Below are 57671 nucleotides of genomic sequence, written 5' to 3' on the forward strand. Positions count from 1 at the left end.
TGCGGATGTTCTCCTTCTACCTGCCGGAAGGCGCGGACCCGGCGGACTGCCGGAACGAGGTGATCGACCGGCTGGGACAGATGGCGGAAATCGCGGAAGGCTCCGGGGTTGCCCTGTGCCATGAGAACGAGAAGGGGATCTACGGCGACATCGCGGTGCGGTGTGAAGACATCCTGGACGCCGTGCCTTCCCTGAAATGCGTGTTCGACCCGGCCAACTTCATTCAGTGCGGGCAGGATATCCCGGAAGCGTGGAAGCTGCTGGGGCAGCGGGTTTATTACATGCACATCAAGGACGCCCTGGCGGACGGTACGGTGGTGCCGGCGGGAAAGGGCATCGGGCACCTGCCGGAAATCCTGAAGGACTATACCGGACGGGGCGGCGAAGTGATGACCGTGGAGCCGCACCTGCGCGTGTTTGACGGGCTGCAGGGGCTGGAACAGGGCTCGAACAGCGCGAAGCGGACGATGCCGGAGGGTGTTTATCCCACGGCGGACGCGGCGTTTGACGCGGCATGCGGCGCGCTGCGGAACCTGATCTGAACGACGGAAAACAGGAGGACAATCCGATGAAACAGGTACGACTGGGTATTATCGGGGTGGGCAATATCGGAACGGGCCATGTGGAGAATATCCTGGCCGGAATGTGCCCGGAGGTGGTGATCACCGCGGCGGCGGACCGCCGGGAATCCCGCCGGGCATGGATCAAAGAGCACCTTCCGGACGTGGAGATTTTCAACGAGGGCGAGGACCTGATCGCTTCCGGCAAATGCGAAGCGGTGATGGTCTGCGTGCCCCATTACCAGCATCCCGGGCTGGCGATTTCCGCCATGCGGCACGGGCTGCATACCCTGGTGGAGAAGCCTGCCGGTGTGTATACCCTGCAGGTGCGGGAAATGAACGAGGAGGCGGACCGCCATCCGGAGCTCGCCTTCGCGCTGATGTACAACCAGCGGACAAACTGCGTGTACCGGAAGCTGAAGGAAATGATCGACAGCGGCGAGATCGGCACGCTGAAGCGGGTTTCCTGGCTGATTACCGACTGGTACCGCACGCAGAACTACTATGACTCTGGCGCGTGGCGCGCGACCTGGGCCGGGGAAGGCGGCGGCGTGCTGCTGAACCAGTGCCCGCACCAGCTGGACCTGCTGCAGTGGCTGTGCGGACTGCCGGTGCGCGTGTGCGCGTTCTGCCACGAGGGGAAATGGCACGACATCGAGGTGGAGGACGACGTGACCGCGTACCTCGAGTTTGAAAACGGCGCGACGGGCGTGTTTGTGACCACCACGGGCGATGCGCCCGGAACCAACCGCCTGGAGATTACCGGAACGAAGGGCAAGGTGGTTTGCGAATACAACAAGCTGACCTTTACCCGCCTGGAAACGGACGAGCGCGAATGGTGCGCGAACTGCAAGGAAGGCTTCAAAAAGCCGGCATCGGAAACTATTGAGGTGGAAACCGACGGGAAGAACCCGCAGCACCCGGGCGTGATCAACGCCTTTGCCGGACGGATCCTGCGCGGCGAACCGCTGACCGCCGACGGGCGGGAAGGTATCCGCGGGCTGACGCTTTCCAACGCGATGCACCTGTCCTCCTGGCTGGGGAAGCCGGTGGACATCCCGTTTGACGAACAGCTTTTCAAAGACCTGCTGATGGAGCGGTGCAAACACTCCCGCCACAAGGAAGCATCGGACGTTACATTCGATACCAAGGGCAGCTACTGATATTCTGCCGGAGGGGAAGGAGAACCTGAATGATCAACGAAATCCGCGAACAGCTTGCGCATGTGATTGAGGCGCTGGAGGCGGACCTGTACCACCCGATCGGGGAGATTGAACTGGAAGGCTTCCTGGCGCCCGGGGCGCTGACCCTGGCGGAGGCGGAAACCTATGCCCGGACGCCCTGGCCGGCCGGAAAGGTATGGGGCAAGGCCTGGGACTATGCCTGGATGTTCGGAAGCTTTACGGTGCCGGAGGAAGCCCGCGGCGAGCGGATTGTGATGGACCTGAATCCCGGCGGGGAATCCGTGCTGTTTGTGAATGGCAAGGTTTTCGGCGCGCGGCGGGCGGACCGGATGGACCATCCGCACCAGTATATCTCCGACCAGGTGGTGTGCCGGAAGGCGGAGGGCGGCGAGCAGTTCTCCATCGCGATGGAGGTGTACGGTGGAACGCCGCTGCCGGACCATCCCAGCCGGCCGGTTTTCCCGGAAGAGGGAGTGACCTTTACGCGGAGCGGCCGCGTATCCACCGGGAAGAGCACCTTCGGGTGGTGGAACGAGGAGGCCTACCAGCTGTGGCTGGACCTGACGGTGCTGCGGGACGTGCATGACTACCTGGACCCGCACGACGGATTCCGGGAAGCGCTGGCGGAGGGCTTCAGCCGGATGCTGGATACCCTGGACGCGGAGCTGCCCCTGCCGGAGCGCCGGCAGGCATATGCCGAAGCGCGGAAGCAGATCGCGCCGCTGGTGAACGCCCACAACGGAACCTTTGCCGCGTCCATGGGCGTGATCGCCAACTCCCACCTGGACCTGGCGTGGCTGTGGCCGATGGCGGAAACCCGCCGGAAAACCGCGCGGACTTTCGGCGCGGTGCTGCGCCTGATGAAGGAATACCCGGAGATGATGTTCCTGCAGAGCCAGTGCGCGGAATACGAGCTGTGCCGGCAGAACTATCCGGAGCTGTTTGAGGAAGTGAAGGCCGCGATCGCCGAAGGCCGCTGGATTGCCGACGGCGGCATGTGGGTGGAACCGGATACCAACCTGGCGGGCGGGGAGGCGCTGGTGCGCCAGTTCCTGTACGGAAGGCGGTATTTCCGGGAGGTGCTGGGCGTGGAAAGCCGCGTGGCCTGGCTGCCGGATACCTTCGGCTACAGCGCCGCGCTGCCGCAGATCATCAAGGGCTTCGGGATGACCGGCCTGACCACCCAGAAGATTTTCTGGTCCTACAACGATTCGGAACCCTTCCCGCACCACGCGTTCCTGTGGCGCGGGCTGGACGGGACGACGATCCCGACGTTCCTGCATATGTTCTATGAAACCCCGGTGGACGCGAAGACCGTGCATACCCGCTGGGCCAGCCGCCTGGAACAGGACGGCAGCTGCGACTTCTACCTGCCCTTCGGCCAGGGAGACGGCGGCGGCGGACCGTCCCGGGACGATATGGAGCAGGTGCGCCGCCAGAAGGACCTGCAGGGCGCGCCGAAGCTGTACTGGATGACCCCGGAAGCCTACCTGAAAAAACGGGACAACGGGTCCCTGCCGATATTCCGGGGCGAGCTGTATGTGCCCTGCCACCGCGGAACGTACACCACCCAGGCGATGATCAAGAAGGGCAACCGCCGGGCGGAGCACGTGCTGCGCGCGTGGGAGATGCTGGCGGCCATGGCGGCCTTTGCCGGAAAGGCGAAATACCCGGCGGAGGAGCTGGAGAAGAACTGGAAGCTGCTGCTGACGAACCAGTTCCACGATATCCTGCCCGGATCCTCGATCGCGCGGGTGTATGAAGAGGCGAAGGTGGACATCGCCCGGATCCGCGACGCGTCGGTCCGCGGCGCCCGGGAGGCGCTGCTGGCCTTCTGCCGGAACGGGCTGGGCGTGACGGTATTCAATCCGTCCCCCCACGGGGTGACCCGGATTATCCGGACGGACGACCGGTTTGTGAACGGCGCGGTGACCCGGGAGGGCATGCGCTTCCAGGCGGCGGCTTACCGCGGGGAGGCGCTGGTGCTGGCCCACCTGGAGCCGATGTCCGCGCTGACGATGTACCCGGCCGAGGTGCCGGTGCGCAGCAGCGCCACGGTGACCCGGCAGGGCGGCAGCTACATCATGCAGAACACCTGCCTGCGGTGCGAAATTTCGCAGAAGGGCGAGCTGCTGTCCATGATCACGCTGCATGACGGGCGGGAACGGGTCCGCTCCGCCTCCAACGTGTTCCACCTGTACCGCGACCTGCCCCGGCGGTTTGACGCCTGGGACATCGACAGCCAGACGGAACGGCGCGAGGTGCCGATGGACGCGGAGTACGAGGCGGAAATCGTATGCGCGAGCGGGCTGTTTGCCGAGCTGAAGATTACCGCGAAGTTCTCCGGTTCCGTGATTACGCAGCAGATCCGGCTGACGGCCGAGGAGTCGCAGCTTGAGTTTATTACCGAGGCGGAGTGGCAGGAACGCCACCGCCTGCTGAAGGTTTCCTTTGACACAGGCATTGACGCGGACAACGCGGACCACCAGATCCAGTTCGGCTATATTTCCCGGCCGGCCCACCGGTCCCGGAAGTATGACGAAGACCGGTTTGAGGTGGCCGCGCACGCCTGGACCGCCCTGCGGGATAGCACCCACGGCGCGGCGGTACTGAACGACTGCAAGTACGGCGTATCCGCCGAGGACGGCGTGATCGGCCTGAGCCTGCTGCGCTCGCCGACCTATCCGGACGCGGCGGCGGACCGCGGATTCCACCGCTTCATCTACGCCTACCGCGTATGGGACGGCCCGATGGAACGGAGCGGCCTGGCGGAGGCGGCGGAAGCCCTGAACGATCCGCTGATCACCGTGCCCGGTTCCTCCGTGCCGCTGAAGCTGATGAGCTGCAGCGATCCGGCCGTGACCGTGGAAAGCGTGAAGCTGGCCGAGGACGGAAGCGGCGACATGGTGATCCGGATGTACGAGAGCATGGGCGGGGCGCGTTCCGCCCTGATCCATCCCTTCCTGCCGTTCAGCAAGGCCTGCATCTGCTCGCTGGCGGAGGATCCGGGAGAGATCCTGCAGGTGCGGGACGGCACGTTCACCGTGTTCTTCCGCCCGTTTGAAATTGTGACTGTGCGCCTGGCCCGCCCGGCGGCCGGCGATGAAAGCGACCTGCATATCTGAGAGGAGAATGACCGTGCTGTATCCCCGCTCCAAAGAACAAAGGCCGGATCCCGAACTGTTCCGGAATCCGGGGTCTGAATACCGCTGCACGCCTTTCTGGGCCTGGAACTGCGGCCTGGACGAGGACCTGCTGAAGCGGGAAATCGGGTACATGAAAGAAATGGGAATGGGCGGCTTCCACATGCACGTCCGCAGCGGGATGTCCGTTCCGTACCTGAGCGACGAATTCATGGGGCGCATCCGCACCTGCGTGGAGGAGGCGCGGAAGCAGGGCATGCTGGCCTGGCTGTATGACGAGGACCGGTGGCCCTCCGGATTTGCCGGGGGCTTTGTGACGGAGAATCCGGAGTACCGCCAGAAGTTCCTGCTGGTGACGCCGAAAGCGCCGGAGGACGGCAAGGGGAAGCTGCTGGCCCGGTACAGCGTGAAGCTGGACGGGAACGGATCGCTGGAAAGCTACCGCCGCCTGGCGGACGGCGAGGAAGCGGGCGGAACGGTATGGCACGCGGTGCTGAAGCAGACGGAGCCCAGCGCGTGGTTCCATTTCAACGGGTATGTGGACACCATGAAACCCGCTGCCATCAAGGAATTTATCCGCATCACCCATGAACGGTACAAGGAAGTGCTGGGCGATGACCTGGGCGGGATCTGCCCGGCAATCTTTACCGACGAGCCCCAGATGCCGCGGAAGGCGGTGCTCTCCCGTTCCACCGGGCTGCAGGATATGCTGCTGTCCTGGACGGACGACCTGGACGAAACCTACCGCGCGGCGTGGGGTGAAAGCCTGCTGGACCGCCTGCCGGAGGTGATCTGGGAGCAGCCGGAGGGAATCTCCCCGGTGCGCTGGCGCTATTTTGACCATTCAACCGAGCGGTTTGTATCCGCCTTCTGCGACCAGATCGGTAACTGGTGCCGGGAGAACGGCATCCTGATGACCGGCCATATGATGGAAGAGGGATCCCTGGAAGCTCAGTCCCGTTCCGTGGGCGAGTGTATGCGCGCCTACCGCGCCTTCACGCTTCCCGGGGTGGACATGCTGTGCGACGGGCGTGAGTTCCTGACCGTGAAGCAGGCGGCTTCCGCCGCGCACCAGCAGGGATGCCCCGGCGTGACCAGCGAGCTGTACGGGGTGACGAACTGGGACTTCGACTTCAAGGGACACAAGCTGCAGGGCGACTGGCAGGCCGCCCTGGGCGTGACAGTGCGCGTGCCGCACCTGTACTGGTGCTCCATGCACGGGGAATCCAAACGCGACTATCCCGCCTCCATCGGGCACCAGAGCGCCTGGTGGCGGGAGTACCCGTTCATCGAGAACCACTTTGCCCGGGTGAACACCCTGATGACCCGCGGGAAACCGCGGATCCGCATCGGCGTAATCCACCCGGTGGAATCCTGCTGGATCGCCTACGGCCCGGACGACCGGACCGGCCTGAAGCGGGCAGAGCTGGACCGCCGCTTCAATGAGATTACGCGCTGGCTGCTGGAGGATACACTGGACTTTGATTATATCTGCGAATCCACGTTGCCGAGGCTGATCCGGGAAGGGGAAAAGGAAAAGTTCACCGTCGGCGAAATGGCCTATGACGTGGTGATTGTGCCCGGATGCGAGACGATGCGCCGCACGACGCTGGAAGCGCTGGAAGCCTTCCGGGACCGCGGCGGGCGGGTGATCTTCCTCGGCAGCGCGCCAAAGTATGTGGACGCCCTGCCCAGCGGGGACGCGGAACGATTCAGCGAGCGCTGCGAGCGCCTGCCCTGGGACCGTGTGCGGCTGAACGAAAGCCTGGAAGACCTGCGGGACATCCGGATCCGGACGCTGCGCGGACGCCCCGCCAACTGCATGCTGTGCGCCATGCGGGATGACGGCGAAGGCCGCAGCGTGCTGATTGTCCGCGGACAGCCGGCGAAGCACGGCACGCCGGACAAGATGGAAACCTACTTTATTTCCCTGACCGGCCGGTGGAAAGTGGAGGTGTGGGATACCCTGACCGGGGAAATCCGCCCGCTGGAAACGACCTGCGGGGAGAACACCACCGACTTTACCTGGAACTGCTTCACCCAGGACAGCCTGCTGCTGCGGCTGGAACCGGCGGGAACGCGGACCGGGACGGCATCCGGGACGCAGGAAGCCGCGCTGTACGGCAGCTACGGCATCAGCATGGCGGAGGAACTGGCCAAAGACAGCGGAGACCGCGCCGAACGCCTGCTGCCGCCGCCGGAGGAAATCATCCCTGGCGAGGACAACGTGCTGCTGCTGGATACCGCTGAATGGCGGACGGACGACGGTCCCTGGGAGCCGCGGGAGGAGATGCTCCGCATTGGCCTGCAGGCCAAGCGGAAGAACGGGATCTCCGTCGCCGCCGCATCCGGCGCGCAGCCGTGGATCCTGCAGCAGGAGAAGGCGGAGCATACCCTGTCCCTGCGGATTACGTTCCGCACGGAGATTCCCCTGCCTTCCGCGCGCCTGGCGCTGGAGGACGCCGATGAATGCCGCGTGCTGTTCAACGGCGCGCCGCTGGAAAGCAAACCGGACGGATACTTTACGGATGAAGCCATCCGGTGCTTCCCGACAGGACCGGTTCCGGAAGGTGTGAACACCATTGAGGTTACCCGGCCGCTGGCTGCCGCCACCAGTGTGGAAAACATGTTCCTGCTGGGTGACTTCGGCGTGCGTGTGACTGGCACGGAGACCGTGGTGATTCCCGCGCCGCGGAAGCTGGCGTTCGGCGACTGGACGACGCAGGGACTGCCGTTCTACTCCGGCGCCCTGACGTACCGCTGGCACCTGGAGGGCGGCGAACACCTGCGGCTGCGGCTGGGGCTGTTCTCTGCACCGTGTGTGACGGCGGAGCTGGACGGGAAACGGGTCGCGAACCTGTCCCTTTCCCCGTCGGAGGCGGATCTCGGAAAGCTGAGCGAAGGCAGGCACACCCTGGACATCACGGTGTATCCCAGCCGGATCAACTCCTTCGGGACGTTCCACCTGAACGATTACGCGGTGACCTGGTTCGGCCCGCAGGCATGGCGGAGCACCGGAATGAGCTGGACGTACAATTACCGCCTGGCCGCTTCCGGCCTGCTGAGCGAACCGCACCTGATTACGGTTGAATAAACAGAAAGACGGATGCCCGGCAGGGCATCCGTCTTTTATGACTGTTTCCCGGCTTACAGCTCCAGCACCGGCAGGCCCGCGGCCAGCGCGGCACTGCGGCGGAGCTGGGTTTCCGGCGGGGCTGGCGGCTCCAGCGTGACGATCCAGCGGAATTCGTGCCAGCCGCCCAGGTCCGCCGCGAAATTGGTTTCCCAGTAATTGTTCATGACCCGGGAGCGGATCTCCGCCCGGTTCAGTTCAATGCTCTGCCCGTCGCACAGTGTGACGGGTCCTTTTTCGTTTTCCCCGAAGGAAACCAGCGGCACATCCGGGCTGGTAACGAGCAGGTCGGAGGTATTCCCCCGGCGGAGGATGCCGTTCTGCAGGCACCAGAAAGCCTGGCAGGTGCCCGGCAGCTGGTCGATGCCGGGACGGATGACGCAGCCGGTTTTGTCGATCCAGGTTTCATTGCTGCCGGCGGTGCGGAAGGGGAGCACCAGCTGGATTTCCTCCGCGTCCGGGCAGCTCTTTTTGCGGAGGCGCAGGCGGGCGTCCATCCGCGGGATGGACCGGTAGACCTTCAGGTCCAGGATGCAGGCGTCCGTTCCCTCCAGGTCGTACTCCACGCGCAGTGTGACGGAGACCGGCCCCTGGGCGGCAACGGAGAAGCGCTTCGGCCGGGCGGTATATTCCCGTGTATTTACGGTGACCCGCCGGCGGCCCATCTGCCGCCGGGAAGAGGTGACCGGCCCGTCGGACGGCGTGATGAAATACTGCGGGGTAAAAGCTCCGAAGAGGCTGGCCGGGTCCAGGAGCTCCTGCCCGGTGCGGCGGTCGGTGATGGAGGCGATGCCCTTCGCCGGGTCGGTGCGGACGGTGAAGCAGTCGGTTTCGATATATTCCGGAAGGGCGAGGCCGGGGATTCCGGCCTGGTCGGTCATGGCGTCCGCACACATGGACGCGGTATGCGGCGGCATACTTTCATCCGCCGGGGCGTATTCCAGCTGCAGTTCCCGGCTTTCCCCGGGGGCAAGCGTAAGCACGGTTTCCGTCAGGCGGCCGCGGGGACCGGGCCCGGTCTGGGAGGGCAGGAGTTCGCCCGAGGCGGTATCCCGCAGCGCCAGCGGGCGGTTTTCCGGCTGGCAGCCGCCGGGATACTCCCAGCCCAGCAGCGGAACGGAAACCGGCACGGTGACCGGGAAGGGATACGGATTCAGCACCCGCGCGCGGCCGGGACGCTCCGGGTAAATGTCCCGGTTCCCGAGGCCCGCGAGCACACCGTCCAACAGCGCGTTCGCCGCGGTATGCGCGTTGGCCGCAAAGGCGGTTTTCTTCATGAGCATGGAATGGACGAGCGGACTGTACGGATCGGACACGGAGGCGGAATGGCCCCAGGTGTGCTCGGCGTAGAGCATCATGTTTTCCCCGGCTTCCTGCCGAAGGGCGGGGTCGGTATACTTTCCGTCCGGATCCAGCAGGGCGGCGGTGTTCCGGCAGCGCTGGGACTCGCGGTACAGTTTGACCGACTGCGGCGTGGAGCCGATGCCGTCCGCCCACCAGTCGGTCCAGTCGCCGGCATATTCCGGGATCTCCGTGCCGGAGGATTCCAGTTTGCCGAAGAAGGCGTCCAGGGTGGTCATCTCCAGGATGACCCGGCCGCCGAAGCACTCATTGAGCCGGCGGATCCGCTCCGCCACGCGGGCGTTGGGCGGGGAGTTGTCGGACAGGATGCCGCTGACGAATACGGGCACGAAGTCCAGCGGCCAGCCGGATTCCTCCAGGCCGGCAAGGTACCGGGTGATACGGGCGACCGCCAGGGACAGTTCCTCCGCGTCCGTGGTTTCCGCGTCGGTGGTGAAGAGCTTTCCGCTTTCGATATCCCGCAGGAAATCGTCATTGAGCATAAAGGAAGAGGTGCCCCGGGGGCAGAGACCCAGGACGTGGCCCCAGTGGTAGTGCTCCCCGCAGAAGGCGAGCACGCTGTTTCCCGCCGGTCCGCGCCAGCGGAAGAAGGCGGGATTGTGACGCAGGGGATACATGCCGTGGTGGGTGTGCAGCGCGCTGTAGAAATACCGGACGCCGGCTTCTGAGAGCTGGTCCGGCAGGGCGGCGGAATAACCGTTGACGTCCGCCGTCATGGCGCTGGAAAGGGTGAGGCCGTTTTCTTCCGCCCAGGCGCAAGCCTTTTCCAGGTGCTCCCGGAGGACGGAATCGTCGATGAGGTCGGTGAGGTTGAGGTACGACGCGCTGAGGCCGATGCGGCCTTCCCGGGCATAGCGGACCAGGTCCGCCTTTTCGCTTTCATCCGCGGAAGCCAGGAACTGCTCCACCTGCCAGAAGTTCTCACACTGCCAGCGGAAGCCGGACTGCCCTTCGGCGTCCTCCCGGCGCAGGATTTCCACTGCGCCGCGCAGGAAACCCGCATGCTGGCGGGCAGCCAGCTCCTGCCGGACCGTATATCCGACATCCGTGTGGGAATGGTGCAGCACGTCGATATGCCAGACCCGTTTCAGTTCCTTCACGGCTGATTCCTCCATATTCGTGTCCGTTTACTGTTCCAGCAGGGACGCCGCACGGCGCGGATCCACCGCCACCGTCAGCATCTCAAAGGGCTTGTATTCCAGCACGTCCGTTTCGCGTTCCCCGTCCTCGAGCAGGTTTGTGACCGTGACCGGCCAGGGGAAGCGGAGCGTGCCCCGGGAACCGTCCTGTTCGGTGAAGCGGAGGATCAGCTTCTGCCCGTCCTCCGACTGCTTCATGCCCTGCAGGAAGAGGGTGCCCGTATCCGGCAGGCGGAAGGCCGGCAGGCCTGCCTGCAGCAGGGGCGTGTTGTATTCCAGCGCCAGGCGGTTGATGCCCGCAGCCTGGGCGCTGCCGGGATGGGGAACGATGAGGTATCCGAAATCGTGGGTTCCGCGGTCGGACACCAGGTCCGGCCGGCAGGTAGCCCGGAGCAGGCTGACGGAGATGACATTTTCATGGATGCCGACGCCGTACTTGCCGTCGTTGATGACCGCGACGCCGCCGCCGGTTTCGCTCAGGTCGGTCCACTTATGCTGGCAGACCTCGAAGCGGGCCTGCTGCCAGGTGGTGTTGCGGTTGGTCTCCCGGGTGATGAACCCGGCGCCCGTATCGCACTGGGCGTACGGCGCGCGCACCGCGCAGCCGAACTCCGCCCGGGCAAGGACGTGGTCCTCGTGCCAGTCGGCATGGTGCTCTGTTTCGACGGCGCAGACGCCCCGGAAGAAGCGCAGGGTCCGGGTGAAGCGGCTCTTTTCCGTAGAGAGCGCGCAGGTGAACGCCGCGGTTCCGCCGTCCCGGAAGGAAAGCGACACGGCCCGGTCCAGCCGCAACGGCAGCTCGATTTCCGGATATGTGGCGAGGATGTCCCACGCGTCGTAATTGCCGGGGACGTCTCTGAACAGGCGCAGCTTGTTGAAAGCGCCCTGGGTGTATTCCCGTCCGGACGCGTCCCGCAGGGAGGAGATGCTGCCGTCCGGTTCCACGACCGCGGCGAGCGTATCCGTGATCACGCGCAGTGCGCCGCCGGGCAGCTCTTCTGTCCGGATCCAGGACAGGTCTTCCGCCGGCGAGGCCTCCCGCACGGGACTGAGCGCCGGCATGGCGCCGCGGACAAACCGGCCCGGGACGCCCAGGCGGGATTCCTTCCCGGCGGGATCCGGCACGAAGGCGGGCAGGGAACGGTCAAAGCTCAGGGTATTGTACAGCGCGCCCGGTTCCGGGGCGGCCAGGGATTCACAGGTTTTGCGGATATCGGCATAGTCCGCCATGGCGTCCTCGAATACCGGGCGGATATGGCTGCCCGGGAGGATATCGTGGAACTGGTTGACGAGGAGCTTTTTCCAGGCTTCCCGCAGGGTTTCCGCGGGATAGGCGCCGCCCGCGAGCCAGCGCAGGGAGGCGGCCAGTTCCATGTCGCGCAGGAGGATTTCCAGCTGCCGGTTCTGCCGCTTCAGGTCGGACTTGGTGGTGAAGGTGCCGCGGTGCATTTCCAGGTACAGCTCCCCGTCCCAGACGGCCAGGTCCTTCGTTTCGTTGAGGTTTTCCTCCAGGTACTGCTGGCCGCCGGTGAGGGTGACCTGCGGCATGGCGGAGACTTTGCCGAGGCGCTCCACGGTGTGGAGCATCTCCTCGGTAACGCCGCTGCCGCCGTCGCCGTAGCCGTACATGCACAGCGTGGCCGCGCCGGAGTTCTTATCCTGGTAGGCGTTCCAGTTCTGCATGATCTCCGTAGGCGCGGCGGCGGTGATGAAATGGGTGGGCGGAACGCAGGCATAGACTTCGCTGCCGTCCAGCCCGCGCCAGATAAAGCTGTTGTGCGGGAAGCGGTTCGTGTCGTTCCAGGTGGACATCTTGTTGGAAACGTAATACCGGATACCGCTCTTCCGGAGGATCTGCGGCAGGACCGCGCTGGTGCCGAACACATCGGGCAGCCAGCAGTTGCCGCAGGCTTTGCCGAACTTCTCGCGGAAATACCGCTGGCCGTAGAGGAACTGCCGTGTGAGGCTTTCCGCCGCGGGGATATTGCAGTCCGACTCCACGTACATGCCGCCGGCCGGCTCAAACTGCCCGGTGCGCACCTTTTCGGCGACGCGGGCGAACAGGTCCGGATAGTATTTCTCCAGGGACTCAAACAGGAATGCCTGGGTATGGGTGTAGGTGAGGAAAGGGAAGCGGTCCATGAGCTCCAGCTGGATGAGGCAGGTGCGCGCGTTTTTCTGCACGGCGTGGATGCGCCGCCAGTAATAGGCGATATCCAGGTGGCTGTGGGCCACCAGCGCCACCGCGCCGCTGCCCCGGTAGAGCGTATTGCCGTAGAGCTCCTTCGCGATGTATTCCCGGGCCTCCCTGATGCCGCCCTCCGGATCCCGGTCCACGATGGACAGCGCGTGGTACAGGCGGTCCGACACGAGGGCGGTGTAATCCTCGTCAAACTCGCCGCCGCGGAGGATATCCAGGAACAGGGAAACATCCCGGTACAGCTCCGCGGCGTCCCCGTCTTCCACGACGAACCAGCCGCCCTGGAAGACCTGGCGGCAGCCCTTGTAGCGCATGGTATCCTCGTTCCGGTCGTCATCCGGCTTGGAACGGTTGTAGCCCTCGATATCGAAGACGTAGCGGCCGTCCGCGGAGGGCGGGAGCAGCAGCGTTTCCCGGTTCGGGTCGATGCCGCCCTGCAGGCGGCCGTTGACGCGCACGAGCATCTCGCCCGCGGTGGTGAGCATGAGCCGCAGGTTTTCCGCCCCGCGCAGTTCCGGGGGAACTTCCGTCTCTGCATGGAGGAAGGCGGTTCCGTCCGGGGTGAAGTATTCATCACCCCGGTTCAGCGGACGGGGCGTATCGTCGTACATTTTATAGGCGTTTTCGCCGGTCTGGCGCCCTTCCCGGACGGTCCAGCCGGTGATTTCCGATTTCTTCGCGATGAGCCGCTTCTTCAGCCAGCCGATGCGGATCCGCGTCCATTCATCGGGCAGGAGGGACCGGCGGATTACCTTGACATGTGCCATCTGCTTACCTCCTCCACAGGAACGGATCGGGAACGGCGGTGAAGCGGATTTCCCGCCCCAGCTCCTGTTTTACGCGGGATTCCGCCCAGCGCAGGCAGCGGTCCAGGGAAATGCACCGCGTGCATTCGCCTTTGGCCTTCAGCACGGCCGTGCCGCCTTCCTCGCACTCCAGTTCCAGCCACCCTCCGTCCGCCCGGACGCAGGGGGCAATCTCCGAATCAAAAAACGCTTTCAGTTCCACGCTGAATTCTCCTCCCGGGAACGCTTCTCACGCAAAGCAGTTCCCGACGTTCAGGCCGGGACGAACCGGCAGGGGATCTGAGAAACAGGGGCTGCCGCGGAAACCCGCGGCAGCCCCCTGCATGAACGCAGTCACTTAATTCTGGGACGCGTACCATTCGTTGGCTTCGGTCGTCAGCTGTTCGCCGCCGGCGGCCATCCAGTCGGCTACGAAGTCATCCCAGGTGTCCAGGGAACGATCGCCGCGGATGAAGTCGACATACGCTTCATCACGGATGGTGTTCACTTCCGCGAACAGTTCACCGGCGCTCGGGAGCGTCTCGGTGACGACATCCTGGATGTAGCTGTTGTACTGATCCTTCTTGAACCAGTTGAGGCGGTTCGCAATGGTCTTGTCATTGTAGAAGGCCAGGTTGTAGGCCAGCTCGGAGAAGGCACGGTCGCTGCCGTACAGGCTGCGGCATCCCCAGACGCCCACGGCGTTCAGGTCTTCATTACCCATGGTGCGGGTGATGGTGCCGTCTTCATTCTTGGTATAGTGTTCTCCTTCGATACCGGCGAAGGCGAGCATGTACAGTTCATCATCCGTCGCGAAGGCGTTCAGGATTTTGAAGATGACTGCCAGCTTCTCGTCGTCCATCTTGGCGTTGTAGACCGCGCTTTCGCTGACGGCCACAGGCGTTCCGACTTCCCAGCCGTAATCGCCGTTGGGGCCTGCCGGCCACGGGCCGTACACGAAGGTGGAGTCTTCACCGTTGACAGACCAGTATTCGGTCGCGCAGCGTCCGCCCGCATCTTCCGGACCGGCGATGCCCTTGAGGCGGTAGTGGTCGATGGACGCGTTGGCGCTCACGCCGTACAGGCCGTTGACCATGCCGTGGGAGATGGCCCAGTAGCTGCCTTCCACGGATTCCTTGCCGGCGACGAATTCCTTGTCGATGAGGCCCTTGGCATACATGTCAGCCAGGATGCCGATGACAGCCTTCGCATCGTCGGTGACGTCGCTGCTGGCAACCTTGCCGTCCCGCAGGACCCAGTAGGAATTGCTGCCGGAGAAGCCGGTGCCCAGGCCGTAGGAGCCGAACAGCGCTTTCATCGCGGTGATGGAGCAGCCGTAGGTGTCATCCTGGCCGTTGCCGTCCGGGTCTTCCTTGGCGAAGCGTTCCATGAGGGCTACGAAATCATCGACGGTCTTCGGAAGGGTTTCCTCCGTCACGCCCAGCTTGTCCAGCCAGTCGCCGCGGTAGATCAGGGTCTTGTAGGGCATGGAGCCGTCGGGCTTGAAGGACGGGAGGACGATCATTTTGCCGTCCCGGACAGAGGCCTTCTTCCATGCTTCCACATCACCGGCCAGGTCGCCGTAGGCGGCGCCGTTCATGACGAAGTTGTAAACGTCCGGGGCATTCTCCTTGAAGAATTCCTCATCCCAGGACTTGATGACGCCCTGGTCGTAGTATTCATTCAGGGTGGTGGTGCTCTGCGCGAGGAACACGTCGGGAGCGGTGCCGCCGGAAAGCCGGGTGTTCAGGATTTCGGCGTAGTTGCCCTGCTCAATGTAGACGACTTCGATGTCCACATTGATGCCGTGCTTCTCCTTCAGCATCTTTTCCACTGCCGGGGTGATCACGTCTTTCTCGTTGTCGATCGGTCCGAACATGTAACCGGCCACAGAGATCTTGATCGGTTCATCCTCGGCCATGGCGGTCGGGACCAGCGCGAGGACCATTACCAGGGCCAGCGCCAGCGCAAGAATACGGGTTCCTTTCATTTTTGCTACCTCCTTTTTATTTCCGGAAAGGATCTCATCCTTTCAGGGATCCGATCATGATGCCCTTCACAAAGAACTTCTGCACAAAGGGATAGGCGCAGAGGATGGGAAGGGTGGTGACATAGATGCAGGCGGCCTTGAGGCCCTCGGAGGAAACGATGGATTCCATCTCCGCCGCGTTGGCCGCGGCGCTGGTATCCAGGATTTCCTTGGAGCCGGTGAGGATAATCCGCCGCAGGACAATCTGCAGGGTGAACTTGGTGTCGTCCGAAATATAGATGAGGACGTCGAACCAGCTGTTCCAGTGGCCCACGGCCAGCCACAGGGCGACGGTGGCAAGGATGGGCTTGGACAGGGGGAGAATGAACTGCAGGAAGATGCGGAACCGGCCGGCACCGTCGATGAGGCAGCTTTCCTCAATATCCTCCGGGATTGACTGGAAATAGTTGCGGATGATGACCATGTTGTAGGCGCTGATGAGCCCCGGCAGGATCATGGACGTGTAGGTATTCAGCAGGCCGAGCTCCTTGACGAGCAGGTAATTGGGAATGAGACCGCCGGAGAAGAACATCGTGAAGACGATGAACAGCGTCCAGAAGGTGCGGTGCGGGAAAAACTTCTTGCTCAGCACATAGGCGCCCATGGAGGTGAAGAACAGCTGCAGCACCGTACCGATGACCGTGCGGATGATGGTGTTCTTATAGCCCAGCCAGATGTACCGATTGCCGATGACCTTGGCGTAGTTATCCAGGGTCGCGTCCTTCGGGTAGAGGAGCAGGCCGCCTTTGGTGGCGATGTAGCTGGGACTCAGGCTCAGGTTGAGCAGGTGCCAGAAGCAGATGACGATGGAACCGCAGAGCAGGACCAGGATCAGGTAAATCAGGGCTTTGCCGACGGTGAATTTATTCTGCATCATATCCGGCCGCCCCCTTACCAGATTCCCTCACCGCTGATGCGGCGGGCAACCAGGTTGGTGCCCAGCACCAGGACGAAGGCAATCACATTTTTGAAGAGGCCGACCGCGGTGGCGAAGGAGTATTTCATTTCGCCCAGGCCGTAGCGGTATACATAGGTATCGATGATATCGCCGGTTTTGTATACGGCGCTGTTGTAGAGGTTGAACACCTGGTCGAAGCCCGCGTCCATGATGGAGCCGACGCTGAGGATCAGCATGATGACGATGGTGCTGACCAGGGAGGGCAGGGTGATGTAGCGGGTACACTGCCACCGGGTGGCGCCGTCGACCGTGGCGGCTTCATAGAGCGTCGGGTCGATACCGGAAATCGTTGCCAGGTAGAGGATGGAGGACCAGCCGACGTTCTTCCACAGGTCGGTCCCGATCAGCGTTCCGCGGAAATACGTGTTGCTGCCGAGGAAATAGATGGATTCCTTTACGCCGAAAACATCCCGCAGAACGGCGTTGACAGCGCCGTTATTCGGCGAAAGCAGCTGCTGGAACATACCGGCCAGGACGACCCAGCTGAGGAAGTGGGGAAGGTATGAGATCGTCTGGACGGTTTTCTTGAAGCGGAGGTGGGTCACCTCGTTCATCAGGAGCGCCAGGATGATCGGCGCCGGGAAACAAATGAGGAGCTTCAGCCCGCTGATTGCGAGGGTGTTGGTGACCGAACGGCTGAAGGTGGGCGTGCGGAACAGCTTCTGGAACTGGTCGAACCCGCACCATTCGCTGCCGAAGATGCCCTGGCTGATTTTGAAGTTTTTGAAAGCGATGACAATCCCGCCCATGGGGATATATTTGAAGACGAAGAAATAGAGCACAACGGGAATGAACATCAGGGTGAGGGCCCCGTACTTCCTGTACCCGGCGAATCCGCGAAGCCAGCGGCTGAATGCGCTTTCATGCTTCGGAATACGTGTGCCGATAACGGACAAGGCTCATTCCTCCCCTGACGGTATTTATTGATTTACGACTGTCGCTGATGCTATAGAAATTGTATCAATATCAGCTGCCGCCGAAAAGTGCCGCAGGTAAGCTAAAATGTGCAAAAGTTAAGAATCGGAATGAGCCAATCGCTTCAGGGCTTGCGGAAACCCTTGCGGTATTTCTGGGGCGCGACCCCGTAATATTTGCGGAAGGCGCGGGTGAAGGTGGAGGAATCCGTATACCCGCAGGAATAGCAGACCTCCTCATTCGGCAGCCCCTGGTTGAGCTGGGTGACCGCGTACTGCATGCGCTGCTGCACAATATACTGGTAGGGTGTGTAGCCGGTCTCCCGCCGGAAGAGGCGGATGAAGTAGTTGGGATGGTAATTGAACAGCTCGCTGAGCCGCTCGATGGTCAGGTCTTCGGAAATATGGTGGACGATATGGCGCTGCACACGGGTGAGCATCTGGGAATTCCGGATAAAGCCCTCCTGGTTTTTGAGGAAGGAGGAGAAGGCTTCCGCCAGCTGCTCGAGCAGTTCGATCCGTTCCTCCCGGATGGCCGCGGAAACCGTGACGATGAAATCATCCAGGCAGCTTCCTTTTTCCACGGGCAGCTCGATGAGGCTGCTGACCCGGTATTTGCTGAAATCCACATGCAGGTAGGTGCAGGCAAAATCCTTCGACTTGTTCCGCCAGACATGGTAGGGTTCCGTGGAGGGAAGGGCATAGAGGTATCCGGGCTTCAGGGTCTGCCGGCCGTCCGCCGCCTCATAGGTGACATCGCCCTCCAGGACATAATAGATGCGGGAATAACCCGTGGGTGTTTCCTCATTCAGTTCCCATGTATCGCAGACAACCGTGTTGCCATATTCAATCAGCATATTGATGTTTCCTCCGTTGATATCCTTATTATACAAAGCATGGGATCAAATGTAAACGCACTTCCGGTATCATTCATCTTACTTTTTGCATATTTTCTGCTCATTCATGCACTTCGGTTTTGGATGCCTGTTTTTTACAATATGATTGAACCGAACCATACAACCGAACGATTTTTTGGAGGTCGGCTATGAGAGGATACCTGGCCTGGGATGACGCGCACCTGGAAGACAGCCTGGACATGGAGTTCAGGTATACGCAGGTGTATCAGGAAAACAGCGGGCGCGGCCTGGCTGCGCGGGAACTGAAATGCCTGGAGGTTTCCCTGCCCGCGGCCATCGCTCCCGCCCGGGAAGGGGACCTGCTGGCCGGGAGGCGCATGTTCCGCCCCCTCGGCGTGGCGCCCAGCTACTGGGACGACGATACGGACGGGCTGGACAACGTGTCATACTACGCGGATATCGGCCGGATGGAGCGGGTGATGAACCGTTCTTCCCAGACGGCGGAAAGCCGCGCGAAGATTGCCGGGCTGATTGATTACTGGAAAAAGGAAAACGTGAACGCGAAGGTCCGCGCGAAGTTTGACGACGAGATGAAGCGCGAGATGCCCAGCGACCTGTGGTCGCAGGACTCCGGCGTGATCTTCGGCCTGTACCGGCTGGTGTTTTCCCAGCTGGACTATGACAAGCTGGTACAGCTGGGCCTGCCGGGACTGAAGGCGGAGGTTTCCGCCCGGGCAGGGGACGAATCCCTTACCGCGGAGCAGAAGGACTTCCTGCAGGCGCTGGAGGGACTGACGGACCTGCTGACGGAGATCCTGGGCCTGTATGAAGCACAGTTCCGGCAGCTGGAGGCGGAGGGATGGGATGCCGCCCGGGTGCAGCCGGTGCTGGACAGCCTGGCACGGCTGAAGACCGGCGCGCCGGCATGTTTCCGCGACGCGCTGCAGCTGGTGTGGATCTATTCCGCGATGACCGGCGGACGGGACTTCGGCCGGATGGACGTATACCTGGGCGACCTGTACGCGCAGGATATCGACCGCGGTACCATGACGGAGGAGGAAGCGGTTGAACTGCTGCTTTCCTTCTACCGCCTGATGAAGGAAACGGACAGCCGCGACGGGCGGATCGTGATGGGCGGCCTCGGGCGGCGGAACCCGGAAAACGCGGACCGCGTATCCATGGCGATCATGAAGGCGGGACTGCGCTTCCGCGAGCTGAAGCCGGAATTCTCCCTGCGGATGTACAAGGGGCTTTCCGAAGAAGTGATCCGCTTTGCCATGAAGATGCTCGGGGACGGGATGACCTACCCGCTGCTGTTCAACGACGAGGCGTCCGTGCGTGCGGTGGAGAACATGATGCATGTTTCCCCCTGTGAGGCGGAGCAGTACGGCTTCTTCGGATGCGGGGAATACGTGCTGGGGCACCGGAGCATCGGCACGCCCAACGACATCATCAACCTGGCCAAGGCGCTGGAGGTGACGCTGCACGAGGGGACCGACCCGATCCGCGGATGCCCCCACGGGCTGAACCTCGGCACCCCGGAAAGCTTTGACACCTTTGAGAAACTGCTGGACGCCTACAAAAAGCAGGTGGAATACTTTACGGAAATTGCCGCGCGGCACCAGCGCCTGGTATATGACACGGTGCGCGAAAACGGCGCGATGCTGATGATGAGCCTGCTGATGGACGACTGCGTGGAGCGGGCGAAGGCACTGACAGACGGCGGCGTGCGGTACCTGGCGGGTACATATGAAACCTACGGCAACACCACGGTTTCCGACAGCCTGACCGCCATCCGGGAATATGTGTATGAGAAAAAGGAACTGACGCTGCGGGAGCTGGTGGACATCCTGGACGCGGACTTCGCCGGGCATGAGGAGCTGCGCCTGAAACTGCAGAAGTGCCCGAAGTTCGGCAATGACGACCCGGTGGCGGACGGCATGGCGCGGACCGTGAACACCCACGTGTTTGAGACGACGGCCGCCCAGGCGAAGGCCCAGGGGCTGAGCTCCTACCTGGTGGTAATGATCAACAACGGCGCGAACGTGGACCTGGGGCGGAACACCCTGGCCACGGCGGACGGCCGGCACGCGTATACCTACCTTTCCAACGGCAACAACCCGATGGCCGGCATGGACCACAACGGCCTGCCGGCGCTGCTGCGCTCGCTGGCCTCCACCCGGATGGAACTGACAGCCGGCACGGCGCAGAACCTGAAGCTGAGCGCGGACCTGTTCCGGAAGCATCCGGACGTGGTGCGCGACCTGATCGACACCGCGTTTGACATGGGAATCCTTTCCCTGAATATCAGCGTGATGGACAAGGGCGAAATGGAGGACGCCATGATCCATCCGGAACTGCACCAGAACCTGTTTGTGCGCGTGGGCGGATTCAGCGCGCGGTTTGTGAACCTGGACAGCGGCACCCAGGCGGATATGCTTTCCCGTGCCCTGTACTGAGATGCGCGGAACTGTAACGGACATTATCCCGTTTTCCGTCAATGACGGGCCGGGAATCCGCACCAGCGTGTTTCTGAAGGGCTGCCCGCTGCATTGCCGGTGGTGCCATAACCCGGAAGCGCAGAAGCCCGGACCGCAGGTGATGGTGAATGAATCCCGCTGTGTGCACTGCGGGGCGTGCGCCGTATGCCCGGCCGGGGCGCGCGGGGCGCACGGGGAACTGGATTCCGCCCGCTGCACCGGGTGCGGGACGTGCGTTTCCGTATGCCCGGCGGAGGCCTGCCGGATCAGCGGAAAGGAAATGACACCGGAAGAGGTGGCGGAGCGGATCCTGCCGGACCGGCCCTTTTTCCGCAGCCGCGGCGGCGTGACCCTCTCGGGCGGGGAACCGATGGAACAGCCGGCCTTCGCAGCCGCGCTGGCTATCCTGCTGCACCGGGAGAATATCCATGTGGCGGTGGAAACCTGCGGATATGCGGCCCCGGAGGCCTATGAAGCCATCCTGCCGTATACGGGGCTGTTCCTGTTTGACTGGAAGATTACAGACCCCGAAGAACACCGGAAATGGACCGGGCAGGACAACCGCCTGATCCGGGAAAACCTGGAGATGCTGTACCGGGAAGGCGCGGAGATCATCCTCCGCTGTCCCGTAATCCCCGGCGTGAACGATACGCCGGAGCACTTTCGGGGGATTGGAAAGCTGACCGAAGCGTTTCCCCGGATCCGGCAGGTGGACCTGCTGCCGTATCACGCGCTGGGCAACAACAAGCGCCGGCAGCTGGGCCTGCCGGAAGACGGGTTCCGGGCGCCGGACGAGGAAACCGCGGCACGGTGGCAGAAAGAACTGCAGGCGGCCTGCCGGGTACCGGTGTGCCGGTGAACCCGGACGGCAGGGCGATCCGTGTTACCTGCAGAAGGAACCCGATGAACGAATTAGGCAGTGACAGAAAAGTCCCGGAAGCGAAGGCTTCCGGGACTGCTTTCCGCCTGCGGGACCGGGATTACTCCCCGGACGGGTCGCAAACCAGGTCTGCGTCGACCAGGTGCAGGTATTCCAGGCCGAGTTCCTCATATTTGTCCAGGCGGCCGGTGACCGTGATACCGGTCATTTCCTCCGGATAGTCATCCGGCCAGGTATGATCGCCTTTCCAGACAAACTCGAGCCCCTGGGCACAGCAGGCGGTCGCGTCCGGGATGACGCAGGCGTGGTATACCTTGTTCAGCTCTGTATCCTCGTATACGCTGTAGTAACCGGCAATCCGGATGGTTTTTCCCATGTATTCCTCCGGGTTGGAAAGCAGGTTGTAGACCTGGGCGTAGACCACGGTTCCGCTCATGCCGGACAGATCCAGGTCCACCGTGACGGGGGCCGCGGCAGGCGCGGTTTCCGCGGGGACAGGCGGGTTTCCGCCGGCCGGCGCGCATGATGTGAGCAGCAGAATGACCAGGCCAAGCACCGGGAGCAGAACGGCTTTCTTCATCTCAGGTTCCTCCTTTTGATCCGGAATTCAGCATGCGGGCACAGGAGATGTTCAGTTCAGCGCGTCCCGGAGGACCGCCAGGTTGCTTTCCATAATACCGAGGTAGGTTGCGCCCGCGGCGATATCCGCGGCCGTGGTCCCCTGCATGGAATCCAGGGAAAGAATCTTCTGGTTCTTTGCCTGGGTGCTTTCCACGATGGTCTGCGCAATCCGGGTGCGCGGGTTCTCGATGGTCAGGACGGTGGGCAGGCCCAGCTCATCCACCTTGCCGGCCAGGAATACGATGGTTGCAAAGCTGGCTTCGCTTTCCGCGGAACAGCCGGAGAAAGCGGCAAAGTAATCCAGGCCGTAATCATCCGCGAGGTAGCGGAAGGGGAACCGGTCGCCGAACAGGATGGTCCTGAAGGCGGCGGAATTCACGGCTTCGCTGTACTGCGTGTCCAGCGCGGCCAGCTTTTCGATGTAGGCTGCCGCGTTCGCCCGGAAGGCTTCCGCATCGGCGGGATCCGCTTTGCAGAGGGCGTCCGTGAGGGCGGCCACCAGCTTCTGCGCATTGCGCAGGCTCAGCCATACGTGTTCATCCGCTTCTTCCTCATGCTCATGCTCATGTTCATGGTCATGGTCATGTTCGTCTTCGTCTTCGTCGTGATCATGGTCATCCTCATCATGGTCATGATCGTCTTCGTCATGATCATGGTCATCGTGGTCATGGTCGTGCTCATGCTCCATGCCTTCCACGATTTCTTCCATTTTGATGTCTTCCCCCATGGCTTCCACCAGGTTGACGACCTTCATCTCCGGATTGACGGCTTCCGCCAGGGCGCCTTCCACCCATTCGTCGCTTTCACCGCCGACAAAGGCAAAGACGTCCGCGGTGGACACCTTCAGGATGTCCTGAACCGTGGGCTGGTAGGAGTGCAGGTCCACACCGCTGTCGAGCAGGATGGAGACATCCACATGGTCGTTGGCGCCGACGATTTCGCGGACCCAGTCATAGATGGGGAAGATGGTGGTGACGACGCTGATTTTTCCGGCTTCCGCTGTGGCGGGCGCGAAGCAGGACAGCAGCACAAAAAGGGCTGCAGCAAAAGAAAGCAGTTTTTTCATTTTCAGTGATTCCTCCGGTTTTTTCAGTGATAACAGACAGAAATACCCGGGGGAGATCAATTGTTCATCCGGACTTTTAAAGAGACGGGCGACAGGGAGAACACCGGGCCGGCAGTCCGGACAGACCGGACCGCCCCGGACAGGAGCAGGACAAAGGAACCTGCAATGGCCATTCCCAGGAGCGTGCCGTGGCTGAGCAGGGCATGCATCCGGGCGACCTGCAGGCAGACCGCGCAGTCCTTGCCGGCACAGTCGTGGCCGGCTTCCAGCGCGATGAAGGCGGAAGCCATGAGCAGGAACGCGATATAGCCCAGGCAGACCCACAGCGCGGCCTGCTTCCTGCGCCTGTTCACAGCGGACACCCCCTTGCGAATTGAAAACTGCTCTCATTTTACACCGGAAGAAGGCTGTGTCAAGAAGAAAATGAAAATTATTCTCAAATTCAACATAACCGGCAAAAAAGGCTTTCCGCGGCGGAAAATCCGGCGCCCGGACTGTCCCGGCGCCGGGGACAGTTATTGTCACAGGATGCTTTCCATGGTATGATGGACAGGCAGAAAAAACGAGGGAATAGTGAAAGGGCGCGGGGATTCCCGGAAGGATCCGGGAGAACCGCGCGGATGTATTTCCGGACGGAAAAGGAGGGGGCCGCGATGTTCCGGTGCGATGATGAACCGGCGGTGGTGAAGGAGTATCCGTACCATATCCGGGACGTGCATATCAGCGATCCGTTTATCCTTGCGGACGCGAAAAGCGGGCGGTATTACACCTACGTCCAGTTTGCGGACACCAAACGATTTCCGGAGGTGCCGGCGGGCCCGGGGTATTTTTACGTGCTGGAAAGCCCGGACCTGATCCACTGGTCCGCCCCGGCGGTATGCTTTGAAAAAGGGGATTTCTGGGCGGACCGGGACTACTGGGCCCCGGAATGCCATCTGTGGCGGGGAAAGTATTACCTGATCAGCTCCTTCCGGGCGGAGGGAACCTACCGCCGCTGCCAGTGCCTGGTATCGGAAAGCCCGAAGGGGCCGTTCCGCCCGGTGCGGCAGGAACCGCTGACGCCGGAGGGCTGGCACTGCCTGGACGGGACGCTGTACGTGGACCGGAAAGGCGCACCGTGGCTGGTGTTCTGCCATGAATGGCTGCAGGTGGACGACGGGCAGATCTGCGCGGTGCCGCTGTCCGAAGACCTGGGGGAAGCCATTGGGGAGCCGGTGATCCTCTTCCGGGCTTCCGACGGCCCGTGGTCGGGACCGGGCGGTGTGACGGACGGACCGTTCCTGCACCGGCTGCCGGGCGGAAAGCTGCTGATGCTCTGGTCCAGCTTTACGCCGAAAGGCAGCTATGCCATTTCGTACGCGGTGAGCGATAACGGGGAAATCCGGGGACCGTGGAAGCAGCGGAAGGATCCGCTGTATTCCCTGGACGGCGGCCACGGGATGCTCTTCCGCGCATTTTCCGGACAGCTTATGATGGCGTGCCACTGCCCGAACGAGCACAGCCGCAAGCGCATCCTGCTGTTTGAGATGGAGGAGACGGAGGATGCCCTCCATATTGTGAATGAGGTGACTGGAAACTGGTACCAGGCCATCGGCGGCCGCGCGAAGCGGTATGCCTATGAGGCACCGTGCGCTGAGGTGCCCTGCTTTGCCCGGGATCCCCGGATGAAAGGAAAAGGAAAAACGGCGGACCTGTCCGCGGATCAAACCGAAAAGGAGCAGGACGGTGCCCGCAGGGAAACACGCTGAGCAACCGGCCGGAAAGCCGGAAACATAAACCTGATTGTTCACAGGAGGTGCGATATGGTACTTGACTGGGTAAGCTTCGGACAGCCGCTGACGTTCTGGCAGATGCTGCTGCGGATTGTGGCCGCGGTGGTCTTCGGAACCATCATCGGCGTGGAGCGGGAATCGAAAAACCGGCCGGCCGGCATGCGGACGCATGTGCTGGTGTGCCTGGGAGCCGCACTGATCGGCCTGGTGGAGCAGCAGACCATCGCCTATGTGGTTTCGCTGGGCGATCCGCACATCAACGTGAGCGTGGGACGCCTGACCGCACAGATCGTATCCGGCGTCGGTTTCCTGGGAGCCGGGACGATCATCATCGCCGACCGGCGGATTACCGGCCTGACCACCGCGGCTTCCCTGTGGTGCGCGGCATGCCTCGGCCTGGCTGTGGGCGCCGGGTTTACGACCATGGCGCTGGTGGCCTGCCTGGTGGTGATGGTGGTGCTGAAGCTGATGCAGCAGATCGTGCACGTGAACACGTACAAGCGGCTGGAGATCCAGTTTGTGCACCGCAATGAGACGCTGGCCTATATCCGGGAGACGTTTGAGAAGATGGAGGTCAAGATCCTGGACCAGGACTTCCACGCGGAGACCGGGGAGAACGGGAAGAACATGTACACCAACGTGTACACCCTGTCCATGCGCGGGAAGACCCATTACCAGGACCTGATCACCACGCTTTCCGAGCATCCGAACATCCGGACGGTGCGGACCCGGAACGTGTAAGCATCGCGGACAGACGGGAAGGAGATGACGGCGGCAGTGGCTGCCAGGATTATTACCATCAGCCGGCAGTTCGGCAGCGGGGGACGGGAGCTGGGAAAACGGCTTTCGGACATCCTGGGATGGGACTACTATGACCGGGAGATCATCCAGATGCTGTCGGAACAGCAGGGGCTGGACCCGGACTATGTGCACCGGGTGCTGAACGGCCACGGATGGCACCAGTACCAGCTGACTTACCGGAACAGCTTCCGGCAGCCGATGGGAGCGGGCTGGCGGAACACGGAGGTACTGGTGAAGCAGCGGGAGATCATCCGCGAAATCGCGGAAGAGGGCAATGACTGCGTGATCGTCGGGCGGGACGCGGACGTGATCCTGCACGACGTGAACCCCTTCCGGATCTACGTGTGTGCGGATATCGAAAGCCGGCTGGCCCGGTGCGTCCGGTATGAGGAGAAAAAGGAACCGGAAGATCGCCTGACGGAGAAGGAAATCCTGCGGAATATCCGGAGGATTGACCGGGAACGGCGGCAGATCCGGGAGATCCTGACCGGGAAGAGCGCGACGGACGGAAGCGGATTCGACCTGACGGTGAACGCGTCCGGCTGGGATATCAAGAAGCTGGCGGAAGCCGTGGCGGAATTCTCCGGGCGGTGGTTTGAAAAATGAAGAGCGCAAGGGAAAAGACCAACCTGACGGAAGGCAGCGTATGGAAAAAGCTGCTGGTTTTCTTCCTGCCGATCGCCGCGGGGACGATCATCCAGCAACTGTACAACGCGGTGGACGGTCTGATTGTGGGACGGTTTGTGGGCACCAACGCCCTGGCCTCCGTCGGCGGAAGCTCCGCCCAGATCATCAACGTGCTGGTGGGCTTCTTTGTGGCGATGACCGCCGGCGCTTCCGTCGTGATCGGGCAGATTTACGGCGCCGGCCGGCGGGAAGACCTGAATAAGGCCATCGGCAACGCGGTGACGGTGATGGGCCTGTTCGGGATTGCCCTGATGGTCCTGGGGTTTGCCGCGTCGCCGGCACTGCTGCGGCTGCTGAACACGCCGGAGGAGACGCTGGAAGGCGCCGTGTTGTACCTGCGGATTTACTTCCTGGGCGTGCCGTTCCTGATGGTGCTGAATATGGAATCCAGCATCCTGCGGGCGGTGGGGGATTCCTTCCATCCGTTCCTGTTTATGGTGGCGGGCTGCGTGCTGAACATCGTGATGGACGCGGTGTTCGTGATCGTGTTCGGATGGGGAATCGCCGGGGTGGCCATCGCCACGGTAGCAGCCCAGGTGGTGAATACCGCCCTGCTGACCCGGCAGCTGAACCGGAAGGGACAGGAATACCGGCTGACCTTCCGGGAGCTGGGGATCAAGGGCGTTTACCTGGCCAACATGCTGCGGCTGGGGGTCCCGGCGGGGCTGCAGTCCTCCATGTACAGCGTTTCCAACATGATTATCCAGGTGGGCGTGAACTCCCTGGGGACCGTGGTGGTAGCGTCCTGGGCGATGAGCGGCAAGACCGACGGATTCTACTGGGCGATCAGCAACGCGATGGGCGCGGCAATCACCAGCTTTATCGCGCAGAACTACGGAGCCGGGCGGACGGACCGGGTGCGGCAGTGCGTGAAGCAGGGGCTGATTATGCACCTGGTGATCACCGTGGTGGTGAGCGCGGGGCTGATGTTGACCGCGATCCCGGCGCTGCGGCTGCTGACGCCCGATGAGGCGGTGGTGGAGACCACCTACCTGATCATGGCTTATTTCGTGCCGTTCTACTTTACCTGGGTCCTGGTGGAAGTGCTATCCGCGGTGCTGCGGGGCGCCGGGGACGCGGTTAACCCGGTGGTGATCATCGGAATCGGCGTATGCCTGTTCCGGGTAATCTGGATCCTGACGGTGTTCTCATATTTCGGCACACTGCTGTCGCTGTGCCTTTCCTACACGGTATCGTGGACGATTACGAGCATCGCGCTGGTGATCTATTACCGGAAGGGCGGATGGATGAACCGGCGGCGGATTGTGGACCGCTGAGGAAACATAAAAGACGGCGGGCAAGCCGGGCATGATGCCCGGGCAGGGGGAATTTTGAATGAGGCTGAAAGAGAATAAGGTGTATTTCAAAGCCGGGGTGACCGCCTTCCTGGTGATCGCGGCGGGGATCCTCTGCTGGTTCCTGATCGACCGGATGGATCAGGTGAGCGGTGCGTTCAACAAGGTGATGGCCATCCTGCGGCCGTTCATCATCGGCGGGGCGCTGGCCTACCTGCTGGCGCCGGCCTGCAACGCGCTGGACCGCGCTTTCCTGGGTTGGACCCGCGGCCGGGCGGAAAAGCTCTGCAAGGGCCTGTCCATCGCGATTTCCCTGATCCTGACGATCGCGGTGATCACCCTGCTGACGGCGATCCTGGTGCCGCAGGTGATCCGGAGCCTGGTGAGCGTGGTGAACGCCCTGCCGGGCCAGATCAACAGCGCACGGCAGCAGATTGACCAGTGGCTGGCGAACGAGCCGGACCTCCGGTCCTGGTGGGACCGGATCTTCACCCAGGTTTCCGGCGGCATCGCCAGCTGGCAGGAGAACGGCCTGATGCCCGTGGTCGGCACCGTGCTTTCCGGCACGGCCACCTATGTGACCGGGTTTGCCGTGGCGGTGAAGGATTCGCTGCTGGGACTGATTGTGACCATCTACCTGCTGGCGGCCCGCAAGCGCTTTGCGGCGCAGAGCCGGCTGACGCTGCAGGGGGTCTGCCCGGAACGGTGGCTGCCCAAGGTGGAAGAGGAGGTCCATTTTATCGACCATATCTTCCACGGCTTCCTGCTGGGGAAACTGCTGGATTCCGCCATCGTCGGCGTGCTCTGCTTCCTGGGGTGCCTGCTGATGGGCTTCTCCTCCCCGGCGCTGATCGGCGTGATTGTCGGCGTGACGAACATCATTCCCTTTGTCGGGCCGTTTATCGGGGCAATTCCCTGCGCGCTGATCCTGCTGCTGGAAAACCCGGTGCACTGCCTGATGTTTGTGATTTTCATCCTGGTGCTGCAGCAGTTTGACGGAAATGTGCTGGGCCCCCGGATTATCGGCAATACGACCGGGATATCCGGATTCTGGATTACGTTTGCCATCCTGTTCTTCGGCGGCCTGTGGAGCCTGGTGGGCATGCTGGTGGCCGTGCCGCTGTTTGCCGTGATCTATGACATCATCCGGAAGCTTCTCTTCCGCAAGCTGCGGCGGAAAGGGCAGGAAGGGATGATCGCGGAATATGAGGCGGCCTACCACACGGCGCCGGAGCCGGTGAAAAAGAGCCGCCGGATCCGGAAAAACCGTTCCCCGAAGGACGGGGAGTGAACCCGGGCAAAGAACGGAAGGCAGGAGGAAAGAAACCCGATGAACGGATATGTACTGCTGGACGCGGGCGGAACCGAAATCAAAAGCGCGGCGTTTTCTGGGGACGGAAACCGCCTGGATGAAATCCATTCGGCGCCTTCGCACGCGCGGGAGGACCGGGAAGAGATCCTCGGGAACCTGCTGGACGTGATCGGCCGGGAAAAGAAAATCCTGGAGGCCGGCGGGTACCGCCTGGGGACCGTCGGGATGGCATTCCCCGGACCGTTTGACTACCCGAACGGCATCAGCCATATCCGGGGACTGGACAAATATGATGCGATTGACGGCGTTGCACTGGAGGAAGCGCTGAAAGGCATTCCGGGCCAGGACGTGCTGGCGCCGGACGTGCGGTTTTTCTTCCGGCATGACGTGGATTCCTTCGCGCTGGGAACTGCGGCGCGGGAGCCTGCCTGCGCAGGCGGGCGGACGATCTGCCTGGCCATCGGGACGGGCACGGGATCTGCGTTCCTGGAAGAAGGCCGGCTGGTGAAGAAGGGGAAAGGGGCCCCGGACGACGGCTGGATCTATCCGTTTCCCTTCCGCGGGGGAATCATCGACGACTGGGTTTCCGTGCGCGGCCTGGCAAAGCTGACCGCGGAGGCGGGCTTCCCGGCCGGGACTTCCGGAAAGGACCTTTCCGGACTGGCCGCGCAGGAGAACCGGCAGGCGGCCGCGGTATGGGAGGCATTCGGCCGCCTCATTGCGGAGGCGCTGGAGCCGTTTATCGCTTCCTTCCGGCCGGACCGGCTGGTGCTGGGCGGACAGATTTCCAAGGCGGAGAAGTATTTCGGCGGTGAGATCCGGAGGCGGTATCCGGAAATGGAAATCCTGGTGATCAGCGATACGACGGAATATATCCTGGAGGGGCTGCTGGCATCCGGACGGGAGAATCCGGAAACGCGGGGCGGCGGTGGCAAAGCATGAAATACAGCAGTTTTCACAACTACGATCCATATCCATCCATCCGGGTGGCGGGGGACGCCTGCGCCGCGGAAGGCTGGGAAGCCGTGCGGGCAGAGATCCGGAAGCAGATGACCGGGGACCGGTGTGTGGCGGTATGCGAACTGTACCCGGGCGTGGATCCGGACGGCGTGATCCGGGAGCTGGAAAAGCTTTCGCCCGCCACGGTGATCGACACCCGGGAGCTCCTGCTGCCGAGAGAAAAACTGTTTGAACGGGTATACGGCGACCAGGGGGATGACCGGGTTTTCGGCCTGATGACCCACCGGACGCTGGACGCCTGCTTCGATCAGGAGAAGCTCGCCGCAGCCCGGGAACGGATCGCGGGAATCCGGGACGGCCTGGCGCTGGTGTGCGGCACCGGGGCTTCGCTGGCGGCGGAAGGGGACGTCCTGCTGTACTTCAACATCACGCGGTGGGAAATCCAGCTGCGGTACCGGAAGGGCCAGGGCAACTGGGGCCTGGACAACGGGGACGCGCCGCTGCTGACCAAATACAAATACGGCTACTTTGTGCTGTGGCGGATGGCTGACCGGCTGAAGACGAAGCTGCTGCCCAAAGTGGACCTGATGATCGACGCGAATGACCCGGAAAAGCCGAAAGCGGTAACCGGGGCCGCCTACCTGGACGCGCTGGACCAGGCGGCCGTGCAGCCATTCCGCGTCCGCCCCTACTTCGATCCCGGGGTATGGGGCGGCCAGTGGATCCGGAAACAGCTGGAGATCCCGACGGACGCGGCCAACCTGGCCTGGGGCTTTGACGGTGTGCCGGAAGAGAACGGGCTGGGGCTGACTTTCGGGGATATCACGCTGGAGTTCCCCGCCATCGACCTGGTGCTGACCCATCCGCACGAGCTGCTGGGGGAACGGGTGCACGGGCGGTTCGGCGCGGAATTCCCGATCCGCTTTGACCTGCTGGACACGATGGAGGGCGGAAACCTCTCCCTGCAGGTGCACCCGCTGACGGAATACATCCAGGAGCAGTTCGGCATGCACTATACGCAGGACGAAAGCTACTACATCCTGGAGGCGGATGAGGAAAAGGATCCGGCAGTGTACCTGGGCGTGAAAACTGGGATATGCCCGGAGGAAATGACGGAAGACCTGGAGACCGCGCAGAAGGGCGGCCCCGCGTTTGACGCCGGGAAATACGTGAACCGCATTCCGGTGAAAAAGCACGACCACCTGCTGATTCCGGCCGGAACAGTCCACTGCTCCGGGGCGGACACGGTGGTGCTGGAGATCAGCGCGACGCCGTATATCTTTACTTTCAAGCTGTGGGACTGGGGACGGGTCGGCCTGGACGGGCTGCCGCGCCCGATTCACATCCACCATGGGAAAAACAATATCCAGTGGGATCGGAACACGGAATGGGTGAAGCGGGAGCTGGTAAACCGGACTGAGACGATCCGGCAGGAAGACGGCATCCTGGCGGAACGCACGGGCCTTCATCCCCGGGAATTCCTGGAAACCATCCGGTATACGCTGAGCCGGCCGGTTACCTGTGCGTGCAATGACAGCGTGCACGTCCTGAACCTGGTGGAAGGGAAGGAAATGACCATCGAAAGCCCGGACGGAGCCTTCCGGCCGTTTGCCGTCCACTACGCGGAGACAGTGATCCTGCCCGCAGCAGCTGGGGAATACCGCCTCTGCCCGACGGAAGGCAGCCCGGAAATCCGGGTGATTGACGCCAGCGTAAGACCATAAAAAACGAAGAAAAATGATACCGCAGAGCCAAAAACACCGGCCCTGCGGTTTTTTTCGGCAGAAAAAACTGCAAAAAACGAAAGAATTGCGAAAAATGCCCTGTGGATGACGGACATCTGATGGACATCATATGTTAGGCTTGTTACCGGAACAGGGCGGAACACCCCGCAGATGCGCACGGCGCGGACGGGCCGCCCCAAGTAATTTTCTGGGGAGACAGACAAGATGGAATGGGAAGTCGGACAGATTGAATGGATCCAGAAAGCCCTGGGAAGCCTGAACAACACGGTCGGGGCGGCCCTGAGCTTTATCGGCGGAGAGCTCGGCCTGCTGCTGGTGCTGCTGATTGTTCTTTTCTGCTGGAAAAAGGAAAGCGGAAAACGCCTGGCGCTGATCATCACGGCGGTGAATACCTGGCTGCCGATGATCAAGGCGGCGGTGATGCGGCCCCGGCCCTATATGGAATACCCGGATCGGGTGCAGGGTGTGGCGGACGTCGGGAACAGCGCTTCCATGGATGATATTGCCGCCCAGGGATATTCCTTCCCCAGCACCCACAGCGCGTCGACCATGGCGCTGTTTATCCCCCTGGCAGCTGAAGTGAAGAAAAAGTGGATGTGGATTATTGCCGTTCTCATCACTCTGCTGGTGGGCGTGAGCCGGGCCATCACCGGAATGCACTATCCGACGGACATCCTGGCCGGGTGGGCGCTGGGACTGGCCGGAGCCGGAATCGTCCTGCTGCTGGAAAAGAAAGTGAAGAATGAATGGATCCGGCACCTGATCCTGCTGGCTTCGGTGCTGCCCGGGATTTTCTTCGTCCGGACGGAGGACTATTACACCTCCCTGGGCCTGATGATCGGCCTGATCGCCGCGATCCACTTTGAAGCGAAGTACGTGAATTTTATGGATACCCGCAACATATGGGCCATGATCCTGCGGGTGGCCGGCGCGTTCGTGATCTACTTTGTGCTGAATACGGTGCTGAAGCTGCCTTTCAGCAAGGAATTCCTTGCCGGCGGAACCATGGGCGCTTTCCTGGTCCGCGCGGCACGCTACGCCGTGATCATCTTTGTGATCATCGGAATCTACCCGAAAGCATTCCCGCTGTTTGAAAAGATCGGGAAAAAGAAATAACCGCCGTAATCCGGCGGCTGAAAACACGGAGGGAACTCCATGACAGAAACCGTCCAATCCCTGATTGCACCGGACAACCACTGGGCATTGCTGGCGATCCTGTTTGCATCCACCTTCCTGGCCATCTGGCTGGAACAGAAGTACCGGTGGGCATCCAAAATGTCCGGTGCGATTATCACGCTGGTAATCGCGATCGCCCTGGTGAACCTGCATGTGATTCCGGCCGAGGCGGCCGTATTTGACGATATCGTATGGGGCTATGCGGTGCCGCTGGCCATTCCGCTGCTGCTGATCCGGACGAACCTGCGGAAGATGCACCGGGAAGCCGGACGCTTCCTGGCCATCTTCCTGATCGGCGCTGCCGGAACGGTGGCCGGCGCGGTCCTGGCTACCCTGCTGCTGGGAGGCACGCTGGAAGGACTCCCCGGCGTCGGCGCGATGATGACCGGTTCCTACATCGGCGGCGGTGTGAACTTTACCGCACTGTCCGACGCATTCCACGTGGAGCCGACCCTGAAGGCATCGGCCACGGTGGCGGACAACCTGAACATGGCCATCTATTTTCTGGTGCTGATGGGCATCGCAGGCAGCCTGTGGTTCCGGAAACGGTACAGCCATCCGCACATTGACGACGTGCAGGAGAACGGGAAGAGCGGCGAGGGGGAAACCCTGGCGGCGCAGTACTGGACCCGGAAGGAAATCTCCCTGAAGGATATCGCTGTGGATATGGCCTTCGCGGTGATTGTCGTGTTCCTTTCCAAACTTGTCGGCGGTTTCTTTGCCAGCCTGATCCCGACGGACAACTGGTTCCTGAAGATGCTGAACACCTTCTTCGGCAGCCAGTACGTATGGATTACCAACTTCTCGCTGATCTGGTCCACCTGCTTTGAAAAGCAGGCGGCCGATATGCGCGGGGCGCAGGAAATCGGCACATGGCTGATCTACCTGTTCTTCTTCGCTATCGGCGTGCCGGCATCCATCGGGATCCTGATCCGGAGCGCCCCGATCCTGCTGCTGTTCTGCATGATCATCGTGCTGGTGAACATGCTGTTCTGCTTCCTGGGCGGGAAACTGCTCCGGTTTGACCTGGAAGAAATCATCCTGGCTTCCAACGCCAATATCGGCGGACCGACCACGGCCGCGGGCATGGCGATATCCCAGGGATGGGTGAAGCTGATCGGACCCTGTATGCTGGTCGGTACCTTCGGGTATGTGATCGGCACCTGGCTGGGTATCCTGGTCGGATCCATACTCGGCGCCTGACGGCAGAAAGGAAACTGAGCAATGATTTCGAACAACGTATGGGGATTTGTCTCCGTGAGTGATATGATTCCGGACGTGATCCTGGAGATCCGCTACTATTCCATCTTCAATTTTGTCGGCGAGCGCATCGACGGGTATGAGCAGCCGGCCGCGCTGCTGACCGCGGAAGCGGCCTCCGCCCTGAAGCGGGCCAGCGATGACGCGCGCGCCCGGGGATACCGGCTGAAGATCTTTGATGCGTACCGCCCGCAGAAAGCGGTGGACCATTTCATGCGCTGGGCCGGGGACTCCTCCGACGTCCGCATGAAACGCTACTTCTACCCGGGAATCGACAAGGATACCCTGATTCCCGGCGGGTATATCGCGGAACGCTCCGGCCACAGCCGGGGCAGCACCGTGGACCTGACGCTGTACGATATGCGGATGCAGAAAGAACTGGACATGGGCAGCCCCTTCGACTTTTTCGGGGAGGTGAGCCATCCGGATTACCGGGGAATCACGGAACAGCAGTATGCCAACCGGATGCTTCTCCGCGATATCATGGTTTCCAACGGCTTCCTTCCCCTGGACGAGGAATGGTGGCACTTTACCCTGGCCGGCGAACCCTGGCCGGACACCTACTTCACCTTCCCGGTCCGCTGCTGAAACCGGGAAACGGGCACGCACTGAATTCAAAAACCGGCTGTGAAAACAGCCGGCTTTTTTGTGCAAATGGTTGGCGGGGTTTAAAGTGCAGGCGCCTCTTCCGGGTCATCGCCCTTCAGGATTTCATCCAGTTTTGCGGCGATTTCCGGTTCCAGGCATACGGCGGCCGCAACCGGGGAGAACCGGCTTCCGTCCCCCGCACTGATTTCCCGCAGGATCTCCGCCATCGGGGCTTCGGGGGTTTCCAGCAGGCGCGCGGCCAGGGCGGCCGCGTCCGTCATCTGCCGGTATGGCGAACGGTTCCGCTCATAGAAGGCCGGATAGCCGCCGGCACCGTTATACCAGGCATGGTGTCCCAGCGCCACGTCCGCGTACCGGCGCGTGGACGGCCGGCTTTTCAGGTCTTCCCAGCCGGAAACGCAGTGCAGCTGGTAAATCTCCAGCTCCTCATCAAAGAGGTTCCGCGTCTGCTCCGTCCGGGTTATATTGATCTTCAGCAGCCCGTAGTCATAATACAGGCCGCAGCCTTCAGCGTATTCCAGGAGCACTTTCCGCTTTTCCTCCGGGGTTTCCAGGTTCCGCAGGAAGGGAAGCTCATCAAAGCAGTCCGGGAACCGCTCCAGCATGGCTCCGCAGAGCACCTGCAGGATCCGGCCGGCCTTCCGGCCGCGCCGGTAAAGCGCACCCGCGAACCGCTGAAGCAGATGGCGGCTCAGGTCCAGGTAGGTGACACAGCCCGGGAACTCATGGTATTCCGCCACCGTGTCCCGGACCAGGTAGAAGAAGTGGGTGTCCTGGTTCTCCAGCGGACAGGTGAGTATCGTCTCCAGCATCCTTTCCGAGGCATACGCCATAAAGCGGAGGCGGATCGGATCGTCCGCCAGGCGGGGATTGTCGCGCAGCATATGGCTGTAATAAAGGGGAAGGCGGATGCCGGCATAGAGCCCGGACATATCATACGTCCCGGCCGGCGTCTGGGTGATCAGCTTTTCCATCCGGTCCAGCGTCGTTTCGGCATCGGCATATCCGCAGCTGTATTCCATCTCATACAGCGGCCAGAGCCACCGGACGCTGGGACGTTCCTGCCCCTGCTGGGCCTTGAACACTTCATAGCAGGAATCCAGGACCGCGGCCAGTTTCTCCCGGTCCAGGTTTCCCGTGGAAAGCTCCACCCGGCAGGAACTCATCTGCTGGTGCGTCCGGCTGAGGAACACATCCCACGGAAGACCGGGGGCCAGGGCGCGGTAATACGGATCGCGGACGATATCCAGGATCCGGCGGCCGATGGCAATCTTCCTTTTCCGGTCCTTGGTGCACAGGGCGATATTGGCCATGGAACGGATGATGTAGCCGCGGCTTTCCTCATCTTCGATTTCCTCAAAGAAGCGAAGATAGGATGCCGCTTCCGTAAACAGCATTTCATTGCGGAAATTCATTGTCCGGACTTCATCGATATCCATGCCCGAGACATACATATGCAGATAATAATATCCCATGCCCAGCTGATAGAGCTCCCGCAGGAGTCCCGCCCGGTCCTGGCGGACCCGCTGCAGGCTCAGCAGGGCTTTGTGGATGACCACATACAGGCCGCAGTCCAGGTTGGTTTTCCAGTCCATGAGCCTGCCGGCAAATTCCTGCAGCCCATCCGTGACCTCCCGGGACGCGCCGAAAAGCGAATCCAGCGCCGGGAAAAGATATTCATTCAGCAGCCGGATATTATCCTGCCGCAGCTCCGCAATCCGGGCTTCCGCCTCCCGGTATTCCGGGACCGTATCCGCGGAGCCAGGAGCGCTGACCCGATACAGATCGGAAAGCTCCGCGATTTCCCGCGTATTGGCAATATACTGCTCCTGGTATGCTTCCACCGGATCGCCTCCTTTCTCCCGGATGATGCGTCAGTTCAGCTCTTTCCGCAGGACGTGCATCAGGGTTCCGATATCCAGCGGCTTTGCGATATGCCCGTTCATTCCCGCTTCCCGGGCTTTGGCCACATCCTCCGCGAAGGTATTGGCCGTCATGGCATAAATCGGGATCCCGGCCGCGTCCGCCCGGGCGGAGGAGCGGATCATCCGGACGGCGCCGTAGCCGTCCAGCACCGGCATCTGGATATCCATCAGGATGAGATCGTAGGTTCCTTCCGGGGAAGACAGGAACTTCTCCGCGCCCTCCCGGCCGTTTTCCGCCGTATCCACGGCGGCATTTGTCATTTTCAGCACTTCCACGGCGATTTCCCGGTTGATGGCATTGTCCTCCACCAGGAGGATCCGCTTTCCTTCCAGGTTCGGGCTGCCGGCGGACGAGCTTTCATCCGCTTCGCCCTCCAGCGCGGCGTTCAGGCCGTTCACCAGCGTTTTGCGGAAAACCGGAACCGGGATAAAATGCCGGACGCCGGCCCGGTTGGCCCGGTATTCAATCCGCGGCCAGTCATCCTCGCTGATCAGCACCAGGGTAACGCCGGGCCAGGATTCATGCAGGTAGGCGGCCAGGTCCAGCATGCGGGCGCTGCCTTCCTTCATTCCGCCGATCAGCACCAGGTGATAGGGCTGCTGGCGGAAATCCGCCTCCGTCAGCGCGGAAAGCGCCTCCGGCATCTCTGCAACCACGGTATGTTCCAGGTTGAATTCCCCGAGGTATTTGGCGTAGATTTCCCGCCGCTTTTCATCCTGCTCCACCACCAGGAGCCGTTTCCCGCGCAGCGCGCCGGTTTCGGCCTGGATTTTCTCCACCTTCAGCGGAAGGCGGATCCGCACCTCAGTGCCTTCCCCGGGGGTGCTGTCAATCCGGATTTCGCCTTCCATCGCATCCACCAGCCGACGGACAATGCTCATTCCCAGGCCGGTGCCTTCAATCCGGGAAATGGTGGAGCTGTTGACCCGCTCAAAGGGCTCAAAAATCCGTTCCAGGAACTCTTTGCTCATACCGATGCCGTTGTCCCGGCAGGTAAAATCCAGCAGGTACCGTTCCGGTCCCGCTTCCTCTGAGACGGTAAATTCAACACGGCCGCCGTCCTCGGTATACTTTGCGGCGTTGGAAAGGATGTTGACCAGGATCTGGCGGATCCGCAGGGGGTCGCCCAGGAAGCTTTCCGCCTCGATATGGCCCAGGTGCAGGCGGAAATCATGCTTCCGGCTTTCCATCTGCGGCCGGATAATGATCAGGATATCATGAATCAGGTCGCTGAGGGAAAAGGGTTCGCTGGTCAGCTTAAGCCGGCCGGAATTGATCCTGGACATGTCCAGCATATCGTTGATCAGGTTTAGCAGATGCCCGCTGGCCGTTTCGATTTTGTCCAGCGCGTCCATCACGCGGCTCTTCTCATCGATATAGCGCTTGGCCAGCGCGGTCATGCCGACGATCGCGTTCATGGGCGTGCGGATATCGTGGGACATATTGCCCAGGAAGGTTTCCTTCGCGGCGCTGGCCTCCAGGGCTTGCTGCAGCTGAAGGCGAAGCTCCCGGTTTTCCGCGAGCAGTTCCTCATAACCCCGGCTGTTTTCGGCTTTATCGTTTTCCATCGGATCACCTCTGTCCGGTGCTTATTTATATTATTATGTCACAGATGGAGCCGGGATTCAACAGGCAGGAAGCCAAAGGCTCCAAAAACGGACCGGCAGGACCCGGCTGTTTTATCCTTTTGTTTACTTGCCCGCACGATGCCGGATATGGTATCCTTTGCCTATCAGGCGGGAGAAGGGAAGAATCACCATGCGCGAACTGTGTGAGATCATTAAGGAGACCGTGAAACCGAATTTCCTGAACATCCGGACTTCGATCCGGACTTATGACCGGGATGCGGTCCTGTACGGGGCGCCTTGCTGGAAATGGGTGTACCATGCGCTCCATTCCGCGGACAAATGGTTTATCAACCCCTTCGACTACGCGGAGCCGGACTTCCACACGGAAGGCCTGGACGATCCGGAGAAGCCCTGCGGCCGGGTGCTGTCCGACCGGGAACTGCTGGACTACCTGGACCGGATTGAGCAGAAGACCTATGACTACCTGGACTCGCTGACGGATGAGGACCTGAAGGAAAAGCCGGAAGGATGCCGGTATACGCGGATGGAGCTGATTCTCCGGCAGTTCCGGCATATCTCCTTCCATACCGGGATGCTGAACGCGCAGACCATCCTGGAGAAAGGCGAGTTTCCCATGTGGGTTTCCGAGACGGCCAAATATGTCGATGACGGCATCTTTTTCGGGCGGTACCGCAAGGGGAAGGTGCAGCTGTAACCGTCGGGCCGGGACAGGAAACGGGCTATTGCCTTCTCCGGGTGCCCTTGGTATACTATTTCCAGACAAAACGCAGACAATTAAACCGTATCCGGAACCGGAAAGAGAGGGATCCATGTGAAAAAACAGATCTTTGCCTTTGTACTGTTCCTTGTCCTCCTCCTGGCTGCCTTTCCCGTATCCGCTGACGGCGTCAGCATCACGGCGATTGAGCCCAGGAGCAACGGAAACGTGCTGGTCCGCTGGGAGGATCCCTCCGGCAATGGTCCTTACATTGTTGCGTATCAGCATATGGTGGGCGACCGGTTATTCTCCATCCAGCTGGTGGAGCGGGAAGTCCGACGAACGGAAATCGAGATTGTTGACCTGATCCCGGGAGAGAAGTACTCCATCATTGTTCTGGATAAGAGTTACAATATGGCCCGGAAGGAAACCAGCAGCGAAACCCGGCTGTTCGGCGGAGAAAACAGCTCCGCCCGGCTGACCGTGACCCTTCGGCAGAAAAAAGGCGGCTCCGCTTCCACGGTGAACCAGTTGTCCGTAGCGGAAATCGAAAAGACCCTGTCCGGCAGCAGCGACTTCTTCGGTGCGACGATCAAAGCGACGCTGCCGCGCCTGTCGAAGTCCTACACCGGCACCGCCCGAGCGGCGATCCAGCAGCCGGACGGCGACATGTTTACCTTTATGGTGCAGGAGGAGAAGATGCTGCCCTCCTACGAGTACATCTATTACGACAACATGCCCCTGACCCAGGTATGGCGCTATATCAAACAGCAGAACAACGACACGATTCCCACCGGCACCTATACCATTTCGTTCTATCTTGACCAGGAATACTTTGGCTACCAGGATTTCTCCATGGTTCCATAAACAGAAGCCGAAGGGCAAAATGAAGCAGCGCCGGCGGCCATACCCGCCGGCATTCTTTCTGTCGGTCCGGCCCGCTGCAGAATCCCGGGAGTACAGGAAATAGGAGCAATGAAAAATGGAACTGAAACGACTGAATGAACATATATGGTTTATGCCATATGAGGAGGGACGGGACCGCCCGAACCTCTGCTATGTGAAAGGCGGCCGCATGAGCCTGGCGGTGGACGCCGGCCACTCGGCCGCGCATGTACGCGAGTTTTACGCGCTGCTGGAAAAAGAGAACCTGCCGCTTCCGGACCTGACAGTCCTGACCCACTGGCACTGGGACCATACCTTCGGGATGCACGCTGTACATGGTTTGACCCTCGCGAACGAGCGGACCAACCGGTACCTGGCGGAGTGGAAGGAAAAAATCGAAAAGAATGGACCCGGGGAATTCCTGGCCATCCACGAAAGCATCCGGAGGGAATATCCCGCAGGGACCGAAGTGACCGTAAGAACGGCGGATATTGTTTTCGATGGGGAGCTTACACTGGATCTGGGCGGCTGCACGGTGAAGGTGGTCCAGGCCGAGGCGCCCCACACGGACGATTCCACGCTGGTCTATGTGGAGAACGACAGGGTGCTGTTCGTCGGCGATTCCACCTGCCATGATTTCTTCACCGGGATCAAACGGGCGGACCTGTGCGCAAAAATGGCGGATACCATCCGGAAAATCAATCCCGCCGTCATCATGGAAGGGCACTGGATCCCGGTGCCCATGGAAGACACGCTGGAGGACCTGATGACCAATCTGTCCGAATGACTCCGGACACGCGGCGCTCCTTTTTCCCGGGAGTGGTGTTCAGCTTTTCTTTCGGACATAGATGAGGGGGAAGTTCAGGAACCGGTCCAGGCCCCGGGACAGGAATTCCCGGTCCCGGATGCCGTATGGATGGCCGGTATTGAACCAGTACTCCCAGGCCGCGTCACCGCATTCCGCCTCCAGGACCGCAATGTCGCACCGGTCTCCGCATTCCTTTTCCAGCAGCGCTTTCCACCAGGCGGCGGTTCTGAAACACAGGGAATCATCGCCTTCCGCCCAGGTTTCAAAGAGCGTACGCATTTCTCCCTGCGGCTCCTCCCGGAGACCGGGGACCGCGATCATGACCGTACCATCCTGCCGGACAAACGGCAGGATTTTTTCTGCGAATATGCCCTCCCGGCAGCCAAAGTAGTGATAGGAATCCACGCTGACGATTGCGTCAAACCAGTCCTGCGCAAAGGGCATATCCATCGCGTCGCCGTGGATCGGGACAATCCGGTCCTCCAGGGAAAGGGACCGGATCCGCTTCAGGTTATCCGTTGCGTTGACCCAGAGGTCAAAGGCATAGACGGATTTCGCGGGGGTTTCATTCGCCAGGAAAACGGAGGTCAGGGCCATGCCGCAGCCCAGGTCGAGCGTCCGGTCAAAGCGGGTCTCAAAAGGGTTCCGGCGAAGCAGTTCCTCCAGCAGGCGGAACGAATTGGGTCCCATCAGGTATTCTTTGGTGAAGTACTGGCGGTAGTGATCCAGTTTATTCATGGGAAATATCCTTCCTTTCTGATTCATGGGCGCCCTCCTTCAGGACGATGACCGCGTCCGGATCGAACTTGCGGTCCATGGTATGGGCGGCCTTCCGATTCGCAACGGTATCAAAGACGATGGAGAAATCATAATCCGGGGGATACAGCTCGGAAGCCGGGACAAGGAGCTTCAGGCGGTTGTGGCGGACCGAAAGCTTCCGCCCCTGCAGCTGGATGATGACATTGCCTTCATCATCCGCCGGCCGGTAAACGATAGCGTTCTTTTTATCCGGCAGGAGCAGGACACTGTCTCCCATGGAGAAGCGCTCGAAGGTTCCTTCGTTCCGGATGATCCGGCGCTGCAGGCGGGTCGGGGGAACCGGCATCGGGCGGCGGTGCCCTTCCGGCGTTGCCTCCGGCCCGTGATCGGTGACCTGGCGCGCCCGGGCCAGGAGCCCTTCGTCCATCCCCAGCCGCCGGGCAATTTCGATGGCACAGCTTTTGCCGCTTTTGCCGAGCTCCAGACGGTAAAGGGGTTGCAGGGAGGCCTGGTCAAAGGCCATCCGGGCGGACACGACGTGCTCGGTCTGCTCCGCCCACTGCTTGATCTGCGGGTCATGCGTGGTGACCATAAAGAAGCAGCGGCGGCGGAGGAGCTCCTCCAGGATGGCTGCGGCCAGGCCGGAACCCTCCGCGGGGTCCGTGCCGCTGCCAAGCTCATCCAGCAGGACCAGGCTGTCCCGGCTGCATTCCCGGAGGATCCGGATCACATTGGTCATATGGCCGGAGAAGGTGGAAAGGTTCTGGCTGATGCTCTGGCTGTCGCCGATATCGCAGAGCACCCGGTCCATCATCCCGATGACGGTGCCTTCCCCGCAGGGAATGTGTAGGCCGCTCTGGGCCATCAGGGTCAGCAGGCCGACGGTTTTGAGGCAGACGGTTTTTCCGCCGGTGTTCGGCCCGGTGACCGCGATACCGGCATCCGGCAGGGACAGATCCAGGCTGAGCGGCACGCAGGATTCCGGGTTCAGCAGCGGATGGCGGGCTTCTGCCAGGCGGATCCGGCGTTCTGACGTGATTTCCGCCGGACGGGCGTTCATCTCCAGGCTCAGCTTTGCCCGGGCAAAGATCACATCCAGGTCGGTCATGACGCGGATGGAATCCTCCAGCGGCTGCGCTTCGACAGCGACCCGGTCGCTGAGTTCCCAGAGGATGCGGCGCTCTTCCGTATCAATATCAATCATCAGCTGCTCCAGCTCCTCCCGCATGGACCGGACCGCGGAAGGCTCCATGAACACGGTGGAACCCTTGCCGGAGACTTCCACGACGCGGCCGGGGAACTGGCCCTGGAAGCTTTTCCGGACCGGCAGCACATAGGTTCCGCCCCGCTGGGTGATATATGTATCCGCCAGCTCCTTTTTGTGGTGAAGGATGAGCTGGTTCAGTTTTTCGCGGATTCCCTGTTCGGTATGCTCCTGCTGGCGGCGCAGGTTCCGCAGGGCCGGGGAGGCGTCGTCCAGCACGGCATCCTCCCGGACGGAACGGCCGATATCCCCTTCCAGGAGATCCAGTTCCGGCAGTTCCGTATGCCAGGAGGAGATGGCAGCGCTGAAGGAGGCGGCTCCCTGCAGATAGCGGCGCAGGCGCCGGATGGCCGCGCAGAAGCGCGCGACTGAACAGAGATCCGCCGGTGACAGCATGCCGCCCTGCAGCGCCGAAGCCAGGCCGGAACGGGTGGTTTCTGTTTCCGTCAGGGGCGGGGTGCCGGCGTTTTCCATTACGAAGCGGGCCGCGGTGGTTTCCTCCATCCGGGCGCGGCAAAGGCTCTCGTTCAGGATGGGTCCTGTATCCCCCAGGATCCGGCGGGCGGACTGCGAAACCGCCATTTCCTGCAGTTGTTGAATGATATGGTCAAAACCGAGTGAAAGCATATCCTGTGTCATGGTGATCCCTCTTGTTCATTTTGATATGACATGAACAAGAACCGGAGAATGCGGCCGGGGAGCACCGGAAAAAGGCATACAAAAAAGTGCCCGGACTCTGCCCGTACCGCGCCATGGCATCAGCAAACAAGCGGTCATGCCACCGCTTTCTTTTGTTCAGCCATGTTCCCCGTTACAGAACAGTCTCCAAACACACCTCGTAGTGCAGGATTGCCTGCTTTCGTCAGGATCTCTGCTGACAGGATTATAGCCCGGGAAGCATTCCTTTGTCAACGGATTATTGAACGGGGTTTCTATCTATGGTATTCTATGGCGAGATGAAAATGACGGGATGACGATGAGAACCATGGAACAGGTGAAGGGAATGAATGCTGTGAACTGTTATCTTTTTGTCCATTTCAGGGAAAAAACATCCCCGGAAGGAGAACAGGTTTATTTCGCACTCAGCCGGGACGGATTCCACTGGGAAGCCCTAAACGGCGGACACCCGATCCTCTGGGCGTACTACGGGGATCACGGCGTGCGGGACATGACCGTGATCCGGAGCCGGGCGGACGGCCGGTTCCATATTTTCGCGACAGACCTGAGCCTGAGCTACGGGATGCGCGGGAAATACGGGCATTCCTGGCAGAACATCAAGCTCCACGGCAGCCATGACCTGGCCCACTGGGAATCCGATGACCTGGTGCACTGGTCGGAAGAGGAAATGATTCCCATCGGGGATGAAAAAACCGGCTGCATCTGGGCACCGGATATCCTGTTTGATCCGGAGCAAGGGGATTACGTGCTGCACTATTCCTGCTGCAGCGCGGAAAACGACTACGGCCCGATGGCCATCTATTACAGCCGGACAAAGGATTTCAAAACCTATACAAAGCCGGCCCTGCTTTACCGCAAGGACGGATGCGGATGCATCGATTCCGCCATGTATGAGGAAGGCGGAAAGTACTACCTGTTTGTGAAAAGCGAAAAGGATCCGGAACGGGTGATCCTGCTGCAGGGAGAGCATGTGACAGGCCCATGGATACGGATTGAGGCCTTTGACCGGCCGGAGCATATGGGCGCGGTGCAGGCCGGCAAGTATGAGGCGCCGACCGCGGTGAAGACGGCGGACGGCAGATGGTGCCTGTTCGTGGATTATTACGGCGTGAAAGGCGCGGGACAGGGCTATGTGCCCTTTGTGGCCTCCAGCCTGGAAAGCGGCGCTTTTGTGCGGAGCGACGCGGCGTTTTCCTTCCCCTACGGATTCAAGCACGGCACGATCCTGGCGATTACCGAAGAGGAATATGACCGCATGAAGCAGCACGACTGGACGGATGTGCCGGACAACCGATAAGAAAGATGCTGCAAAGCCTGTATGGAAAAACATCTGCTGTACACCAACCCTGAATTTGAAACCAGGAGGAGCCTATGCCGATTCCAGAAAAGCATGAATACCTTTCCGCACTGTGCGATACCCTGGCCCGCCGCTGGCCGGAAAACCGGACGGTGAACCTGGTGTGCCATGGGCACAGCGTGCCATCCGGATACGCCTGCACGCCGCTGGTGGATCCGTTCCACGCTTATCCGCACCTGATGCACCGCACACTGGCCCAGCGCTTTCCCTATGCGGTGATCAATGTGATTGTGACGGCCATCGGGGGAGAAAACTCCGTGCAGGGAGCTGCACGCTTCCGGGAGGACGTGCTGTGCCATCAGCCGGACCTGGTCACCATTGATTACGGCCTCAATGACCGGGGCGTGAGCCTTGAACAGGCGGAAGCTGCCTGGCGGCAGATGATCGAAGACGCGCTGGACCGCAAAATTCCCGTGATCCTCCTGACCCCGAGCTGGGACCAGACGTGGTTTGCGCAGTCGGAAGAATGGCACGCGCTGGAACAGCACGCGGAACAGATCCGCCGGCTGGCCGGAGAGTATGGGGTGGCCCTGGCGGACAGCTTTGCGGCTTTCGAACGGGAAGTGAACGAACACGGCGATCTCCTGAACCTCCTGAGCCACTGGAACCATCCGTCCCCCCTCGGGCATGAACTGATTGCCCGGGAACTGACGGCATGGTTCCCGGCCAGATAACCGGGGAATGACAGGAACAGGCTTATCAGAAGCCGGACGAAAGAGAGAAACTGTTCCATCAAAAGGATGACAGACGCAATGATCAGAAAAGCAACGAAAAATGACCTGGCCCGCATCGCGGAGATCCAGGTGTTCAACTATCGGCTGTATTTTTATCCGATTTTCCGGACGGATGAGTATTTTTTCGGTGAACTGCAGGTTCCTTCCCTGATGCGGGAGTATGAATCCCGGCTGGACAGCCTGTACGTATATGACGACGGGGTGGTCCGGGGCTTTATCATGATTGAGGGGACCTATATCGCAAGGCTGTTTGTGGAACCGGTTTTCCAGAATGCGGCCATCGGTTCCGCACTGCTGGAGTACGCGGTGGCGGAGCATCACGCGGACCATCTCTGGGTGCTGGAAAAGAATACAAAAGCCATGCGCTTTTATGAAAGGCATGGCTTTGCCGCAACCGGGGAAAGAAAGCCCGAGGAAGGCACGGCTGAATACCTGGTTCTTATGAAACGCGGCGGGAGATAACGCAAAGGGGCGGATGCCCGGACCGCGGCCGGCTGTCAGCCTTTCGGCGCTTCCGGGGAATCCAGCTTCATCGTCCTGCCCAGCAGTTTGAGGACCAGGGGGTACAGGGTGATGAACCAGAACACATGGATGACGGAGAAGATCAGCTTGCCCCAGTGATTTCCCAGCGCAGACGTAAGAATGGGACGCACCTGCCCTTTCAGCAGGACCACAGGCACCAGGCCGATGAGGCACAGGAGCAGGGAAGCCGGACGGGCATGAAGATGTTCCGGGCGGGACGGGCGGATGGCAGAACGGACTCCGGCTGCGAAAAGCGGCCTGTTTTTTGTTGCCCGGGGAGCGGGATATATGGTATTCTTAATTAAATACATTCGAGACAGTGTTGATTCGCGCGGGGGCATGTGCCCTGCAGTTATATCCGGAAATATAGGAGGATGTTTCCATGATGTACCTGATTCTGACCGCGGTGTTCCTGACGGTAATCTTCCGGCTGAAGGCAGATGCCGTGAAGCCGGCTGCGAGGGCCGGCATCCTGCTCCTGCTGGTTTTTTGTGCCGCAGCGGTTCCGGCGGGCGGGCCGGCCCTGGCCGAGCAGGCGGGGCCTGAGGTCCCTGCCCCGGATTTTTCCCGGGTATCCGGGTTCTATGACGATCCCTTTGAACTGATGATCCTTTCGGAGGAAGGGCTTTCGGTGTATTACACCCGGGACGGGAGTATCCCGGATGAGAAGGATACGCTGTATACCGGGCCGCTGGAAGTGACCGACCGGTCCCATGAGAAGAACGTCCTGAGCGACCGGACGGACATTATTGCCCCGAACAAATGGGGAGATGCCACGGCCCCCCTGACGAAGGTGGACAAGGCCGACGTGATCCGGGCTGTAGCGGTGGACGGGCAGGGCAACCGCAGTGCCGTATCAACCGCGGTTTACTTTATCGGTTACCAGGACAAGGCGGAGTTCTACCAGAACTACAAGGTGATCTCCCTGGCCGTGGATCCGGGCGACCTGTTTGACCCGGCACGCGGCATCTATGTCCAGGGGAATGCCTTTGACGAGTGGCTGCACAGCGATGCATTCGACCCGACGCTGGACGAGTGGCTGATTCCCGGGAACTACCTGAACCGGGGACGGGAATGGGAGCGGCAGGCACGGATGCAGATCTTCGACGGGGGGACCGAAGTGTTTTCCGGCGAGGTCGGCATCCGCATCCACGGAGGCGCCAGCCGGGACAGTGAGCAGAAGAGCTTCAACATCTACACCCGGAAGGAATACGGGACGACGGCCATCGACTATGACCTGTATGACGGGGAAAACACCAGCGAGACGGGGGATGAACCCATTACCAAGTACGACAGCATCATCCTCCGGAACTGCGGGAATGACAACAAGTTTTCCAGGATCCGGGACCAACTGATCCAGGGCTTGGTATGGGGCAGGAACTTTATCACCCAGGCGATGACGCCCTGCCTGGTGTTCATAGACGGGGAATTCTGGGGGCACTACGAAATCACGGAGAAGCTGACCGATGACTTTATCCATGACCACTTCGGCATCCAGAAGAAGAACGTGGTCCTGATGAAGAACGATGAGGTCGAGGAAGGCACCGAGGAGGACGGGCAGGAGTTCGCGGCGTTCCGCGACTGGATCCGCGAAACGGATTTCTCCGATGAGGAAGCCTACCGGCAGCTGGAGGAGCAGGTGGACCTGGACGGCCTTGCGGAATACCTTGCCGTCGAGTTCTATATCTGCAACTGGGACTTCGGCGACAACAACTTTGCCTATTGGCGGGCCCGGGAAACGGATCCGGACAACGACTGGGCGGACGGGAAATGGCGGTTTATCCTCTACGATACCGAATACAGCACCGGGCTTTACGGGACGGTGAAGCCCGATGAAAACGCCATCGAGCGGCTCCGGGAAAAGGGAGGCTCCATCAGCAACCTTTTCTTCGCCGCGATGGAGAATCCGGAATTCCGGGAAAAATTCGCGGACACCTATGACGACCTGACCACTTCGGAATTCGCGGACAACCTGGTCCGGGATGCCGTGATGGAGCTGTACGGCCGGAACGTGGATATCATCCTTGCGACCTATGACCGCTTCTGGCCCACATGGCCGGGCGGACCGAACGGGGCGAACGTCCTGATGTCCCAGGTGCAGGACATCCTGAATTTCTTCGAAGAGCGGCGGCAGTATTCCGATGAGCATGTGGCGAAGCTGCTGTCCGAGTACCGGTAACGGAACGGCCGTTCCATGAACGCTGCCGCCGTATTCGGGGAAAAAACTGATTGAAAAAGGATATGTGACCGAATGAAACAATACATTGCAGACGCGTTCACAGATACGGTATTCCATGGAAACCAGGCTGCGGTATGCATCCTTGATGAATGGCTGCCGGATAAACTGATGATGGATATCGCCGGGGAAAACAACTTATCGGAAACGGCATTTACTGTCAGAACAGGTGAAGGATACGACCTGAGATGGTTTACTCCGGGCGGTGAGATCGACTTATGCGGACATGCAACACTGGCGACCGCATACGTGCTGTTCAACTATTACGAGAATGATGCCGAAAGAATCGTGTTCCACACGCAGAGCGGAGACCTGTTTACCGTAAGGCGCGGGGACAGAATCGAGATGGATTTCCCTGTTTACAGCCTGAACGAGGTTCCTGTTACGGATGAGATGGAAGCCGCAATGGGAGCGGCTCCCAAAGAGGCTTACATAGACCGTGACCTGCTTCTTGTTTATGAAGATGAAGACATCGTTCGAAAAATGAAACCGGATTTCGACAAGCTGAAACAATTGGATGGGCTGGGTGTCGGTGTTACTGCACCCGGGAAAGACTATGACTGCGTTTCGCGTTTCTTCGTACCCAAGCTGAATGTCAATGAGGATCCGGTCACGGGTTCTGTGCATTGTATGATCACACCGTACTGGACAAAGCGTCTCGGCAAAAGCAGCCTCAAAGCGTATCAGGCATCGGAACGCGGGGGCGAGCTGATCTGCGGGCTCAGAGGCGGCAGGGTGATCATTTCCGGGAGAGCTGCAATTTTCGCTGTCAGTGAACTTATGCTTTGATACGGACGCAAAAGAAATGGGGAAATATACGAAAAAAACAGTTTATCGAAACAGCTGAAGATCACTTTGAAACAATTATGCTTCCAAAGCTGACGGCCATTGGAAAAGATCGATGCGGAGCTGATGAACGTGGTCCTGGTGCAGTGAGAAAGAACAGGCAGGTAAAAAGAACACAACCGGAGGGAAATATATGGGCCTTTCCAAATACCAGGATAAGATTATCCGGATCAGGGACCACTGGGGACATGTCTTCACCGGCTATGCGGACGTTTTTCCGGCGGAATACGGCATGCATGAATATAACCGGGAAGAGGAAGGCGTCCAGATCGGCGATACGATGATTTTTGAAAGCGATGTCGAAACAGCTGAAGAACTTCCCGAACTGGAGGTTATCCGGGCTACGGAGATCTGGCAGCAGGCAGGGGCTTATTACGTCCGCATCCAGGCAATGGCGAAGAAGCACCACATTCCCCTGCGGGCAGAGTTCGATGCGCATGACGGGCCGGAAACGAAGTACATCGTGATTACAGACAGCGGTTTTCCGATTGCTACGGCACGGATGTATCCGCTGGACCGGCGCAGCGTGATGATCGGCCGGGTGGTCGTGCTTCCGGAATACCGCCGCCAGGGGCTCGGATCGATGGTCGTGACGGAGTGCGAATGCTGGGCGGAGGAACTCGGCTACGCGAAGGCCGTGGTGGAAAGCCGGGACAACAAGGTTGAATTCTACGAGAAGCTCCTGTATAAGGTCACCGGAGAACCGGTGGAAGGGGGGACCTTTCGCTGCATCCGGATGGAAAAAGACCTTTGACAGGGATAACAGAACGGGAGAAAGATCATTTGGAAAGTCGGGAGCTTGTACAGATGAACGAACAGGAGAACCGGAACCGGAAAATCATTGACGCGGTCATCCGGAAGGAACAGGCGGTTTGTCCGGGATCTGTGGCACTGATCGGAATCTACGGATCCTTTCAGACGGGAGATGTTCATCCGCTGTCAGACCTGGACCTGCTGATCCTGATCAACGATGACCGCGGATGGCAGCTGGGAAAGGCTTTTATCCAGGAAGACCTAGGCGTGGGGCATGATATCTACTGCACGAGCTGGGAAAGCCTGCGGCAGGACGCCGAATATGAACACCCCCATATCTCCAAGCTGATGGATTCGCAAATCGTGTACTGCGCGGATGAAAAGTACAGAGAAGAACTGGAAACGCTCCGGGAACAGGTGCGGAGGAAACTGGCGGAACCGTTCGGGGAAGAGGATTACCGGAAGGCGGAAAAGGAACTGAAAGAGGCGCGGTGCTGTTTCGCGGATGCTATGACCGCAGAAGAGCTGAATGATGTCCGCCGGAGCGTGGGCGGTGCAGTCTACTTTGCGGAAAACGCCCTTGCAATGCTGAACAAAACCTATTTCCGCAAAGGCGTCAGCCGGCGTTATGAAGAATTGGACGCCATGGCGAGAAAACCCGATAATCTTTGCGGAATGATTGAAAACGTGCTGGCGGCATCAGGCACGAATGACCTGAAGGAACAGCTGACGCAGCTGATGAGGGGACTTGATTCCTGCTTCCGCCAGGTAAAGCAGCAGCTGCCGCGGGAAAGAAAGCCCGCCGGTGCGGATACGCTGTCCGGAACCTATGAGGAAATGTTCTCCAACTGGCACGGGAAAATGGTGCAGGCAGCGGAAAAGGGTGACCGGCACCTGGCGTTTATGAGCCTGGAAAGCCTGAATGAGATGCTGAATGATATCAGCAGCGAGGTGGATATCGGGACGTACGATGTCCTTTCCGCATATGATCCCGGGGATCTTCGGAAGACAGCGGAAGGGTTTGAAAAAAACCTGAAGGATTATCTGCAGGAATATGACAGAGCGGGAATAAAGGCAAACTGTTTCCCCGGTATTGATGCCTTTATTGCCTCCTACCTGGAATCACGGGAAACCTGATGTACCGGGACCTTTTGAACGTCATCACTGAATGAGTATGATTCTCCGGAGAAGCTATCGTAAGCCAAAGGCATACAGAATAATATGAGGTCATACAGATTATGATATGCAGATAATTCAGAGCATTGATTCTGGAGACAAAAAATCCGCAAATGAAAATCTTTAGAAATACAATGAATTATCCAGAAATTCTCAGGAAAACAGACTAATAGGGACAAAAAGCATACAGTCGCCGGATAACGGAGTAAATCGGCCAATCTTAAGTTTGACTTTCTTTGATCTTTGAATATAATATAATCAGCGTTCGGAAGAGCGGGGTGGCCGGAGACCACAAAGTGCACGACCTGCATAAAGGCCAGATTGCGACCCGGCATGACGGGTGAGAAGCCCGGCGATGAAGGCCATGAATGGAGGTTGTTATTATGAGTACTTATCTTCCCAGCGTATTCGGTGAGAACCTGATGGATGTCTTTGATGACTTTGACCGGAACTTCTTCCGTGGATTAACCCGTCCTGAGCATGTTCTTTACGGCAGAAATGCACAGCACATGATGAAGACGGATGTAAAGGAAACGGATGAAGGATACGAAGTCGATGTGGATCTGCCCGGATTCAAGAAAGAAGAAATCAAGCTGAATCTGGAAAATGGTTATCTGACCATTGCGACAGAGAAAGCACTGGAAAAGAAGCAGGAGAACAAGAAAGGTAAAGTCCTGCGCCAGGAGCGGTACTCCGGTACAATGCAGCGCAGCTTCTATGTCGGTGACAGTGTGACCGAGGAAGACATCAAGGCGAAGTATGAAAACGGTGTGCTGAGTCTGACGATTCCGAAGAAGGAACAGCAGAAGGTTAGTGAGAAGAAACAGATCCTGATCGAAGGTTAACTGACATACCTGAGGATCGGTCCATGTAAACCAAATCAGAGGACTCCGGCTCAATAGTGAGTCGGAGTCCTCTGCCTTTTCTTCAGTTTTTTTCCTGTTGTTCTTCCGGTTTTCACTTGCCCTTCATGTTCAGGGTATAAGATACCGTTTAGAAGGAGATGGTCTTATGATCAAGGATTCCGATCAGAACAAAAAGCCGCTCATTTTCTATATGGCTGTTGCAGTCATCGTGATTATGCTGCTGAATGCGTTCGTTTTTCCGATGCTGTTGCAGCGTCAGGTTCAGGAAGTCGGTTACAGCGATTTTCTGAAAATGGTGGATTCAAAACAGGTATCAGAAGTATCCATGGATGAAAACGGAGAGCAATTGATCTTTATTGCCAAAAGCAAAGACGGACAGGATGGCATCTATAAGACAGCGGTTTTCCCGGATAACAGTCTGCGCCAACGGCTGGAGGATGCCGGTGTTTCCTTTTCCGCACAAATCCCAACTCAGAACAATCCGCTGATCAGTTTTTTGATCAGCTGGGTAATCCCGATCGCGCTGTTCTGGGCATTGGGACGGATATTATCAAAGCGGATGATGGGCGGGATGAATGCGCTGAGCTTCGGCAAATCCGGTGCGAAGATTGTTGCTTCAGAATCAACGGGTGTAACTTTCGAAGATGTAGCCGGTGAGGAAGAAGCCAAGGAAGCACTGAAAGAGATTGTTGATTTTCTGGAACACCCGGGTAAATATGCCTCCATTGGCGCCAAACTGCCTAAAGGCGCGCTGCTTGTCGGACCTCCCGGAACAGGTAAAACTTTGCTGGCGAAAGCTGTTGCCGGTGAGGCCAAGGTTCCTTTCTTTTCCATTTCCGGCAGCGAATTTGTAGAGATGTTTGTCGGTATGGGTGCAGCAAAAGTCAGGGACCTGTTCAAACAGGCGAACGAAAAGGCGCCCTGTATCGTTTTTATTGATGAAATTGATACAATCGGCAAAAAAAGAGATACCGGAGCCGGCATCGGCGGCAATGACGAACGTGAACAGACCCTGAATCAGCTGCTGACAGAAATGGACGGCTTTGACGGGAAAAAGGGTGTGGTCATTCTGGCAGCAACCAACCGGCCTGAATCTCTGGATCCTGCACTTCTGCGCCCGGGCCGTTTTGACAGAAGGATTCCGGTTGAACTGCCGGATGTCGGCGGCCGTGAAGCAATTCTGCGTGTGCACAGCAAGGGGATCAGAATGGCCGATAACATTGACCTGAAAGCCGTCGCCAGGGCAACAAGCGGTGCAAGCGGTGCGGAACTGGCCAATATCATTAATGAGGCAGCTCTGCGCGCAGTACGGCTGGGCCGCGATACTGTTACACAGGATGACCTGATGGAAAGTGTGGAAACGGTTATTGCCGGTTATCAGCGTAAAAATGCAGTTATGTCTGAGAGTGAAAAGAAAATAGTTTCCTATCACGAAATCGGTCACGCACTGGTGGCAGCTCTGCAGACCAATTCGGCACCTGTGACAAAGATCACGATTATCCCCAGGACATCCGGCGCTCTTGGATATACCATGCAGGTGGATGAAGATGAGCATTATCTGATGTCACGTGAAGAACTGTATAATAAGATTGTTACCCTGACAGGCGGGCAGGCAGCTGAACAACTGGTTTTCCACTCCATCACCACGGGCGCGAGCAATGATATTGAAAAGGCAACCCGGCTGGCACGCGGGATGATTACCCGCTATGGCATGGGTGATTTCGGCATGGTGGCACTGGAAACACTGAACAGTCAGTATCTGGGTCAGGATACCTCCCTGGCATGCAGTCCTGCTTTTGCGGAAAAGATTGATGAACAGGTAGTCGCATTGGTAGAAGAAGCCCGGAAGAAAGCAGACAGTATTCTGCGGGAACACGAAGATAAACTCCATGAACTGGCAGCATACCTTCTAAACAAAGAAACCATTACCGGTGAAGAGTTTATGAGCATCCTAAATGCTGATGATCAAAAATCATAAACAGATCGACGGAACTGAACGCTATTGATGAAGGGCAGCTGAAAAGGCTGGCAGAGGTTGAGCAGGCACGGAAAGAGCAGGAAAAGCTGAATCAGAACAGGGATGACGATAAAGCCGGAACCATTGTGGCAATTTAATAAGGAAACGATCGGCGCTTCATGCCTCACAGGAGGTGGAAGCACCGGTTTTTCTGTTTTGGGCTGGAACGCTGATTTCTTAGGCGTTAGGGGTTTGTCTCTGTGGAAAAAACTGCTCGGATATGGTAAAATTCTGGAACGATGGCAGGCAACTGTCATCGTAGAATAGATGGGAAAAGGAATGTGCCATGAAGAAGAGGTGCATGCGCAATGCCTCGCCAGGATGTTTTTGAAATGCCGTTTGAAAAGGTTTATCAGTGCCTTGTCCAGAAGGCTGAACGGAAAGGCCGGACACAGGAAGAAGTGGATCAGGTTATCAAATGGCTAACCGGGTATGTCAGCATGGATAATCTGGAGGGCCTGACCTACGGACAGTTTTTATCCCTGGCCCCTATGTGGAATCCGCGATCTGAACTGATCACCGGCTCCATCTGCGGGGTTAAGGTTGAGGAAATTGATGATCCTATGGCAAAGAAGATGCGGCAGCTGGATAAACTGATCGATGAACTGGCGACAGGAAAACCGATGGAGAAGGTGCTGAGATGACGATTGATGAATATATAGCTGCACAACCGGAAAAGCTCCAGCCACTTCTTATATCAGTACGGGAAACCATTTGTACTGTACTTCCTGATGCCGAAGAGCGGATCAGCTATAAAATGCCAACGTTCTGGAAGCGGCACAATCTGATCCACTTTGCAGCCATGAAGAATCACCTGGGGATTTATCCGGGGGATGGCGGCGTGAATGCGTTCAAAGACGAAATTGAGGAACGTGGTCTGAAATATAGCAAAGGAGCAATCCAATTTCCGTATGAGAAGGTCGATCTGGAATTGATCGGACGAATTGCCGAGTGGTGCGGGATGAATAATCGATGATCGTATGGTAAACTTTCAAAGGCGGTTTTACTCCGCCGATGACCGTTGAATCTTGCACGGTAGTAGAACCTCTGAATATCTACTACCATTTGACTACCATCCATTGCCGCGATTTGCCGGGTTCGCCCGGTTTTCCCGCAGGAATGTACGATTTCCCCGGTGCGCAAATCGCGGCAAAACGTCGCCTTAGGAGGCTTTACTGACCAATGACGAAGATCTTATTTATCTGCCATGGCAACAGTGACTAAGGGGTTGGCAGGACGCCCCTAAAACGCGGCAAAACGCTGCAAAACGCGGCAGGTAAAAAGGAAATTACTACTGTTTTACTACTACTGGTGAAATTTTGCCGAAAATATGAAAATCAACGCTATATGAAAAAACGCTGGCCTTTGAAAAACAAGGGTTCGGCGCTTTTTCAGTAGTAAATCATATTATTGATCAAGCGAATATGTTCCGGCTTTATCGGCTTAGCAGATTGATCAGTGCCAGCCGGATAAGGTTTATAGTTGACTTTGTTCGGCAACAGAGTGATTACTAAAGTTACTATTTCTGTATAAAAACTATTGGGAAGGAAATGAAAAAGCGCTGACCTTGAAAACACAAGGATTAAGTTCAAAAAAGCGGCACGTAGGAAAGATGAAAAATATCTCATTGTATTCTGTGATGTCAGGAGGAAGGACGTGGAAAAGTTTATCCATGCTATCGAGGAGAAGAATCAAGGATTCATGGCTCACTCCTTATGCCCTTATTATACCACATATCACCCTCTAAATGTTGATTTTATAGGCTTTTCAGCACTTTTATATGACAAAATCCGAGGCTTTTGCCTCGGACTTTGTCGACAGTCTGAAACGGCTTCCGGGGCGGAAGCCGTTTTCTTTGATTTATGACGGAAAGTTGCTTTCTGATCCTTCTGATTTACGGTGAATAATGGTATAATGGTTTATCGTTGGAAACGGTTGTGTTTTGGAGGAAAGAGGAGTCGCATGTCCAAAGAGCAGAAGGTTACCCTGAAGGAATGGCTGTATATCACGATCGGTATCCTGATCATGACGGTGGGGATCTATTTCTTTAAATTCCCCAACCATTTTTCCACCGGCGGCGTGACGGGTATCGCCATTGTTCTCGGCCATTATATTCCGTCCATTACACCCGGCACACTTGTGACGATCATCAATATCGGGCTGCTGATTCTTGGCTTTGCGGTCTTTGGAAGATCCTTCGGGATCAGGACAGTCTACGCATCCCTGCTGATGTCCGGCACACTGCGGCTGCTTGAGGTTATTTGTCCCATGAGCGGCCCGATGACTTCACAGCCGCTGGTGGAACTGTTTTTCGCGGTCGGACTTCCGGCGGTCGGCTCCGCCATCCTGTTTAATCTGGATGCATCCTCCGGCGGAACGGATATCATCGCAATGATCCTGAAAAAGCATACGGCACTGAACATCGGTGTCGCGCTGCTGTGCAGCGATATCATCATTACGGTATCCGCCTGTTTTGCCTTCGGTATGGAGACGGGCCTTTTCTCCGTTCTCGGACTGATCATCCAATCGCTGTTCATGGACCAGGTGATGGACAACCTGAAGACCAAGAAGTGTTTCCAGATCATCACCTCCAATCCTGAACCCATCGAACAGTTTATTACCGCGGAGCTTCATCGCGGAGCGACCCGGCTGCACGGGGAAGGATCCTATACCCATGAAGGGAAGACTGTGCTGCTGGCAGTGGTATCCCGGCATGAAGCGGTGCAGCTGCGGAATTATATCCACAAGCAGGATCCGGCAGCCTTTATGATCATTACCTCCAGTACGGAGATTATCGGAAAAGGATTCAGGGGCGTAAATTAATAAAATGGTTTGCATCTGATCTGTGCTGCTCTTGATTATGACCTGAGAAAATCGGAAAACATATGTTGGAAATGCTAGCCAAGTTCAGGAATGAAGGGATCATAGAATGAATCATTTTATACTATGGGTATAATGACAAACACTTTGAGGTATCTTTCATATGCTCTGTTATGCTTTTCGAATTCTACGACAGAAGAATTATGAGAAGATTGCCACAGAGGATTTCATGCATGTGGAAGATATGCTGGCAGCAATTCTTTCCCGTGGCATTGCCCAGCAGTTGAAGCAAGGTTTGTATCGGACTTATATTGAGCATAACGAACAGAGCAAAACGCTGCGGGGCAAATTGAATCGCTTGATCTGAATCGACCTTTTGTTGAGATTGCTGACTCTCTGGATCGGATCGTATATGAGAACTTTGGCAATACTTTGAAGAGGATCGCATAGAAGTAAAAAGGCGGTGAAGCTGAGTGATACATCTGGATGCCAACCGTTTGATGGAAAGTCAGTTGGCAAGAAGCATGGGCTTGGACAAATATGCCGATATCATGGAAGCTGCCAGGAAGAACGATGTTTCTTCAGATGCCTCATTCCAGCATGCATTCAATGCGTTTTACCGGGTAAGGCGAAACGCTGAATGGAGAAAGTGTTACTACAAGCTTTTTGAACGGGCGAAAAAGGAGAATTATTCCTTTGCAGATGTGATTGGCTGTCTGTACGTAGAAACGGGGAATATTGAGGCCTCCTTTTCCTCTAAGATGATTGCGACGATCGATCCGAATAAACCGATCTGGGATCAGTACGTTT

49 protein-coding genes (2 of these 49 only partly in view) are annotated in these 57671 nt (G+C 59.3%); 34 read left to right on the top strand and 15 right to left on the bottom strand.

Going from position 1 to position 57671, the window contains the following annotated elements:
• The 4 genes in view from JNO48_11045 to JNO48_11060 are tightly spaced (at most 29 nt apart) and all read left to right on the top strand, a layout consistent with a single transcriptional unit that may run on beyond the window.
• Positions 1–542, top strand: the 3' portion of a protein-coding gene (locus JNO48_11045; GenBank protein ID QTE67725.1) for a sugar phosphate isomerase/epimerase. It extends 298 nt beyond the left edge of the window; only the last 542 of its 840 coding nucleotides appear in the window; its start codon lies off the left edge, out of view; it ends in the stop codon at positions 540–542.
• A 26-nt stretch (positions 543–568) separates the two neighbouring features.
• Positions 569–1723 carry a Gfo/Idh/MocA family oxidoreductase gene (locus JNO48_11050; GenBank protein ID QTE67726.1) on the top strand — a complete coding sequence of 385 codons (1155 nt, stop codon included), beginning with the start codon at positions 569–571 and terminating at the stop codon, positions 1721–1723.
• Positions 1724–1752: 29 nt separating this feature from the next.
• Positions 1753–4869 (top strand): alpha-mannosidase, encoded by a 3117-nt coding sequence (locus JNO48_11055; GenBank protein QTE67727.1) that lies wholly within the window; start codon positions 1753–1755, stop codon positions 4867–4869.
• A gap of 13 nt (positions 4870–4882) precedes the next feature.
• On the top strand, positions 4883–7981 hold the full coding sequence (locus tag JNO48_11060; GenBank protein ID QTE67728.1) for a hypothetical protein: 3099 nt from the start codon (positions 4883–4885) through the stop codon (positions 7979–7981).
• A 53-nt stretch (positions 7982–8034) separates the two neighbouring features.
• Here the strand turns inward: JNO48_11060 and JNO48_11065 are convergent, their stop codons facing one another.
• From JNO48_11065 to JNO48_11095, 7 genes are all read right to left on the bottom strand, one after another.
• Positions 8035–10482 carry a hypothetical protein gene (locus JNO48_11065; GenBank protein QTE67729.1) on the bottom strand — a complete coding sequence of 816 codons (2448 nt, stop codon included), beginning with the start codon at positions 10480–10482 and terminating at the stop codon, positions 8035–8037.
• Between the two features lie 27 nt (positions 10483–10509).
• Positions 10510–13488, bottom strand: a complete 2979-nt coding sequence (locus JNO48_11070; protein ID QTE67730.1) for an alpha-mannosidase — start codon at positions 13486–13488, stop codon at positions 10510–10512.
• 4 nt (positions 13489–13492) lie between these two features.
• Entirely contained in the window at positions 13493–13729 is a 237-nt protein-coding gene (locus tag JNO48_11075) for a NifU family protein (GenBank protein QTE67731.1), read from the bottom strand.
• A 135-nt stretch (positions 13730–13864) separates the two neighbouring features.
• A complete protein-coding gene (locus JNO48_11080; protein ID QTE67732.1) occupies positions 13865–15496 on the bottom strand; it encodes an extracellular solute-binding protein in 1632 nt (543 codons plus the stop codon).
• A gap of 34 nt (positions 15497–15530) precedes the next feature.
• Complete coding sequence (locus JNO48_11085) at positions 15531–16412, bottom strand: carbohydrate ABC transporter permease (protein QTE67733.1); 882 nt, start codon at positions 16410–16412, stop codon at positions 15531–15533.
• Positions 16413–16426: 14 nt separating this feature from the next.
• Positions 16427–17290, bottom strand: a complete 864-nt coding sequence (locus JNO48_11090) for a sugar ABC transporter permease (protein QTE69753.1) — start codon at positions 17288–17290, stop codon at positions 16427–16429.
• A gap of 242 nt (positions 17291–17532) precedes the next feature.
• Entirely contained in the window at positions 17533–18264 is a 732-nt protein-coding gene (locus tag JNO48_11095; GenBank protein QTE67734.1) for a helix-turn-helix transcriptional regulator, read from the bottom strand.
• 188 nt (positions 18265–18452) lie between these two features.
• Between JNO48_11095 and JNO48_11100 the strand changes: the two genes are divergently transcribed.
• Together JNO48_11100 and JNO48_11105 are read left to right on the top strand one after the other, a co-directional pair.
• Positions 18453–20723 carry a hypothetical protein gene (locus JNO48_11100; protein QTE67735.1) on the top strand — a complete coding sequence of 757 codons (2271 nt, stop codon included), beginning with the start codon at positions 18453–18455 and terminating at the stop codon, positions 20721–20723.
• Positions 20710–21603 carry a glycyl-radical enzyme activating protein gene (locus JNO48_11105; protein QTE67736.1) on the top strand — a complete coding sequence of 298 codons (894 nt, stop codon included), beginning with the start codon at positions 20710–20712 and terminating at the stop codon, positions 21601–21603. The genes JNO48_11100 and JNO48_11105 overlap by 14 nt, the downstream gene beginning before the upstream one ends.
• Positions 21604–21724: 121 nt before the next feature.
• On the opposite strand, the gene JNO48_11110 is transcribed toward JNO48_11105, so the two are convergent.
• From JNO48_11110 to JNO48_11120, 3 genes are read right to left on the bottom strand one after another with little or no spacing between them, the layout of a single operon-like run.
• Entirely contained in the window at positions 21725–22204 is a 480-nt protein-coding gene (locus JNO48_11110) for a hypothetical protein (protein ID QTE67737.1), read from the bottom strand.
• 51 nt (positions 22205–22255) lie between these two features.
• On the bottom strand, positions 22256–23311 hold the full coding sequence (locus tag JNO48_11115) for a zinc ABC transporter substrate-binding protein (GenBank protein QTE67738.1): 1056 nt from the start codon (positions 23309–23311) through the stop codon (positions 22256–22258).
• Positions 23312–23367: 56 nt separating this feature from the next.
• The gene (locus JNO48_11120; protein ID QTE67739.1) at positions 23368–23664 is read right to left on the bottom strand and encodes a hypothetical protein; all 297 of its coding nucleotides are present in this window, start codon (positions 23662–23664) and stop codon (positions 23368–23370) included.
• Positions 23665–23964: 300 nt separating this feature from the next.
• Between JNO48_11120 and JNO48_11125 the strand changes: the two genes are divergently transcribed.
• The 10 genes from JNO48_11125 to JNO48_11170 all read left to right on the top strand — a co-directional run bounded on the left by JNO48_11125 (position 23965) and on the right by JNO48_11170 (position 34907).
• Complete coding sequence (locus JNO48_11125) at positions 23965–25059, top strand: family 43 glycosylhydrolase (GenBank protein ID QTE69754.1); 1095 nt, start codon at positions 23965–23967, stop codon at positions 25057–25059.
• 54 nt (positions 25060–25113) lie between these two features.
• On the top strand, positions 25114–25824 hold the full coding sequence (locus tag JNO48_11130) for an MgtC/SapB family protein (protein ID QTE67740.1): 711 nt from the start codon (positions 25114–25116) through the stop codon (positions 25822–25824).
• A 36-nt stretch (positions 25825–25860) separates the two neighbouring features.
• Positions 25861–26490, top strand: coding sequence for a cytidylate kinase-like family protein (locus tag JNO48_11135; protein QTE67741.1), 630 nt, complete (start codon positions 25861–25863; stop codon positions 26488–26490).
• On the top strand, positions 26487–27848 hold the full coding sequence (locus tag JNO48_11140) for an MATE family efflux transporter (GenBank protein QTE67742.1): 1362 nt from the start codon (positions 26487–26489) through the stop codon (positions 27846–27848). Before JNO48_11135 ends, JNO48_11140 begins: the two co-directional genes overlap by 4 nt.
• Before the next feature lie 58 nt (positions 27849–27906).
• Positions 27907–29157, top strand: coding sequence for an AI-2E family transporter (locus JNO48_11145; GenBank protein ID QTE67743.1), 1251 nt, complete (start codon positions 27907–27909; stop codon positions 29155–29157).
• 39 nt (positions 29158–29196) lie between these two features.
• Entirely contained in the window at positions 29197–30120 is a 924-nt protein-coding gene (locus JNO48_11150) for an ROK family protein (protein ID QTE67744.1), read from the top strand.
• Positions 30117–31862 (top strand): class I mannose-6-phosphate isomerase, encoded by a 1746-nt coding sequence (locus JNO48_11155; GenBank protein QTE67745.1) that lies wholly within the window; start codon positions 30117–30119, stop codon positions 31860–31862. Before JNO48_11150 ends, JNO48_11155 begins: the two co-directional genes overlap by 4 nt.
• A 225-nt stretch (positions 31863–32087) precedes the next feature.
• Complete coding sequence (locus tag JNO48_11160; GenBank protein QTE67746.1) at positions 32088–32999, top strand: phosphatase PAP2 family protein; 912 nt, start codon at positions 32088–32090, stop codon at positions 32997–32999.
• 39 nt (positions 33000–33038) lie between these two features.
• Positions 33039–34262: a DUF819 family protein gene (locus tag JNO48_11165; GenBank protein QTE67747.1), complete on the top strand. Its 1224-nt coding sequence runs from the start codon at positions 33039–33041 to the stop codon at positions 34260–34262.
• 21 nt (positions 34263–34283) lie between these two features.
• Positions 34284–34907, top strand: a complete 624-nt coding sequence (locus JNO48_11170) for a M15 family metallopeptidase (GenBank protein QTE67748.1) — start codon at positions 34284–34286, stop codon at positions 34905–34907.
• Positions 34908–34987: 80 nt separating this feature from the next.
• Here the strand turns inward: JNO48_11170 and JNO48_11175 are convergent, their stop codons facing one another.
• Positions 34988–36772, bottom strand: coding sequence for a hypothetical protein (locus JNO48_11175; protein ID QTE67749.1), 1785 nt, complete (start codon positions 36770–36772; stop codon positions 34988–34990).
• Positions 36773–36802: 30 nt separating this feature from the next.
• The gene (locus JNO48_11180; protein QTE67750.1) at positions 36803–38422 is read right to left on the bottom strand and encodes a response regulator; all 1620 of its coding nucleotides are present in this window, start codon (positions 38420–38422) and stop codon (positions 36803–36805) included.
• Positions 38423–38612: 190 nt separating this feature from the next.
• Between JNO48_11180 and JNO48_11185 the strand changes: the two genes are divergently transcribed.
• The 3 genes from JNO48_11185 to JNO48_11195 all read left to right on the top strand — a co-directional run bounded on the left by JNO48_11185 (position 38613) and on the right by JNO48_11195 (position 40812).
• Positions 38613–39137 carry a DinB family protein gene (locus JNO48_11185; GenBank protein QTE67751.1) on the top strand — a complete coding sequence of 175 codons (525 nt, stop codon included), beginning with the start codon at positions 38613–38615 and terminating at the stop codon, positions 39135–39137.
• A gap of 117 nt (positions 39138–39254) precedes the next feature.
• Complete coding sequence (locus JNO48_11190) at positions 39255–40007, top strand: fibronectin type III domain-containing protein (protein QTE67752.1); 753 nt, start codon at positions 39255–39257, stop codon at positions 40005–40007.
• A gap of 115 nt (positions 40008–40122) precedes the next feature.
• Entirely contained in the window at positions 40123–40812 is a 690-nt protein-coding gene (locus tag JNO48_11195; protein QTE67753.1) for an MBL fold metallo-hydrolase, read from the top strand.
• A 39-nt stretch (positions 40813–40851) separates the two neighbouring features.
• On the opposite strand, the gene JNO48_11200 is transcribed toward JNO48_11195, so the two are convergent.
• Positions 40852–41571: a class I SAM-dependent methyltransferase gene (locus tag JNO48_11200; protein QTE67754.1), complete on the bottom strand. Its 720-nt coding sequence runs from the start codon at positions 41569–41571 to the stop codon at positions 40852–40854.
• Positions 41564–43495: a DNA mismatch repair protein MutS gene (locus JNO48_11205; protein QTE67755.1), complete on the bottom strand. Its 1932-nt coding sequence runs from the start codon at positions 43493–43495 to the stop codon at positions 41564–41566. The genes JNO48_11200 and JNO48_11205 overlap by 8 nt, the downstream gene beginning before the upstream one ends.
• Positions 43496–43868: 373 nt before the next feature.
• Here JNO48_11205 and JNO48_11210 point away from each other — a divergent pair, with 373 nt between their 5' ends.
• The 3 genes from JNO48_11210 to JNO48_11220 all read left to right on the top strand — a co-directional run bounded on the left by JNO48_11210 (position 43869) and on the right by JNO48_11220 (position 46087).
• Positions 43869–44831 carry a glycoside hydrolase family 43 protein gene (locus tag JNO48_11210; GenBank protein QTE69755.1) on the top strand — a complete coding sequence of 321 codons (963 nt, stop codon included), beginning with the start codon at positions 43869–43871 and terminating at the stop codon, positions 44829–44831.
• A 74-nt stretch (positions 44832–44905) separates the two neighbouring features.
• Positions 44906–45565, top strand: coding sequence for an SGNH/GDSL hydrolase family protein (locus JNO48_11215; GenBank protein QTE67756.1), 660 nt, complete (start codon positions 44906–44908; stop codon positions 45563–45565).
• Positions 45566–45631: 66 nt separating this feature from the next.
• Entirely contained in the window at positions 45632–46087 is a 456-nt protein-coding gene (locus JNO48_11220; protein QTE67757.1) for a GNAT family N-acetyltransferase, read from the top strand.
• A 35-nt stretch (positions 46088–46122) separates the two neighbouring features.
• On the opposite strand, the gene JNO48_11225 is transcribed toward JNO48_11220, so the two are convergent.
• The gene (locus JNO48_11225; GenBank protein QTE67758.1) at positions 46123–46458 is read right to left on the bottom strand and encodes a hypothetical protein; all 336 of its coding nucleotides are present in this window, start codon (positions 46456–46458) and stop codon (positions 46123–46125) included.
• Between the two features lie 71 nt (positions 46459–46529).
• Here JNO48_11225 and JNO48_11230 point away from each other — a divergent pair, with 71 nt between their 5' ends.
• From JNO48_11230 to JNO48_11285, 12 genes are all read left to right on the top strand, one after another.
• On the top strand, positions 46530–48326 hold the full coding sequence (locus JNO48_11230) for a CotH kinase family protein (protein QTE67759.1): 1797 nt from the start codon (positions 46530–46532) through the stop codon (positions 48324–48326).
• 72 nt (positions 48327–48398) lie between these two features.
• The gene (locus JNO48_11235; protein ID QTE67760.1) at positions 48399–49172 is read left to right on the top strand and encodes a PhzF family phenazine biosynthesis protein; all 774 of its coding nucleotides are present in this window, start codon (positions 48399–48401) and stop codon (positions 49170–49172) included.
• 337 nt (positions 49173–49509) lie between these two features.
• On the top strand, positions 49510–49983 hold the full coding sequence (locus JNO48_11240; protein QTE69756.1) for a GNAT family N-acetyltransferase: 474 nt from the start codon (positions 49510–49512) through the stop codon (positions 49981–49983).
• Positions 49984–50036: 53 nt separating this feature from the next.
• Positions 50037–51119, top strand: coding sequence for a nucleotidyltransferase domain-containing protein (locus JNO48_11245; GenBank protein QTE67761.1), 1083 nt, complete (start codon positions 50037–50039; stop codon positions 51117–51119).
• A 422-nt stretch (positions 51120–51541) separates the two neighbouring features.
• On the top strand, positions 51542–52003 hold the full coding sequence (locus JNO48_11250; protein ID QTE67762.1) for an Hsp20/alpha crystallin family protein: 462 nt from the start codon (positions 51542–51544) through the stop codon (positions 52001–52003).
• Between the two features lie 166 nt (positions 52004–52169).
• Positions 52170–54002: an ATP-dependent zinc metalloprotease FtsH gene (ftsH, locus tag JNO48_11255; protein QTE67763.1), complete on the top strand. Its 1833-nt coding sequence runs from the start codon at positions 52170–52172 to the stop codon at positions 54000–54002.
• 347 nt (positions 54003–54349) lie between these two features.
• On the top strand, positions 54350–54685 hold the full coding sequence (locus JNO48_11260) for a DUF2200 family protein (protein ID QTE67764.1): 336 nt from the start codon (positions 54350–54352) through the stop codon (positions 54683–54685).
• Complete coding sequence (locus JNO48_11265) at positions 54682–55017, top strand: DUF1801 domain-containing protein (GenBank protein ID QTE67765.1); 336 nt, start codon at positions 54682–54684, stop codon at positions 55015–55017. Before JNO48_11260 ends, JNO48_11265 begins: the two co-directional genes overlap by 4 nt.
• A gap of 680 nt (positions 55018–55697) precedes the next feature.
• Positions 55698–55907 (top strand): hypothetical protein, encoded by a 210-nt coding sequence (locus JNO48_11270; protein QTE67766.1) that lies wholly within the window; start codon positions 55698–55700, stop codon positions 55905–55907.
• A 96-nt stretch (positions 55908–56003) separates the two neighbouring features.
• Positions 56004–56864: a YitT family protein gene (locus JNO48_11275; GenBank protein ID QTE67767.1), complete on the top strand. Its 861-nt coding sequence runs from the start codon at positions 56004–56006 to the stop codon at positions 56862–56864.
• A gap of 160 nt (positions 56865–57024) precedes the next feature.
• Positions 57025–57228, top strand: coding sequence for a hypothetical protein (locus tag JNO48_11280; protein ID QTE67768.1), 204 nt, complete (start codon positions 57025–57027; stop codon positions 57226–57228).
• A gap of 106 nt (positions 57229–57334) precedes the next feature.
• Positions 57335–57671, top strand: partial view of a hypothetical protein gene (locus tag JNO48_11285; GenBank protein ID QTE67769.1) — the 5' portion only. Its footprint extends 230 nt past the window's final position; only the first 337 of its 567 coding nucleotides appear in the window; the start codon lies at positions 57335–57337; its stop codon lies beyond the right edge, outside the window.

Source organism: Clostridiales bacterium (assembly GCA_017569285.1).
Classification (GTDB): domain Bacteria; phylum Bacillota; class Clostridia; order Christensenellales; family Aristaeellaceae; genus Aristaeella.

What these genes read in the sequence shown, in the direction of transcription:
- JNO48_11050 (QTE67726.1), top strand. Translation starts at nt 569, where the DNA reads ATGAAACAGGTACGACTGGGTATTATCGGGGTGGGCAATATCGGAACG.
- JNO48_11055 (QTE67727.1), top strand. Translation starts at nt 1,753, where the DNA reads ATGATCAACGAAATCCGCGAACAGCTTGCGCATGTGATTGAGGCGCTG.
- JNO48_11070 (QTE67730.1), bottom strand. Translation starts at nt 13,488, where the DNA reads ATGGCACATGTCAAGGTAATCCGCCGGTCCCTCCTGCCCGATGAATGG.
- JNO48_11080 (QTE67732.1), bottom strand. Translation starts at nt 15,496, where the DNA reads ATGAAAGGAACCCGTATTCTTGCGCTGGCGCTGGCCCTGGTAATGGTC.
- JNO48_11085 (QTE67733.1), bottom strand. Translation starts at nt 16,412, where the DNA reads ATGATGCAGAATAAATTCACCGTCGGCAAAGCCCTGATTTACCTGATC.
- JNO48_11090 (QTE69753.1), bottom strand. Translation starts at nt 17,290, where the DNA reads ATGTTCATTCCCGTTGTGCTCTATTTCTTCGTCTTCAAATATATCCCC.
- JNO48_11095 (QTE67734.1), bottom strand. Translation starts at nt 18,264, where the DNA reads ATGCTGATTGAATATGGCAACACGGTTGTCTGCGATACATGGGAACTG.
- JNO48_11100 (QTE67735.1), top strand. Translation starts at nt 18,453, where the DNA reads ATGAGAGGATACCTGGCCTGGGATGACGCGCACCTGGAAGACAGCCTG.
- JNO48_11110 (QTE67737.1), bottom strand. Translation starts at nt 22,204, where the DNA reads ATGAAGAAAGCCGTTCTGCTCCCGGTGCTTGGCCTGGTCATTCTGCTG.
- JNO48_11115 (QTE67738.1), bottom strand. Translation starts at nt 23,311, where the DNA reads ATGAAAAAACTGCTTTCTTTTGCTGCAGCCCTTTTTGTGCTGCTGTCC.
- JNO48_11125 (QTE69754.1), top strand. Translation starts at nt 23,965, where the DNA reads ATGTTCCGGTGCGATGATGAACCGGCGGTGGTGAAGGAGTATCCGTAC.
- JNO48_11130 (QTE67740.1), top strand. Translation starts at nt 25,114, where the DNA reads ATGGTACTTGACTGGGTAAGCTTCGGACAGCCGCTGACGTTCTGGCAG.
- JNO48_11140 (QTE67742.1), top strand. Translation starts at nt 26,487, where the DNA reads ATGAAGAGCGCAAGGGAAAAGACCAACCTGACGGAAGGCAGCGTATGG.
- JNO48_11145 (QTE67743.1), top strand. Translation starts at nt 27,907, where the DNA reads ATGAGGCTGAAAGAGAATAAGGTGTATTTCAAAGCCGGGGTGACCGCC.
- JNO48_11150 (QTE67744.1), top strand. Translation starts at nt 29,197, where the DNA reads ATGAACGGATATGTACTGCTGGACGCGGGCGGAACCGAAATCAAAAGC.
- JNO48_11155 (QTE67745.1), top strand. Translation starts at nt 30,117, where the DNA reads ATGAAATACAGCAGTTTTCACAACTACGATCCATATCCATCCATCCGG.
- JNO48_11160 (QTE67746.1), top strand. Translation starts at nt 32,088, where the DNA reads ATGGAATGGGAAGTCGGACAGATTGAATGGATCCAGAAAGCCCTGGGA.
- JNO48_11165 (QTE67747.1), top strand. Translation starts at nt 33,039, where the DNA reads ATGACAGAAACCGTCCAATCCCTGATTGCACCGGACAACCACTGGGCA.
- JNO48_11170 (QTE67748.1), top strand. Translation starts at nt 34,284, where the DNA reads ATGATTTCGAACAACGTATGGGGATTTGTCTCCGTGAGTGATATGATT.
- JNO48_11180 (QTE67750.1), bottom strand. Translation starts at nt 38,422, where the DNA reads ATGGAAAACGATAAAGCCGAAAACAGCCGGGGTTATGAGGAACTGCTC.
- JNO48_11185 (QTE67751.1), top strand. Translation starts at nt 38,613, where the DNA reads ATGCGCGAACTGTGTGAGATCATTAAGGAGACCGTGAAACCGAATTTC.
- JNO48_11195 (QTE67753.1), top strand. Translation starts at nt 40,123, where the DNA reads ATGGAACTGAAACGACTGAATGAACATATATGGTTTATGCCATATGAG.
- JNO48_11200 (QTE67754.1), bottom strand. Translation starts at nt 41,571, where the DNA reads ATGAATAAACTGGATCACTACCGCCAGTACTTCACCAAAGAATACCTG.
- JNO48_11205 (QTE67755.1), bottom strand. Translation starts at nt 43,495, where the DNA reads ATGACACAGGATATGCTTTCACTCGGTTTTGACCATATCATTCAACAA.
- JNO48_11215 (QTE67756.1), top strand. Translation starts at nt 44,906, where the DNA reads ATGCCGATTCCAGAAAAGCATGAATACCTTTCCGCACTGTGCGATACC.
- JNO48_11220 (QTE67757.1), top strand. Translation starts at nt 45,632, where the DNA reads ATGACAGACGCAATGATCAGAAAAGCAACGAAAAATGACCTGGCCCGC.
- JNO48_11225 (QTE67758.1), bottom strand. Translation starts at nt 46,458, where the DNA reads ATGTATTTAATTAAGAATACCATATATCCCGCTCCCCGGGCAACAAAA.
- JNO48_11230 (QTE67759.1), top strand. Translation starts at nt 46,530, where the DNA reads ATGATGTACCTGATTCTGACCGCGGTGTTCCTGACGGTAATCTTCCGG.
- JNO48_11235 (QTE67760.1), top strand. Translation starts at nt 48,399, where the DNA reads ATGAAACAATACATTGCAGACGCGTTCACAGATACGGTATTCCATGGA.
- JNO48_11240 (QTE69756.1), top strand. Translation starts at nt 49,510, where the DNA reads ATGATTTTTGAAAGCGATGTCGAAACAGCTGAAGAACTTCCCGAACTG.
- JNO48_11245 (QTE67761.1), top strand. Translation starts at nt 50,037, where the DNA reads ATGAACGAACAGGAGAACCGGAACCGGAAAATCATTGACGCGGTCATC.
- JNO48_11250 (QTE67762.1), top strand. Translation starts at nt 51,542, where the DNA reads ATGAGTACTTATCTTCCCAGCGTATTCGGTGAGAACCTGATGGATGTC.
- ftsH (QTE67763.1), top strand. Translation starts at nt 52,170, where the DNA reads ATGATCAAGGATTCCGATCAGAACAAAAAGCCGCTCATTTTCTATATG.
- JNO48_11260 (QTE67764.1), top strand. Translation starts at nt 54,350, where the DNA reads ATGCCTCGCCAGGATGTTTTTGAAATGCCGTTTGAAAAGGTTTATCAG.
- JNO48_11265 (QTE67765.1), top strand. Translation starts at nt 54,682, where the DNA reads ATGACGATTGATGAATATATAGCTGCACAACCGGAAAAGCTCCAGCCA.
- JNO48_11275 (QTE67767.1), top strand. Translation starts at nt 56,004, where the DNA reads ATGTCCAAAGAGCAGAAGGTTACCCTGAAGGAATGGCTGTATATCACG.
- JNO48_11280 (QTE67768.1), top strand. Translation starts at nt 57,025, where the DNA reads ATGCTCTGTTATGCTTTTCGAATTCTACGACAGAAGAATTATGAGAAG.